The following is a 57,671-nucleotide window of genomic DNA, read 5'->3' on the forward strand; positions in this document are numbered from 1 at the left end:
GCTTCTCCGGGGGCACCACCGGGCTGTGCATCGGGCACGTGGCCCCCGAAGCCGTGGACGGCGGGCCCATCGCCTTCGTCCAGGACGGGGACAAGATCCGCGTGGACATTCAGGCGCGCAGCTTCGACCTGCTGGTTGAGCCTGCCGAGCTGGAAGCCCGCAAGGTCGGCTGGGAGCCGCTGCCTGCCAAGTTCACCACCGGTGTGCTGGCCAAGTACGCGAAGCTGGTCAACTCGGCGTCAACCGGCGCCTACTGTGGCTAGCCAAGAGCCACTGTGATCCATTGGTTGGACGCAAAAGCGTCCAACCAATGGACAACCATCTCGTATAATGAGATACAAGGGGTTTCTAGTTGCTCTTTACCTCCCGGTGGAGAAAACTAGAGATATGCAAACAACCTCCGAGGTTCTACTAGTTATCAGGCGCGAAGCCTGAAACGTTGTCCACCAGGACAGAACGTCGGAAACGCGCCAGCCCCCTTTCGTCAATAGTGACGGCCGCGGGGCGTTTTTTATGCGCAAACGAAGAGATAGATCAGGAAAGGATCCCGATGAGCAACGTAACACCAGCCAATCCGGCCTCGGTTGCGAAATCAATTAATCGATCAAAGGATGCCGCCACCGCTGTCTCTTCCGTCGTGGAAGCTTCGAACCCGGTACAGGGTCCGAATACTATCGTCGCTGCCACAAAGATGACGGGGTCACAAGCCATCGTCCGCTCACTGGAAGAACTGGGCGTCAAGGACGTCTTCGGATTACCAGGCGGGGCCATCCTTCCCACCTATGATCCACTGATGGATTCGACCAAGATTAATCACATCCTGGTCCGCCACGAACAGGGTGCTGGCCATGCCGCACAGGGTTACGCCATGGTTTCCGGAGAAGTCGGCGTGTGCATCGCCACCTCCGGTCCGGGCGCAACCAACCTCGTCACCGCGCTAGCCGATGCCAATATGGACTCGGTGCCGATGGTGGCAATCACCGGCCAGGTGCACAGCGCCTTCATCGGCTCGGACGCATTCCAGGAAGCCGACATTGTCGGCATCACCATGCCGATTACCAAGCATGCCTTCCTGGTGACCGACCCGGAAGAAATCCCGCGGGTTATGGCAAGTGCCTTCTACCTCGCGCAGACCGGCCGCCCCGGTCCGGTGCTGGTGGATATCACCAAGGATGCCCAGCAGGGAGACATGACCTTCTCCTGGCCGCCGAAGGTGGACCTGCCCGGTTACCGCGTGGTCACCAAGGGACACAACAAGCAGCTGCGCGAAGCGGCGAAACTGATCGCCGGCGCCAGCCGCCCGGTGCTCTACGTCGGCGGCGGCGTGATCAAGGCCAACGCGCATGAGGAACTGAAGGCCTTCGCCGAGTTCATCAACGCCCCGGTGGTCACCACGCTCACCGCGCGCGGCGCCTTCCCGGATTCGCACACCCAGCACGTGGGCATGCCAGGCATGCACGGCGCGGTCTCGGCCGTCACCGCATTGCAGCAGGCCGACCTGCTGATCACCCTGGGCGCGCGCTTCGATGACCGCGTCACCGGCGTGCTCTCCTCCTTCGCACCCAACGCGAAGGTGATCCACGCGGATATCGACCCGGCCGAAATCTCAAAGAACCGCACCGCGGACGTGCCGATTGTCGGCTCGCTGGATGAAATCATCCCGCAGCTGCAGGAAGCGTGCACCACGCGCTTCGAAGCGGACCCGCCGCAGGATCTGACCAGCTGGTGGGGCCTGCTCAACCGGCTGCGCGAAACCTACCCGATTGGCTACACCGAAACCCACGACGGGCTTTCCGCGCCGCAGAACGTCATCGAGCGCATCGGCGCGCTGACCGGCCCCGAGGGCGTCTACGTGGCGGGCGTTGGCCAGCACCAGATGTGGGCGGCGCAGTTCGTGAAGTACGAGCGCCCGCGCTCGTGGCTGAATTCCGCCGGCTTGGGCACCATGGGCTACTCGGTACCCGCGGCCATGGGTGCCAAGGTCGCCCAGCCGGACCGTGTGGTGTGGGCCATCGACGGGGACGGCTGCTTCCAGATGACCAACCAGGAGTTGGCCACCTGCGTGATCAACCAGATCCCCATCAAGGTCGCCATCATCAACAATTCCTCGCTGGGCATGGTCCGCCAGTGGCAGACGCTGTTCTACGAATCGCGCTACTCCAACACCGATTTGAACACCGGCCACGGCACCGCACGGGTCCCGGACTTCGTGAAGCTTGCCGATGCCTATGGCTGCGTGGGCCTGCGTTGCGAACGCGACGAAGACATCGATGCCACCATCCAGCAGGCACTTGCAATCAATGACCGCCCAGTGGTGATCGATTTCGTGGTCTCCGCGGACTCCATGGTGTGGCCAATGGTGCCTTCCGGAGTGAGCAATGACCAGATCCAGTTTGCCAAGGGCATGACCCCAGAGTGGGAAGAGGAGGACTAGAACATGGCAAAGCATACGTTGTCGGTACTCGTCGAAGACGTTCCCGGCGTACTCACCCGAGTCGCCAGCCTTTTCGCCCGCCGTGCGTTCAACATTCACTCGCTTGCGGTGGGCCCCACCGAAATCGAGGGAATCAGCCGCATGACCGTGGTGGTGGACGCCGAAGGGGACTCCCTGGAGCAGGTCACCAAACAGCTGAACAAGCTGATCAACGTCATCAAGATCGTCGAGCTGCTGCCGGAAACCTCGGTGCAGCGCGATCACATCATGGTCAAGGTACGCGCAGATGCGGCAACCCGCCTGCAGGTTACCCAGGCCGCCGAGCTCTTCCGCGCCTCCGTCATCGACGTGGCTCAGGACTCGCTGGTCATCGAGGCCACCGGCAATGCGGGGAAGATCGATGCGCTGCTGGCGGTGCTCGAACCCTTCGGCATCCGCGAGATCGTCCAGGCCGGTACCCTAGCGGTAGGACGCGGCGCCAAGTCGATGTCGGACAGGGCACTGAAAACCCTCTCCGCCTAAACGGCACCACGCAAATTTCCAGAACTTTCAATAACAAACTTCTTATTCGAAGAAAACCTAAGGAGCAATCACAGTGGCTGATATGTACTACGAAGACGACGCCGACCTCTCAATCATCCAGGGTCGCAAGGTAGCCGTCATTGGCTACGGCTCCCAGGGCCACGCACACGCACTGAGCCTGCGCGACTCCGGCGTGGACGTCACCGTCGGCCTGGCAGAGGGCTCCAAGTCCCGCGCCAAGGTCGAGGCCGAAGGCCTGAAGGTCGCCACCGTGGCCGAGGCCGCCAAGTGGGCAGACGTCATCATGATCCTGACCCCGGACCAGGTCCAGGCCCAGGTCTACGCAGAGTCGATCGCCGAGCACCTCGAAGAGGGCAACGCCCTGTTCTTCGGCCACGGCTTCAACATCCGCTTCGGCTTCATCCAGCCACCAGCCAACGTTGACGTTGCCCTGGTAGCTCCGAAGGCACCGGGCCACACCGTACGCCGCGAATTCGAAGCAGGCCGCGGCATTCCCGACCTGATCGCAGTGGAGCAGAACTTCACCGGCGGCGCCAAGGAACTGGCACTGTCCTACGCAGCAGGCATCGGCGGCACCCGTGCCGGTGTCATCGAGACCACCTTCACCGAAGAGACCGAAACCGACCTGTTCGGCGAGCAGGCCGTGCTTTGCGGTGGCACCTCGCAGCTGGTTCAGTACGGCTTCGAAGTTCTCACCGAAGCTGGCTACAAGCCAGAGATCGCCTACTTCGAGGTGCTCCACGAGCTGAAGCTGATCGTCGACCTGATGTGGGAAGGCGGCATCGCCAAGCAGCGCTGGTCGATCTCCGACACCGCCGAGTACGGCGACTACGTCTCCGGCCCACGCGTGATCACCCCAGAGGTGAAGGAAAACATGAAGGCTGTGCTGGCCGATATCCAGTCCGGCGCCTTCGCCACCCGCTTCATGGAAGACCAGAAGGCCGGTGCCCCGGAATTCAAGGCACTGCGCAAGAAGGGCGAAGAGCACCCAATCGAGACCACCGGCCGCGAACTGCGCTCGCTGTTCTCCTGGATCTCCGATTCCTCCTCGGATGACTACGTGGATGGTTCCGTAGCTCGCTAAGCTTCGCAACTATAACGCTGAATAGCACCGAACGTCAGCGGCACCTGAACTTGATTCTTCGGGTGTCGCTGACGTTTCCTTTTCATCTTCTTCATTATCTAGACATAGACTCTGATACATGGTTCAGCTACATGATGGTGATCTCCCCACGGAAGTATTTGAACGTTTCCGAACAGAGCAGATAGTTGCATGTGACACTGAGACAACTGGGCTGAATTGGCTATCGGATAAGTTAGCTCTTGTCCAACTGTATTCACCGAACGTGGGAACCCATCTTGTCCGGGTCAACCACGGTCAACTTGCAACGCAGGTCTGCCAAATCCTTGAGATGGCTTCAATTCGTAAAGTATTCCACCACGCGCCATTTGATTTGGCTTTTATGAAATCGGCGTGGGGAGTCGACGCAGAAAATTCTGCGTGCACAAAAATCGCTTCCAAGATATTGTGGCGGAACCAAAACATCAGCCACTCACTGCAGCCTCTCTTAGAGAGGGTACTGGGCGTACACATCGACAAAGGCTCCGTCCGCACAAGTAACTGGGCCGCTGAAAACCTGTCAAGTGGACAACTGGAATATGCGACAAATGATGTCGTTTATTTAATTCCTTTGCTCCTCGAGTTAGAAAGAGCTCTGGCATCAATGCAGATGCTAGAACTCTTTCAATCGTGTTGCACTTTTTTGCCTACTAGGGCGAAAACTGATCAGCTATTATTGCAAGATATTTTTAGCTACTAGCCAAGGTTTGCCACGACGTATCAGTAAAGAATTGGAAGCCCGCAGGTGCCTTGCATCGTAATTTCGCAACAAGGCGCATGTGCCATGGTGCGTCAGGTCCGTTGACAACTTCAATAGTGCATGACAAGTTGCTTAGGCCAAGCGTGGCTAGATCTGAAGTAAACAGATCCGGTACGTAGCCAAGTGGAATGCTGTTTTTGTCGGAAACCAGAATTGCAAGTTCGTTTTTAGGGTTAGAAGGTTCCTGTACTAACGAAACTTCAGCGCCACGAGTTAAAGATTTTATCGCGAGTTCTTGCTGTTCACGAGTCACTGACACCTCAAGACCATTTAAGATCCGAGCACTCCCCGCGATATGACGCATTCCATGTACGAGGAAAGAAAATTCCCACGTATCCATTTCTCCTTCGACAGGGACCGGGACGGGAAGTAACTGCAGTGTATCTCCAGCTCGACGTCCGCCGGAATGACTCAGCTGTTCCCAAGGCGAAGGACTGTCAGTTAGACCCAACGAAGTAATGAAATTTGTATAGTCAGGACGGCGCGGATCCATGACACGTTGAGCGAACAACGGAAAAAGCGTAGCAGCTTCATAGGAACTGTATAGGTCAGAGAACCCGAGTAACGGTTGAAAGTCTTCTATGCTAAGAACGTTTTGAACATAATCAAAGCGGTAGGTTCCGCGAAGGGATTTTGCCAAAAGACCTATGACACTGATGCGGCGGTTAAACGGATGCTGCCAAGTGACGGCAAGAACACTCACTTCGTGAGAACCTAGAACCTTGGAAGACAATAGTCTAGGCGAGCTTTGTACAGACATCTTGTATCCTTCCTAGATTCACAGTGATTACCTTGTCTACAAATGTACGCCGGGCATCGGACATTTTGGGGATTTGGTGAGCAATTGCTCGTGCCTGGGTCAGGTCAACCGTATGCAAACGATCCGTCCAGTGTTTTCTTCCCGATTCGGTGCAAAGGGATAGCGCTTGCTCCGCTGCATCAACCAGCCCTAACCGTTGATGGTCGGCACCAACACGTTCCAATCGATTGGCTTTGGCTTTGGCACACCATGATTCTACGCGGTAGCTTTCCGAATCTTCGAGCATGAATTTCAGCCGGTCCTCACTTAAATTGAAGCCTAGACTGCTGGCATTATCGTAGACGGGACTGAGGCGTACTTTTAGATCTGGTCGCTGGATCATTGGCCTAAGTACAGCCCAATTCTCTTCATGTCGATCTTGATTTGCGATCCACGCGTCGAATAGGCACATTCCCGCAAATGCATCGAAGCCGGTCAATCCATCCGGGTACAAAACACTGGGAGGTGGAAGTACACCCACCAGCGACTTCTTGATGTTGGCTAGTGAGTGGCCTTTTCGAAATTTGTCCCCGTATATGAAATCGTCAATTCCGTTCGTCGGCAGCCACGCGGCACCATGTGTGAGATCCAGTCCGCGAGGACTGACATCGAGTGAGATTACCCCTTCGACATCATCGTGGATGGCAAGTTGCACGGTGGCACTTGCGATCCCGAGCATCGGTGCAAGGTGGCAAGCAATCAGTTCAGCGAAATCTTCACCATAACGCATCTGTTCGTCAACAGTATTGTTTTTGAAGAACCAACGCTTTGCGGGGTCTGTTGGATCAGCCAACACATGTTTGACTTCAGCACCGGCTGGTTCGGTGGTTATTTTTTCCCAACCAGTCGTGTCAACGACGTTAAAATACTTCTGCGAAGTACCAGGGGCGACGGTGCTATTCAAATCAGTCAAATCCCGTCTGTCCTCTGCGCGTGCAATATTTCTTCGAGTGGTCGACGTGCTCTTCAACAAATCATATCGTGGCGCGCAACACATTCAACTCCGTCTGCGACACCGCTGAGTACGGCGACTACGTCTCCGGCCCACGCGTGATCACCCCAGAGGTGAAGGAAAACATGAAGGCTGTGCTGGCCGATATCCAGTCCCGCGCTTTCGCCACCCGCTTCATGGAAGACCAGCAGGCCGGCGCCCCGGAATTCAAAGCACTGCGCAAGAAGGGCGAAGAGCACCCAATCGAGACCACCGGCCGCGAACTGCGCTCGCTGTTCTCCTGGATCTCGGATTCCTCTGCGGATGACTACGTGGATGGTTCCGTAGCGCGCTAAGCTTCGGTTACTCACGTAATCAACATTGAACAAAAACGAACCAGGCTGCTTCCGGACGGAAGCAGCCTGGTTCGTTTCATGTCACGCGTGCAATTCCGTTGCTACGGAGCCTGCTGCAAGATCTTCGAATCCCGGTAGCTGGCCCAACGAGCGTCGGCGGCGGACTTGAAGAATGCCCCGTTTCCCCGTGGCTGGGCGAGCCGGTGGTTCGACTCGGGCGAAACAACCAAGGGATCCTGCCGGCTACGCAGGCCGGGAACCATGACGGTTTTGCCTAGGTTTTTTGACGGAGAACGAAAACGGAGTGCTGAATTGCTCCTGAAAACGGCTGGCCACGTTTGAACCGATAGACGACGCCGCAGATTCGGTGAATTCTGGATATCGGGGCGGGACTGATCCGCCGACGGAATGGCTGAACAATCGTGATGTACGCGTCTGCATTTCCTCCAAGTAGCGGAACGGTGATCACTCCGGTCAACCACAAAATTCTCCACCCCTTACACCGGCGGGCTCACTACTACTAGGAAGTTCGTGGATCTCGCTGACCGGCATTGGTCGTTGCCTGAAACGATGATGCGCTGATTCGGGACTTCGACGGCAGATCCTAGCGTTGTTGTCCACGGAGCACTTTTTAACGTTCAACTATTCTCTGCCGCCAGGTGGTGCTTATAGCTTCCTAGCTCGCAGATGCATGGGACCTGTCCGATGATGAGCACACGGACCGAGTGATAAGGATCTTTGTGCTCAACTGCGCTCAGCTGGAATTAGTGGAGTCAGCTCAGAGCGCCGGTGTCTTATTTGCGCGTGGACGTCCTGCGACGAAGACCCAGATGCACAGAACCAGTATGGCCGAGCCGAGCCACACGCTCCACCAAGGGAAGCCAGGGATGTCGGGAATCGAACCGAGCGCGTCCAAGTCCGCCTGAGGGGTCGGATGGACGCGTTCTCCGGTGACCAGCATGCGGTGCGTGTTGATCCCTAGGGGAGTGCAGGTGACCAAGGTGGCAAGATCCTTGCCGAACTGTGGGGCCAGCGACTTGGTTTCATCCGGCTCTACCGTCTGCGTTTCGGTGACACGGTAGGTCAAGACCTCGTTGAAGACTTCGATGCTGAAAGTATCGCCGACTCCTACTTTGGGCAGATCATTGAACAAGTTGGCCTCGGGCAGCCCGCGGTGTGCGGTCAACACCGTATGCCAGGACTCTCCGCCCACTGGCAGTGCCGTGCCTTGAAGGTGCCCTACGCCCTTGAGCAGGGTCTCGGTATCGGTGCCATGATAGATCGGCAGGTCAATGTCCACCGAGGGCACGCGCAACCGGCCAATGAGCCCTTCGCTGTTGACGTTGAGCAAGGAGCCGTACTCGGTGTCTTCCTTCACCGAACCATCGCTGGTAGGGACGTTGCTGCCCGGCGCCAACAGGCCGCCGCCAACCAGCTCCTCGTTGTACTCCTTGGCTCGCAGGAGTTCTTCCGAAATTTTCGAGCTGTCCTCGTGGGACACCTCGGTAGAAATCTCATTGATGATCTTGGATTGGTTGAACTGGGAGAACCAGCTGGCTGCCTGCGGATACAGCAGCATGAGGGTACCGGCCAGAAAGACAACGGCGATCACCAGGGTAGAAACAGGTACACGCCAGCGGACCCCGCACAGCGGGGGAGTATCAAGCGTGGAACCGAGGGTGGAGCTCATGACATCTGCCTCCGAAGTCTCAAGATTTAGAAAATGCAGAAAGAAAATGGTGGGAGACCCAAGCAATGCTTAGTTCTCCCACCATCTACTGGTTACCCTTGCGCTGCATCAGGCAGTTCGCGGGTTAGCCCTGGGTGCGTGAGCGGCGACGCTTCACTAGGACTGCACCACCGGCGGCGGCCATCAGGCCAAGACCTGCAATGGTGAACAGCACCGTGCCCGAGGCACCGGTGAGCGGCAAATCAGGACCGGTCGGCTTGTGGTTGGTGATCGTTTCGATCAGAATCTGGCCGTTGGTGACAACAAGTTCACCGGACCATGGGTCAGCCGGAAGCACATATCCGGCTGGTGCCTTGGTTTCCTTGACCCAGTAGCTCGAATCCATGTCCTCGTTGATGCCCAGGTGCAGTTCCCACTGGACGACCCCGTCTACCGTGGTTCCGGTGTCCAGCGGCTCGCTGGTTGCATTGCCCTCAGCATCAGGTGCCGTGCCATAGAGCTCGAATACTGCGCCGTCAAGCAGGGCGCCGTTTTCGCCTTCAGCCTTCTTTTGCAGTTCCAGGGTGCCCAAGTTGGTGTTGGTTGTGCCTTCCTCCTCGGTGCCATTGATATTCACGGTTGCGGTGTTTTCAATGGTGCCGCCTTCCGGGATCGAAACAACCTTGGTCGTCAAGACTGCGGTGACGGTGGTGTCGCCAGCGTCATCAAGTATGAGCAGACCGGCATCGGTAAAGGTGATTACCGCGTTATCGCCCGAGATGGTGTAGTCGGTGCCTAAAGTCAGCTCGGTATCCCCGACAAACACCGATTCCCACGAGATGAACTCGAGGTTCGCCGAGAGGTTATCGGTCAGGGTGTAGGACTTGTACGGCAGATCCGAGGCCGGAACCTCGGTGCTCAGTGTCCAGGTGACCACGTCACCCAGGAATATCGCGGTGTCATCCACGGTCTTGGTCTGCTCGATGGTGTTCAGCGTGTTCTTCGGGTACACCTGCACGTCGTAGTTCCAGGTGCCGTCTGCATTCGGATAAGGAATGCTCACGTAGAACGGTGCGGCGGCGGCGTCGATCAGGTTGTCACCCGAATCGGTTTCGGTGACCAGATACAGCCCCAATTCCAAACCGGAGAAGGTAGCTATACCTCCCACGGTTGCCTGGGCGACACCGGTTCCCAGACTGTAGCCTACCGGCAATGCACCGCCGGCAGATTCAGGTTGCAACGCTTCTGCTAGTTCCCACCCTTCGGCCAGGCTCAAGTCAATTGCATTGCCTTCGAACAGCACCGGCTGCAAGGTGAACTCGACACCATCTAAGCCCAAACCGTCGCCCGGATCCGGATCCAGCAGGGTGCCGTCATTGAGGCCTTCGACGGGGTCCGCCGAAGACTTGTGGACCGAGATGCTACCGGGTGTTCCCGGCGTAATATCCGAAACTTCGTCGGCGGATGCGGCAGCTACCCCAAATAGCCCCATCCCAGCAAGTGCCAAGGCACTTGCACCGGCAACTATCTTGCCGAGTTTGCGTTGCGTGAACACGTTATCTCCCTTTGTGCGAGTGTTTTGTACGCCTACCCAAGTTCAGCGTTGTTGGTAAATTTATTGGATCTAGCCTTGACTGCGGCTACGACGGGTTCGCAAGGTCTGCAATCCCAAGATGGACAGACCAAGTACCAGGATGCCGCCGCCGAGCAAGTAGATTTGGTCTCGACCGATGCCACCGGTCAGCGGAAGCTCAGGTCCGGCCTGCTGCTCATTTTCGAAGGCAACAAGTTCGACCTCCAGTGCTTCCCCGGTCACTTCAAACTCGCGGACGGTGCCGTCCTTGATGTAGCCCGGAGGAGCAGTGGTTTCTTGAAGCGTGTAGCTACCCCACTTCAGGTCCGGCAGGGCGAACTGGCCCTTGGCTGGATCCATGTCCGGACCGGCGCAACCCTCGGCGATGCAGTCGGTGACCGCGATCGCTGGGGAATCTTCGCCCAGCGGACCAGTCAGGATCCACTCAGCCCCGGCAAGCAGCTCGCCGCTCATGTTGGTTTTGGTCCAGGTGACTGACCCGGGAAGGGCCGTATTCACGATGGTGCAGGTGGCCTCCTGTCCAAGGTCCAGCGTGATGCTAGCCCCGTCAGCGGTGCCGGTGCCATCGCAACTCCAGGTGCCCGGCTCGTAGCCTGCCACGGTGTCATCTTCAGACAGCTGGTAGGTTCCCACGGCGACCGAAGCATCCGTAATGGATATTTCTTCGGTTGTACCGGTGATGGTCTGCTCAGTGCCGGTGGCAGTCAGCGTCCAGTCATCTCTGGTCGAGGTTCCGTTGAAGATCTCGTTGTCAACGACCTTGACCAGGGTCAGCTGCTGCTCGCAGTTCACGGTGTTCACGATTTCCACCACGTTGGGCAACGTGGTCGCGGTCATGGTGTGCGTTGCAGAGGTTGTTTCCACTCCGTCGATGGTCGAACTGGTCGGCTCACACAGTTCCGGAAGCGTGCCGGTGATGGTTTCCGCGATGGAAACCTCGTCCCCGATCCGATGTCCAGCGTTGATTTCGCCGAATTCCGCTGTCTGCCCATCTATGCTCAGCTCCGCGTCACCTACCGGCTGCTCGCCGTGGGCGTACTCGGTGCCGTTGACCACCCAGGTTTTGTTGACCATCAGGTCAACTAGCTGCGTATTAATGAAGGTACAGGTCACCTTGCTGCCGGCGGTGATGGTGATGATATTGCCATCGCCGACTACGGCTCCTTCACAGCTCAGGTCGGTGAGCTCGTAGTTTTCCGGGCCGCCGGTCTCGGCGATGGCGTAATCGCCGGCGCCGACAGGAACGTTGGTTACCTCGGCGCTACCGGTAGCTCCGGAGAGGTCCGTGGGGCCATCGGCTGCCAGGGTCCACGCAGTGGCAGCTGCCTCGCCGATGACTTCCTTCTCCAAGGTCAAGGTTGTGCAGGTCACGGTGTTGGTAATGGTGTAGGCATTCACCCCGGGTTCCAATACATGGGTGCCCAGATCGCCCGAAGCCACGTTGTCGCAACCAACTGGAAGTCCGGTGACGGACTCGCTGATCACCACTTCCTCGTTGGCCAAGTAATCGGTTTCGTCGCTGCGCTTGCTGTAGCCGGTGCCGAATTCAGGTGAATCCTGTCCCTCCAGCTCCAGCTCGGCATTGATGCCTTCGGGCTGGAGGCCGTTTTCGAATTCTTCGCCGTCTATGACCCAATTCTTGTCGACCATCACGCTGGAGCAGGTGCTGGGCACGTTGAGCGAGATTGGTGCGATCCAGTCTTTCAGCGAGCTATTCAGTGCTGTTGAGCTAGATGAGCGCACATTCAACGTTCCGTAATTTCCGGTACAGGTAGCCTGCCCAAAAAGGGTTGTCAGGTTGATCCCAATCTCAGCAAAACCTCCCATCGGGACAGTAGTCACTCCATCAAAACCTAAGATCTGCTCCTGGTTGATAGAGCCATAAAAACCACTCAGAGTTGACTGTTCAACCCAAGCCCCTGACGTCCCGGTGACCACCCAAATATCAGTCGAAACTAAACTGAGTGATTCGTTTCCGTCTTGGAAAATGCGCAATCGTAAATCACCTGCAGTGCGGTCCGGGTTTGGAGAATCTGCAGGAATATTAGTATTCGCATTTAACTCCACAAAGTAGCCGATGCTTCCTGTGGTTGCTTGGCGTTCGAAACCGAGAAAAGCGAAAACTTGGCCGTTGCTGGTTCTCGACAGGGCATAAAACCTGCCGACATCCGATTGGCCAGTAGCCTGTCCGCTCCCACCGTATTGAGAAGAAGACCATTCCCAGCCATCTTCCTTGGCACCTTGCGTAAATTGCGATGCATCGCCCGTTCCATATTGATCATTGCCTGTAGTTATGCCAGGAACTGTGGTCCAGTCGTCTTGCCCGCTGAGGTTGGAACAAAAGTTACCATCGATCTCAAATCCGCCAACGAGGATTGGCGAATTTGTTGGTTCGATACAAGTTGCTCCCGCAGCCATCAAGAGGCGATTCTTGCTGTTGATCGGCGTTGGTGAAATTGAAGAATTCGATGATTCCGAAGGTTCTGCTGTTGGAGTCTCGACAAGTGGTTTGGCCGTGATCTGCGTCGGGGAAGGTTCCGGATCAGTAACCTTTACAGATGCCTTCGGTTCTTCGCTTTGTACGGCTTCCGGCGAGCTTGGCGCAGGACTCTGGGATTCGATGGGTACCTTGGATACCTCGACCTCAGGCGTGGGTGACGCGGTTGGAGTATCTTGCGTTGCTTTGTTTTCGGCCGGCGATTCAGAAGCTGTTGGCGTGTCCGGTGTTGGCAGGACGTTAGTGGTTTCGACCGGAGCGGGTCTTGCCGTTGCGGTGGCTAAGTCGGTCTCCACTGGGGAAGCACTCGCCGAAGTGGCTGATGCTGGTGCGTATGATCCGGCGAATGCCAAGGATGCGATCAGCGCTGCGCTCAAGGAAGCACCGGAGAAAGCTCGCAGCGAGCTATTATGCTTCGTTGTTCGCCAGAGAAAAGACTTTTGATTCGAGCAGTCACCGTTTTTACGGTGCGAGAATCTGCCCCCAACATATTTGCCAAACACAAAAACCCCAATTTTTGTGGAACCTGGCGGCAAGCAAGTAGCAAGGTGGTGAGCATTTAAGCGCGCGCGTCAAACAACCCCAAAAGCGAGTGACGTTCCCCAAAGTACAGTGCAGGAACCCCCAGATTCCTTGCATGTATTTTCGCTCAGCGTACAACGTACTTTCTAGAAAGGTCAACTATGGAGACAAATTTTCAAGTGCGTGTTTTCCCAGTGGGCAGGTATTCAATGCAATTCTTCACGTGGATGGGAAGCAACTACTATGTATGCGGGTCAGGCGTTTCGCCTATCCGTCGCACTAATTTGGGTATGCAGATCGGGCGCCAAATTGTGGAAAACGAAAAGGTAAGTTTGGCATTTTGGACTATTTTTAAGTGATTCATGTGTGAATCGTTGCTTTGGTGGCAGAGCGTCCGCAAGGTCAGTGGCTGGTCGCCAAGCCAATCATTGACGGCACCCGATCGGGGTGATTGCCTAGTTTCCTCGTAGCCTTCGTCAAATGCGTATACCCAAGATTCTCGGGCAACGTGATCGCGATGTTCCTCAGTGCTGCCCTCACTTGCGGAGAATTGCCCGCCATGACTTGAGATTTATCGTCTTGCCATGTCACGTCCCGACGCCAGTGAAGGCTATTTTCATGGTTCAACGCCCTTGATTCTATGCAATTAGCTCTCTGAGTCCGGCCGCATGTGTCAGCTGTGGCGCCAACGCGTGCACGATCTCGATATGCCACCTTGTTGAGGCCCAGCCGCGACTTACACATAATTCGCAGCGCCTGAGCCGCATGAGGGAAGCTAATCCCGGCAGTCACCGTGGCGCATTTGGCTCTGTGGAGAGTCCCAGGCCCATATGGATCCCTCAGCCTATTGCGGTCGTTGAATAGGTTTCGTTTCTTGTAGTGGTGCCACGGCCTCGGCCAGGTATTCGCGCGCTTTTAGGCGTTCGTCCGCGATGACTTGCTGGATGTTCGGGTAGTCGATGCTCTGCGCCAGTACGGATTCCAGCTGTTGGATCTGTCCCAATTCGCGTTGTCGCAGGCCCAAAGTGTCTAGCAGGTAGCCAATCTTTTCCATATTTCCGTATCCATGATGCTGGTTGGCACGCGTGATCGTCGCAAATGGACGTTCGGTGAGCACAGAGAAAATGGTGCCATGGAAGGTGTCAGTGACCACTGCGGATGCATGGCTGAAGTATCCCAGTAATTCGAAAGGGCTGCAGTCAATGAAGGAGTCTCCACACGGTTGGGCTCCGCCAAAGCACATGATTTTGAGGCCCTTCCTCTTCGCATAGGCCTTAATGTGTGCGTTCTCGTCATCATCGAGTCGGCCGGGGTAGGCATAGACCAATAGGTAGGGTTCAGCAACTTTCTTGCCGTTCGGCTTCATGGACTTTGGCAAGAGATTGAAGACAAGTGTCGGGTCTAGGTGGATTGGTGGTCTGGCACCGGTTAGGCTTTCAACGATATGAGCCGAATTTTCATCTCGTACAGAAATGCGGTCAAATCGGGCGAAAGCAGCTGCAAGTTCTTCATCCACATGGTGCGTGCGGATCTTCTCCAAGGTTGTATTGCCAAAGGAAGCAGCAAAGGAAACGAGACTTCGGCTTTGAGAATTGATACCGAATAAGTCTCTAGAGAACCCAACATTGGCATTTGATTGCACGCAGTTGAATACTTCATCACTGCCGATGACTTGCAAATCCATATTCGTGTCGTACATGCGGGAAGCAGGCAAGTGAATCAGCGGAAAGTACTTTTTCGCGTAAGTTCTCTTGTGTTCGAAGAAGCGCAGCTTGTCCGGCCACGACGCGTCATGAGAACCGTATTCCTGAACCTTGCGAAAGAGTCGGCCCAATTGTGAAGGTATTCCGTTGGACTGGGTTTCGTTGACTAACGGTGTTCCTGGATGGTAATCGACAAAAGTCAGATCAGCGTTTGGTGCGAGCTCGGCCAAGAGCCGTCGTAGTGAATATGCCTGCAAAGAGGATCCATAATTCAAAATCCTATGCATCGACATGATCCCAATGGTTGCCATTTCGCGCCCCCTGCGAATATTGACGTGGCTAGCCATGATTGCTGACTATCCAGGTTGTGCACCAGAGCATATCAGCCCCATTCACTGCCTACCTCTATGCATGGCTGATCTGGAAGGCTACATGGCTTGTGAGCTTCGCCGCGGCGGTCGGCTCTAGGAAAGGTTGCGAAGCTCGGTTCGATACAAAAGTTTTAATGGGATTCGATTGAACTGGGCTTTGCCGACGCTCGTCTGGATTTCATTCTTGCCGTTTGCTGCTGAAGATGCTTCGACTCTTCCAGGGCACGAACCCCAGGCAGCAGGCAATCCGAGGGGACCGGCCTCGTGCCGAATGCAGGACTTGAGCGATTGCTGTATTTCGTTCCGCGCAGGAACGCGGGTTACTCGCCTATACCGTGTTCTTTTCTCGTGGTCAAGTCGCGACGTTGATTCGAACGGATGGATTCTTTTCGCATTCACGGTTTGTGGATGTGCGTGCACAAGGTCTTGCGAACCCCGCGGCAGCGCAGTCCTCTCGTTTAAATGCTCGAAGACGGGTAGCATAACTTCCATAATCTATATGGTCTCTTTGGGGGAGACTTGATGTTTATCCAGATCTTTGGGGGGATAGGGTAAATGGGTGGATTTGTTGTATCCACTATGTGGCTTGATCATTGGGATGGCTTGCGGCAGGATTGCTGGCGGTCAGAATCTCAGCTATATCTTTTCCGCGCTGACGTGCAGGATCGTCTTCGGCGAATGGTGCAGGAGCGAACGCCGGGTGGTTTCGTCCTGCGCGGTGGGCAGGGCACTGGAAAACGTGAAGTGGTCCGCGTGGCATTCGAACATACCGACGCCGGAATCGTGCCGATTTGGGTTTCGGGCAGTCGTTACGGAAGCGAAAAATCCTACGGCGCGATTCAATTCCTATTAACGGGTTTGCCCGACGCGCAGCTGAACTCCCCGTTGGCGGTATTCGGCCATTTGAAGAGTTACTTTGAACTCTGTGCGCCCAAAGCGGTGGTGATTGTCGAACATCTTGGACTGATTGATCCTCTGACCACTGCAGTCTTGTCCCAGCTTGTGAGCAACGGCCTTGTTAGATTGATTCTCCTGGAAGAAACAATCGATGAGATGCCTCAGGATCTTTCGGTTTTAGTGCGCATGGGCACCATCGAGATGATTCACCTCGACAGCTTGACCTTACAGGAAGCCCGAACCGAAATATCACTGGTGTTGGGCCGGGACGTCTCCTACCTAACTTCATTCCATTTATGGCGTTACTGTGGGGGTAGCTCCGAGGTCCTCCGCGCTGTGGTCAGCGATTGCCAGAACGCCCAGGCCTTCCAAGTGACCGACAGGTTCGCAGCCTTAAAGCAGGGTGCATTGCCCATCGGGCTGCACACCGAGCACTACGTGCAGTCGCAACTTCAACAATTGTCCCCGGATCAGAGAGCAATTCTGGATTCTGTTGCCATCAGTGGGGAAATTGCCAAATCGATCGATTCTTCAAGCCAAGCGTTGGACTTCCTCGTTTCTCGCGAGCTGCTGGACCGGCCGGGGAAGAAATGGTCGATTCCAAATCCAGCTATTGCGCACACGATAGCTAGCTGGCAGGGACAACCAGCTTTCAATGCAGCGGAGCTGCCAATGGACGGTCCGTGCCAGCGCGGAGTAGTTCAGCGAGAGCGATCGCTCCCGGAGCGGGCAATCAAGTTCCAGAACGGACAGGATTCGCAGTTCGAAGAGCCTAGTTGCACAGGTCAAATCACCGGAGCGATCGAATTGTTCGCGGCACGGCCAGAACTCGGGCTGGCAATCGAGCACATGGCGGCGCAAAGTAACGAGCATCTCATCATGCTGGAGCGCCTGCTCGAAGAGAGCCGAATGCATGAAGCCGAAAAAGTAGTTAACGAGCTGCGACCCAATGGCCGGAAGCGTCTGTGGGAAGACCTCGATCACTGCCAGCAGCATCTAGCCTTGGCGCTCATTGCACTGTACTCGGTTCGAGTCAATGACCAAAACACTGCCAGAGCATTGGTCGATGCAATTTTGGCCGATGTCGTTCACGAGTCCCCAAGCAATCAAGCCGTGCACTACAAGATCCGTTTGTGCATGGGACGAACAGTACGGGCATTAATTTCTACCTGCCTGGCGCTGCGGGATTGGGGGCAGTGCCGAAATCTTATCCAGCTGGTGCTGGACGGCGCCGTTGATGATCACCGTCTGCTGACCTTCGCCGAGGCAGCCCATGCCCTGTTGCTGGCCATCGCCGGGAATGAGACAAAAGCACGAGAAATTGGGCAACCGCTCAGACTCCAAGTGTTGCATTCTGGAACCATTGCCGACCTGCGACTCGTTGATGCAATGATCAATGGCGTCGCGCTGGCTGATAGCGACAGCGGAGATGCTCCGGACTCGGAGTTGGATAGGTCATCAAACGGCTGCGCTCGAATCGGCATAGACATGTGCGTTGGCCAGTTGCTTTTGAACCGTGCCGATTTGCGAATGGTCAGCGAACTGTCCGAGTGGGCAGAAACGCAAGGCGAAAAGCTACTGGCATCGCTGTTGTTGGCTCAGCAGATCTGCCGGGGTGACTTCCATCTGACCTCCCGTCTTGCGGCCTTGCAAAACGGATTTGAACACCCGTTGGCGAATAGCCTGCGCATGTTGGCATTAGGCGTGGACAACGCAGACACCATGTGCATCACCGCGCAACTCGGACGGCTTATTGAACTCGGTTTTATTTCCCTGGCCGACGGCTCCGAGGCTGGTATTTATGGGATGCTGAATGGCGGACAAAAGCGCCAGCTAGCTCGCAGCGCCGGCAGCTTCATCGCCAAGATTAAGCCCAGTTCTGCGGGTTCTGATACCTTCGCAAGCCTGGTCTCGCTCACCGTCCTAACCGAACGAGAGAAATTTGTTGCGTCGGCGGCCGCCATGGGGTTATCGAACCAGGAGATCGCCAAACAGGCTAGTGTATCTGTCCGAACCGTCGAGGGACACCTCTACCAGGTGTATTCGAAGCTTGGAATCAGCAAGCGTGCCGACCTCAAGTTGCATGCTGGGGCCGATGAGAAATGAAAAAATATTCTGACTTTGCACAGACTTCTGGCTATTGGCAACCCAAGGAATACGAACAGCTGGTTCATGCCCTGTCTGACGAGGGTTGCACCGGAGTTTTGCTGTTGGGTGAAACAGGCAGCGGCAAATCGGCATTGGTTCGAACCATGCTAGATCTCGCCGAGTTTCCATTCCATACCGTTCGCCTGATTTGCAGCGACGCATTGCTGGGTACCGCATACGGCGCCTTAGCGCCATTGCTCGCTGGCATTACGGAGGAACTCAATGATGTGGGGGCCATCCGTGAGTCCTTGAACGCGGTCCATGGCATGCTCGACTCGGACGATTTCGCAACTCGGGTGTTGATCATTGTTGAAGAAGGGCAATATATCGACTCGGCCAGCGCCTTTGTCCTGTCGCAACTAGTCCGGTCTGGATTGGTCAAGCTATTAGTCCTGAGCAACGAAGTGCAACAGAACACGGTCGCCTCTGAGGTACTGATCTCCGTGGCCCAGCTGCAACGGATCATGATGGAGCCAATGACCGTGCAGGAAATTGAACGCATCGGCGTCGACATTCTTGGGACTTCATTGGGCCATGGGGCGGCGCAAATGATCCATTATGAAACCGCTGGCCTGCATGCGTTGGTTGAGGAATACGTACTCATGGCCAAGAGGCAGGGTGCCTTGCTGAACGATGGCCGGGTAGTTGTGCTCACGCGCCCCTCGCTGGCCTGCGACGCACGCGCGGTCGAAGGAGTCCGGCTGATAGCCCAGCGTTTTGATGCAGAGCTTCGCGACGTCCTGGAACTGCTGGCATTGGCCGGAACAATTCCGATGACCGAATTACGCCACCTCGGTCTGCGCCAAGTGGCTCAGCATCATCACTTAACCCTCATCGAAACGCACAACGGCAAAGTTGGCCTAAGGAGCAGGTTTTACGCCCAAGCGATCCGCAGTGGCTTCCCTCCGGGTAAGAACAGAGAGCTGTTCGAACGATATCGCAAGCTGCTGGAGTCTGGTGGGGCGACGGATCCACGCTACACGCTGTGGGCTATTGCCCAGGGGGAAAACGTTGATTCATCTCGTCTGCAGGACGCTATACGCGATTCGCTTGAGGACAATGCCTTTGGAGAAGCGGAATACCTGCTGGAGCGGGCCAACGGATTGTCTTCGCGCGTTGGCCAACAAGCGAAGATTCAGTTTCTATTTGGCCAGCGGCGATTTCATGCCGCCGATGTCATTGCGCAGGTCTCCGCACGCGGGGCGGGCGAGGACACAACCCAGCTCGCGGAAATCGCACAAGCGGTGCTGTGCTGGATTCGTGGCGAAGAGATCCCATGCGAAGGCGAATCACCGGCGAATTCAGATTCCGCGACTCGAAGAGTTCCGGGCGGGCCCCATGAGATAGCCCGACTGCCTCAGGACCGGGAAGCCATTTTTCAAATCCAGCAAGCCACGCAAAATTACTCGAGCGGGGACTTCGACCGACTGATGGATCTTGAATCAATCGCGACCCATACGGAAGTGCAGTTACTCCTGCCAAGGATCAACTATCGATTGTCGCTTTTGGTCGTCCAGATCAGAGCGATGATCGAGCGTGCCGAATTCGGTCGTGCACGGAAGAAGCTCGATGGCTTCAAGCTGGCTAATTCTTTCGAAGTGTCCTTCGCGAACGGAACCCTAGAGCTGCTGCGTTCGATGCTTGAAGCCAGAATGGGCAACGTTGCTCAGTCTCGCGTTCACCTGCGCCACGCACAAGTGGAACTGCAGCTTAGCGATCCGCAATCACTGTTTCCAATGAGCGCAATCCTGCAGCATGTGCTGAACGATGGAGAAGCGACCTCGGTGGTCAATGCGCAGGGCCATGATTTCTCCGGACAGGATTTTCTGGATCGTCCGGGATTCCAGCGAGCCGACACGAACGGTGCCGGAGACAGGTTCAGCGATGACCTGCTTCGTCCTTTGACGGGCGCCTTGCACACAGGAAATCTAGCCAAAGGGCAAATTTCGCATCTGCTGGAGAGGATCCCGAAAACTCACATGATCCCGCGCGTCAATGGACTCTACTATGTCGCGCTGCACAGCGCGGACAACGACCTCCGGCAGTTCTGCGCCGACGCGATCAGCGAGATTCAGATCCCGCCGGCGTATCTTACTGCGCAACGAATGGTACATATCGTGCAACTTTGCTCGCAAGCCGATCCCGAAGCCATGCTGGATTTTGGCGAAGAATTACATGCGGCGGGCGACCGCGTACTCGCCTTGGAGATACTGTCGCAAGTGGTGCAGTACTGGTCATCACGGCAGGATGCTCGTCGGCGGGGTATGGCAATCCGGAAAATACAGTTGTGGCTTGGCGAGATAGAGCAGGAACCCTGGGGAGTCATTTCTGCAGCGCTGAAACTCACGGGTTTGACCGCACGCGAAAATGAGATCGTGGAACTGGTCCGCCGTGGGTTGACCAACCGTGAGATCGCCGGTGTACTTACCGTGTCGCAACGCACCGTAGAGGGGCACCTTTACCGAATATTTGCCAAGCTGGGAGTCTACGAGCGTTCTGAGCTTTTCGTCGGCGACTAGTGAACAGATGGTGTTGCTCAACGCCGGCATTGAAAGGCGCAGCGGCTACAGGGAAAGCCGAACACATCCCGATCCAGCCAGGGAATACGGCCAGCCGACTGCACCTTTCATCCCCTCTGAGTAGCCACTACCTAGTTCGATCTGGCACTTAGAGTACACGCGCGTGTTATCACGGCCAGTTCTGGGCAACTAGGGTGCCTCATTACCCGTGAGGGAACAAAGTCCCACTCCATAGTATTAGCGATCATGAGGCTTGTCCGTGAACACGGATAAAACTTCATGCAAACAATGGGGATTTAAGGCAATGGGGAGCCAACGATACTCGTGAATAGGGATTAGCAGGATCATTATTTGTCATGTCCTGTGTCACGATATCGGCACCGCCTACTAGGGGGACGGCGTGTCGCAAGCATATGGGTCACTGGGTAGTCGAGGGATTATCCGCAATTTGAGGAATAAGTCTGCGACGGCGCAGGCATGGGGTGGTTCACGAACTGGGATAGACGTACCCATCAGATTTTCCGCCGCCAAATGGCGGCAAGGATACGTTCGGAAATTAGCAGTTTCGGACTTCCTGATTCTGCTTTCTATCGGTGCACTGGGAATGGCCAACGTGCCCTTCCAGTTGACGGCGACGCAGTTTTTCATCGTTGCCGCGATGCTCATTTGGGCACTGTTTCTCATTCTCGGCAGAACACGAGCCACTCAGCAAATTGGCGTGGGGGCGAGCGAGTACAAGCGCGTCGTAGACTCCACGGCCTTAGTAGCAGGATTGATGGCGTTCGTCGCGGTTCTTTTCGACTTAGACGGCGTCAGGGAATTGATTCTGATTGGTTTCCCGGCGGGAATGGTATTGCTTGTGCTGGAGCGATGGGTCTGGCGGCGATGGTTGTGGAAGCAAGCCGCATTCGGATATGCCCTCTCGCAGGTGGTAGTTGTCGGCCAAGAGCACGATATCGAGTATGTGGTGCGTCAGCTACGCAGAAAAGCCGGGCCGGCCTACAAGATTGCTGGCCTATTGATTGACGGTCCGCAAGATAATGTTCTAGGCATTGATGTCGTACCCACATTTTCAGGTCTGGAGAACCTGGAGGCGGCAGTCCGCAGTGTTGAGGCAGACTCCGTCATCGTCGCCGGGCCCCTGCGTGGTGGTGGCAATGCGCTCAAGGACTTGAGCTGGCGGCTGGAGGAAACGAAGACCAATGTGATCGTGGTGTCCTCGCTCACCAATGTGGCAGGTCCACGCATCAGCATGCGACCTGTCGAGGGTTTGCCTTTGATGCATGTTGAAATGCCGAGCTTCACCGGTGGCCACCACGTAATCAAACGGATATTGGATGTTGTCCTTTCTGGCATCGCACTACTCGGATTGGCGCCTGTATTCCTTTCCATTGCCCTCGCTATAAAGTTTTCAAGCGAAGGGCCGGTTCTCTTCAGCCAGCAACGGGTGGGGCGGCATGGCAAGTCTTTCCGAATTTACAAGTTCCGCTCAATGGTGGTCGATGCCGAGCAGCAACTCGGAAGGTTGCGGGAACAAAATGAGGGAAGTGGCCCGCTCTTCAAGCTCAAGGCGGATCCACGGGTTACGAGGGTTGGTGCCTGGCTACGCAAGTACTCGCTAGACGAACTTCCGCAAATCTACAATGTCCTGCGTGGCGACATGTCGCTGGTGGGCCCTCGGCCTCCGTTGCCTTGCGAGGTTGAATGCTACGAGGGGTACACCGAACGCCGCCTGTTCATCAACCCCGGGCTGACCGGACTGTGGCAGATCAATGGGAGGTCAGATTTGGATTGGGAAGAAAGCGTACGTCTGGATCTCTACTATGTGGAGAACTGGTCGCTGACCGGAGACCTGATGATTATGTGGCGCACGCTCAAGGTGATGCTGCGTCCAGCAGGTGCCTACTGAGGCACAACGGGCGGGGTTCGGCCTGGTGGTCCGCCTAAGCGTGGTTCGGCAGGCGCCGCCTTGGCCAGAGAGCATGGTGCCGCTGCTTCCGCGGTGAGGTCGATTCGGGAACTTGCGGCCACCGGGCCGCCCGAGAATCACCTAGCTAGTGGATAGATTTCGGGTATGGACTACGCGTGCAAGCCAATTGCGGGGTTCGTATCTTGGAGCTAGGTAGGAGAGAAGAACCTCGAGATTCGTGCCGAGGGCTTGTTGGCAAGCCTTTGAGATACGGCAAGGACTTTGGGGTTACATAAAACGGTCCCCAGCCGTTCAACCAACTCCTGCCTGTAAAGACGGAGCCAGTGACGTAGAGCAGCCACAATGTGGTATGCGCCCCCAGCCGTCGCTGGCTCCTCCTTTGTACTCGGCTGAGAAGCAACTGGCACGGGCGGAAGGAGTGGGATTGAATTCTCGGCGCGTAGGGTGACGAGAGTCTCATTGAGCGCGTGCGGGGAATCATTTTCTGCATCGTGCCAGGGCGGTGGTCAAAAGATTTAGACTGACGTAAGGCATTGTGCAAATCTTGAGTATAAGAAAAATGGCAAAAAATATACGGCACTTTTAGATAATCGCGTTGTATGCAGTAATCGTTATCTAAACGTTGTAATCGAATTTTTACATGGGTAAAGTCAACAACCATGTTCGCTTGAACCGCTCACTATTGCGGGCCCAATTGTATTCGGAGTAATTTTTGTCATCCTTGAATTCCATGATTCTTCCCCTTTCGCGTAGCCGCCGCTCGGCAGCCCGACTCCTTACCGGCACTTTGGCGGCCGGCCTCGTATTCACCGGTCTTTACCCCTGGGTCGAGGTGCCCAAGGCCTCCGCAGACACACAGCACGTGGTCAATGGGACCTTCACCTCGGGGGTGTCCGGGTGGAAGACCAACTCAAAGCAGCAGAGCATTAGCCACGTTGCGAATGGCCGAAATGGAGGCGCGGCACGGCTGTCAGTGACCACAGGTCCTGCCGGTTCGGTATTGAACGATCAGAAGTCCACCCTGACCAACGTTGCCGCAGGACAGACCTTCACCGCAACGGCCTGGGTCAAAGCGGAAGAACCGGGTATGGGCGGGCACTTGCGCGTCCGCGCTGTCGGCAACGATGGTGCCGATACGCACCGTGAATACTTCCACCTGAAGGACACGAACTGGACCAAGGTCAACTTCACGTTCACCAACACCAGAGCCGGTGCGGATTTCGACTTGAACGTCGTAGCCTATGACCTGGCTGCTGGCACCGGACTGCTCATCGACGATGTGAACCTAACGCCGGGAACTGACGCGGTCGAGGCGGACCCGAATGATCAAATCGGCGGATACCTCACCGAGGGCGGCACCTACAGCAAGATTGGCATCCCTTCCGACGGCGCCTACTTCGGAGCCACCGTGGGAAGCAACGGCGATCCATCGTCCTTTGAGCAAGAAGTCGGTGGAAAATTGGGCATCCGCCGTACCTTCTACGGCCCCACCCAGGTGGACTGGGCCGTGGACATCGCAAAGACCGACATCGCGAGCAAGCGTGTTCCTTGGATCAGTTTCAAGCTGCCTCATTCTTGGAATGACATGGCTGCGGGCAAGGGGGACGCTTGGGCCGAGGATCTGGTGGCCAAGCTCGATGCCTTGCAGGGACCGGTGTGGTTGACCTTCCACCACGAACCAGAGGGGGACGGTCCAATCAAGGACTGGGTCGCCATGCAGAAACACCTTTCACCGATCGTGAAGAGCTCTGACAACATCGCGTTCGCCACCATCCTGACCGGTTGGCATCAGGTCTCTGGCGAGGAGCAGTACTCGCTGGAAAATACGTGGCCTGGAGATGGTCTCGTCGACATCGTTGGATTCGACGTGTACAACTACGACGAGACGGTCAAGGACGGCAAAGTGCGCGGCACGAGTCCGATGGACACCTATTTCCAGGAATTCGAGGCATTTTCCGCAAAGCACGATGTTGAATGGGGAATCGGCGAAACCGGAATCAACAACGAAGCGGCCGCCTCGGATCCGGAATGGATGCAACGCACCTATGACCAGATCGTCAACCGTGGAGGCATTGCGATGAGCTACTTTAATACCCACCTGAATTCGAGCACAACCTGGGAAATTACCGATAGTCTTAAGACTAAGCAATTTGGTGAAGTCCTGAAGGACTCGACCAAAATTAAATAGTCCGAGCGCTATGGGGGGCAGCTCCGTGCCTAGCTTGCAGGTGAACAGTCATGTTCCGATGGAAGGTGGGCCGGTGGCTGCCCTTTGCCATGCCCTCGGCGAATTAGGATTGGCCGGGAGGATTACGCTGGAACCGGTTGGGGTGGGCTCAGCCATGGACAGCCTGGTCATTATCCCGAGCCTCGATAACCCGCGGATCCTGGTTCCGGCGGGGCAGCGGAGGGCCGCAAGCGCTTCCCTGCAGCGTTACAGCGCAGATCTGGGGATCGCCACGCGGATGCAACGGCTGTTCGCGGCCCAGGCCGTGCGGCTTCGGGGGCCGCGGACCCCGATCGCCCGCCATCAGCTCCGTCTCGCGCGGGGGATCAACCAGGGGCTTATCGCCTACCTGTCCGATCGTCTCGGTCAACCGGTGACGTTCAGCATGACCATCGGGAAGGTCCGCGCCAACCGGAAGCCGATTCTGCAGCTGTTCTCGACTTCCGGCGAAAGCCTTGGATTCGCGAAGATCGGTAGCAATGAATTCACCGCACGGCTCGTGCGCCAAGAGGCACAGACGCTGCGGGAGTTGGGAGAGCAGCGCCTGGAGCATCTGGAGCTTCCCAGCGTTTTGCATTCCGGTTCCTGGGGAGGCATTGAATTGCTGGTCATGGGCACCTTGCCAACCACCGCACTGGCGCCGCCGGGACGCCTGACCCGACTCAGGGCACGGGCGGAGGGCGAACTGCACCGGGTCTTCTACGCCGGCCGCAAGCCGCTGGGCAGCAGCCTGTGGCTCGCGAACTGGCTTTCGGCTGCCAGGCAACACGAATCCCCATCGCCGTTGTGGCAACGATGGCGCATTGCGCTGGAGCAGCTGGATGGCCGATACGGATCGGAGCAACTGGAATTCAGCGCCACCCACGGGGATTGGACCGCCTGGAATATGGCCGATTATCGTGGCCGATTGCAAGTGTGGGATTGGGAAAGGTTCGCGACGAATGTACCGGCGGGCCTTGATCGCCTGCATTTCGCGGTGCATGAGGCATTTGGACGCTCAGGAGTCAGTGAACGAACACTGCGGGCTGTGCTGGGGGAAGCAAAGCGAGGGGAACAATTGCCCGCCGCCTGCTATCTCGCGGACCTGGCTGGCCGATACCTGCTCGGGGAGCGGGAGCAACAGGTGCAAGCGGTGCAGCAGAAAACCGCAGTACTGGTAGCTGTGCTGGAAACAACTTTGGGGGATTAGCAAATGATTGGGAACAGAATACGCGCGCTGACCAAGCAGGCCAAAAAGGTGCTTCCGGCACCGGTGATCGGTGCCCTGCGTGCCGGGATGCAGGGCATAGGGATGCTGAGTGCTCCGGCGCGGACCTTGCCTGATTTCATCATCATCGGCGCGCAACGCAGCGGCACCACCTCGCTGTATCGATTGCTCTCGGCCCACCCAGCGGTCGCTCGTCCCACCGCCTCCAAAGGGATCGGGTATTTCGACGTGGACTATGCCAGGGGCATGCGCTGGTATCGGGGACACTTTCCCTTGCGTTTGACCGCCGCCATCCTGCCAGGTTCCTCCGTCCGCCAAGTCTTTGAGAGCAGCGGCTACTACTGCTTCCATCCGCTTGCCGCGGAACGGATTTCCACGGACCTGCCCGACGTCAAACTCGTGATGATGCTGCGCGATCCGGTGGAACGCGCCTATTCTGCCCACCGCCACGAACTGGTCCGCGGCTTCGAGACGGAGGATTTCGAGACGGCCCTTGAACTGGAGGACCAGCGGCTGGCGGGCGAAGATCAGCGGCTCATCGACGATCCGCAATACCAGAGCCACAATCACCGGCATCACGCGTATCTGCGCCGCGGCCTGTATGCCCAGCAAATTCGTCGGATCCACGAAGCCGTGGGCAGCGACCGGCTCTACCTGATGGACGCCGATGATTTCTTCCAGCACCCCATCGAAGAGTTCAGGACATTGCTCAAGTGGCTGGGGCTGCCGGATTCTATTCCAGACAGTGTTCCGGCGGAAAACGCGCAACCTCGGGCCGAAATGGATGAACAGCTTCGTGCTCGACTGCGTGACTATTTTGCCGCACCGGACAGCGAGCTCGCGGAGCTGATGGGCAAGACCCCCTCGTGGCGGCGCTAGCGAAGGACAGGGGAATCACTGCAGGATGGCGGCAAGCAAACGGCCGGTGGCCTGCCCGTCTTCCAAGGGGCAGAATCGCTGCCTAAACAATTCGTAGCGTAGGGTAAAGCGTTTTGCGTATTCATCGAGCCGCAGAAGCTCGGCGATGAGTTCCTCCAGAGTTTGCGTGATGGGTCCGGGGGCCCACTGGTGATAGTCGAAGTACAGCCCACGAGTTTGTTCGCTGTACTTCACCAGGTCATAGGGGTAAAGAATGATGGGTTTGCCGGTGACGGCGAAGTCATAGATCGCCGAAGAATAGTCCGATACCAAGACATCTGCCGCAAGGTAAAGGTCGGCAATCTCGGAGTACCTGCTGACGTCAACGACGCTGAGCCGGTCATCCTGCCACGTTCTGGCCTTGCTTTGCACCACCGTGTGAAGCCGATTGAGCACCACGGTTCCCGCTGGGAGCGCTCGCGACATCTGTTCGTAATCCATGGCGCTCGGATCCCGAAAGCGGCCGTGCTCGTCCTTGCTGTCATCTCGCCATGTCGGCGCGTAAAGCACCACGAGCTGATCCGGGGAAACCCCCAAACGAGCCCGCACGCGCTGGCGAATCCGCGGAGCCTGCGGCGAATTGAGGACGTCATTTCGTGGATACCCGGTCTCCAATACATGGCCGTCATAGCGGAACGCGGATCTGAGCAGTTCGGTGCACGTGGGGCTGGGTGACACCAGATAGTCCCATTTGCGCACATCGCGAATAACCCGCCTCATGTGAGACGAGAACCTTTTGGAGCTCGGATGCGATTCATCGAATCCGACCTTCTTCAGCGGTGTGCCATGCCAGCATTGAATATAGGTTACCTGTGGTCCCTTGATCAAGTGCTTGGAGACGATGTCGTTGGCGACAAGTAAATCGGTGGTCAGCAGCTTGCGGAAATAGTCCGGGGAGTGCCGTTTTACGGGCGTGCAATTGTCTGGCAGACGGGCTTGTTCTGTTGCCACCCAATCCAGCCTGATCTCCGGGTACAGCTTGCTCACGCCTTCGGAGATGGCTCGCGGGCTGTCGGCATACCGGCCCCGCCAACTTTCAAACAGCATGGTGCGCACCACTGGGTCATCCTTTCGCCTGGCCGGACTTTCGCTTGGGCAGAATATGCCGGAATGTTGTCAGTTGAAGCCGCCGCCGAAAAAACCACAACCCCGCGAGGTAAATCAGCACACCGGCGCTCAGGGCGATCGCAAATGGCAGGATTGCACGAGTTCCAGAAAGCGCCACAGGGAGCAGGGGGCTGCCGAAACTGAGAATCGCAAGCATCGCAATGAGTGCGGCCTGCCCACTGAAAGGATTGATTCGCAGCGTTAGGAAGACCCCAAAAAACGTGAGCACGTTGCGCAGCACGATGGCCGCGCCCCAAGCGAACGCGGCCCCCTGCAACCCGAATGCCGGAACAAAAACGAAGCACAAGCCGATATTGGCGGCCAATCCGACCAGCGAGATCACCAAGCTTGTGGTGCTCCGCCCGGACATCAACAGCATCGTGTCCAGCGGGCCGGCGGCAGTACCCAGCATCAAGGCCAGGCCCATCACCAGGACCACCATGCGAGCTGACGAGGTGCCGTAGTCCGGACCGAACAGCATCAGATAATGATCTACTCCGACAATGGCCGTGATGTATAGGGGCCAAGCCAGTCCCATGTTCCAAGAAGTCGCGGTCTTGAATACTGCTTCCAGGGTCTTGATCTGATCCATCGCCAGCAACTGGCTGAAGCGCGGCTGCAGAACCTGTTGGATCGCGTGTACTCCGAACTGCCCCAAGGCCACAAAACGGGTGGCGGCCGTGTACACAGCCGCCTCTGCCGGACCGATCAGCGCAGCCACAATGATAATATCGGCACGCTGGATGATGGACTGGGAGATCCGGGAGATGGCCCGTGGCCAGGAAAACGTCCAGAATTCCCGGGCGACGGCGCGGACCTCGGGCCGGGGTGGTGCCTCGGTGCTCCGGTAAGGGTGGAACACGCGGCGAAAGAGGACAACCGACAAGCCAGCGGCAACTGCATAGGGAATTGCCCAGCTCGCGGTAAGCCAGATCAGCGAGCCGCCCATCGCCGCCACCGCTAGCGCGCCCAGCGGCTGGAGGACCGGGCGAAGCAACTTTTCACTCAGGACGGTGCTTTGCACAGTTCCCAAGGCCCGTGCGCCCGCCAGGCTGAGATCCCCAAGGGCAGCCATGGGCAGCAGGAGCATCAGCAGGATGATAGTCAGCTGGCCTTCTGCGCCGTGCAGGCCGATGGTCGCGGCGATGCGTCCGGACAGCAGGCTGCCCGCAAGTGCCAAGAGCAGGGCGCAGCAGAGCACCGGGTTTCGCGCGGCTCTCACCGCCAGGGGCATATGCCCAACTCGGTCCAGGGCCTGGTATCGCATAAGGAAACGGGCCAGACCTGCATCGGTGCCCAGCGAGCAGATGCTCAGGGCGATCACAAAAATCGAGGTCGCAGTGAATAGGGCGCCGGCTGTTCGCTGCTCAAAGCTCTGGGTGACCACTACAATGAACGCGAAGTTCAGCAACGCCGCCGCCGCCGCGCCGAGCACGTTTAAGCTACCGCTGCGGGCAATGCCCGACAAATGATGTTGAAGTTGGGCAGCCATGGTTCAGGTGGTCTTGCTTCCCGAAACTCCAGTGGACAAGTGCTCGGCGCGGCCGTTGTCAGGGCGAGGCCGGTGCCGTGTTTGCGGAGAGTTCACAGGCCGGATGAGCAGGGCACGCAGTTCGGCTGCCAGGCTTACGCACACGTTTTGCGCAGCCCGGACATCCTTCCGCTTGGTGGTGCCCAACTCGACCTCAACGAGCACGGTGGGTATGACGGATACGAGCCATTGGGTGATGGAAAGGTTCAGGTCTGAAGCGATCACCAGCACAGCATCGAATTCCTTGCCTGCGCTGATCAGGAACTCGTTGAGCCGCTCGGAAGAGAGCCCATTCTCATAGCGCTTGATGAGTTCCCCCTGCCCGATGAGACACAACAACTGGTTTGAGCTCTGGCTGGCCTCGGCCAGAGTGCTTTGGCCGGCGAGCACCTCCCCAATGCCTGGCAGCTTCGCCGTGTTCCCGGACTCCACGGCCTTGCCGGTGGTATCGATGACCAGCACCTTCAGCCCGGCCGAGGCCAACATGTCGGCCACGGCGTTGTAAGAGAGCGGGAAATCGCATCCGTCATCGGCCGAGGCAATCAGCAGCACCCGGCGGTTGCTGTTTTGCACCATGCCCAACAGTTCGGAGCGAAATTGCGTGATTTTGGGCGAATTCCTAGTCAGGGTCGGGATGCTGCCCTTGGCCTCGCCGCCAGATAACTCGGCTTCGTTCAACACGCGCAGGGCATTGACCCCGAATGATTTCAGCTCTTCGACCCCGCGCAGGACCTTGTTGCTCCGGGCCATGAACACCATGATCAGCATTCCCAGTCCCAAGCCAGCCAAGAGCCCGGCAAACACCAGTAATTCGCGCAAGCTCAACAGCGCAGCACGATCCAGGCTGGCTGCGGTGACAACCTGCCCCGGGTCGATGCGTGTGGTTGCCAAAGTGCTTTCCCGGGCACCGAGTGAGGCGATTTGCGAGGCTCCTGCGTTCAGCTGGGCTTCCAGCGTGGTGCGTTCGAAGGCTGTGATATTCGGCTTCCCGAGTTGTTCGCTCAGCTCGCCCATATTCGCGGTCAGCTTCTCGATTTCTTCGCGGATGCCGATGATCTGTCCCTCTAGATGGGAGGCGGCCTGATCGCTGCGGAACTCCAGGAACGCATCGGCGAAGGCCTGTGCTCCGAGTACCGCAGCGTCGGGGTCGTTACTCTCGAAAGCGATTTCGATCAACTGCGTGTTGGGCGGTACGGTGGTGGTCAACTGGCGCAGCAGGGAAACCGGATCCGAGCCCTGTTCGGTGGACTCGATGACCTTCGCAGCCACCTTGTCTGATTTCAATACCTGGGCTTCCGTGGTCAGGTTGACCAGCTGCTCACCTCGAGTGCCTGGGTAGAAAGCATTGCCATCCAGCGGCGTCACCAGGATTACCGTGGATGCGGTTTGTGCACGCGGAGCGGTGTGCCCAACCGCGAAACCGAGGCTTGCCCCCAACAGGGCCAGAATGGCGGTAACGACCCACATCTTTCTGGATGCGGACTTGAACAATGTCAAGCGAGATTTATGATCAGCGCGAGCTTCCAAGATTAGTTCCCCCAAGTTCTAATCCGCCGGGTATCGCTGTTCCCGGTAATGACTGTAATATACCTCTCATTTGAGCGTGATTCCGCAAATCTGGACGAATACTTTTTAAACCACTGTTGGTCTGCACGCAAGATGAGTAATCTGGCCGGATGGGAACACTATTATTTGTGGGGTCTAGCGGGGGACACCTGGCACAAATGCTGAGCATGGACGCTTGGTGGAAGCAGCACCGGCGCGCATGGGTCACTTTTGACACCCCTGATGCCACGAGCGCATTGCAGGGGGAAGACGTCACCTGGGCCTATCATCCGACCACCCGGAATCCCGGGAACGCGGCGCGGAACCTGTGGTTGTCGATCAAGGTATTGCGAGCTCACCGGCCGATGGCGGTTATCAGTACCGGCGCCGGCGTGGCGCTGCCCTTCTTCCTGACCGCGCGGCTGATGGGTATTCCCACCGTTTACGTGGAGGTGTATGACCGCATTGACTCGCGTACGCTGACCGGTCGGCTGTGCCGACCGCTGTCTTCCGAATTCTGTGTCCAGTGGGAAGAGCAGCTGAAATATTATCCCGGTGCCAGCGTGATCGGACCGCTGCTGTGAAATCCGCCAAACTCGATGTCACGGTGCTGGCAATGGTCGGGACCGACCACCACCCCTTTGATCGCATGGTCAACCTGGTTGACGAACTGCTGGCGGGACATGATCCGTCGGAAGGGGCGCTGAGCGCCCTGATCCAATACGGCACCGCCCAGGCGCCCCGTTCCGCCCAGGGCAGGCAATTTCTGGCCAAGGACGAGGTCCAACAGTGCATCGAAGGAGCCGATCTGGTGCTGTGCCACGGTGGCCCGTCAACCATCGTGGAGATCCTGCGCAGCGGAAAGATGCCGTTGGTCATGCCACGAGATCCGGAACGCGGAGAGCATGTGGACGGACACCAACAGCGCTTTGCCCGGCATATGGCCGGCCTGGGGTTGATCCAGCTGGTCGACTCGGTGCAACAAGTCCGTGCCAAAATCGAGCAATTCACCGCTGGCGCCGACGACGGATTGAAACCCGGCATCGAGTTGCCATCCCCGGATGAGAGTGCCCTGCGGTTAGGTCTCATCGTGGACCGGCTGACCGCCGCGGCGCCGGCACAGCGATGGTGGCGCCGTGGCGGGCGGCGGCGGTAGCCAGGACTAGATGCCGCGCCCTCGGCGGTGCGCCCACCCTAGTAGCCGTTGTGCGCTGACCAGCCGTGAGGCAACCGCGAGGGCCAGCAGGGCACGACGTTCGGTGGGGGAACGCCGCAGCGTCTGCAGGGCGCCGCGAACCGCCTCTCGGCGATGACCGAGAGCCGCATTGGCGAAGGCCCTGCGTCCGAGAATCCGGGCATGACCTTTCGGATCGAGGCTAAGCATCGGATGCTTGTGCAGCTGGTAGTCGATGGCCTGGATGATGACGGCCCAGTTCTGCGAGAACTGCGAGCCGCCCCAGCGGACCCGAACCAACGGATCTGCGGCCACCGCGATGTCTCCTGCCTGTACGGCACGCAGCAGCCAGTCGAAATCCTCGCCATAGCTGCCCGGCAATTGTTCATCCACCAACCCGATTTGATCAAGCAGCGCCCTTCGCTTGACAATCACCGAGGAGGGGTGGGCTTCCATGACCCGGCGCCGTACCAGACTGCGCAAGGTGAGATCCTCGGCTTGCGGCACCCGGATATTCGAGTGCCCCTGGTAGTCGACGATCACCCCGGTGACCGCAGTCAACGCGGCGGACTCGGCGAGCACGGCAACCTGGGCTGTGAGTTTGCCTGGCAGCCAGGTATCGTCGTCATCGCAGAATGCCACGTACGCCCCACGAGCCTGGAGAATTCCAGAATTCCGGGCTCCGGCCAGGCCGGGAGTACGGTCGTTGGCGATGACCCGCACCGAGCGGGCGCCCCCGTCGTAGACCAACGCGGTATCCGGAACGCTTTTGTCGAAGACCACGATGCACTCGATCATCCCGTCGTAGTCCTGTCCCATCACCCCGTCGATGGCCAGCTTCAACAGCTCTGGACGGTTGTGCGTGGCAATGACCACACTCACCATCGTTTCGCCGTTGGCCTCGGAGGCCTCGCGTGCGGCTTGTTTTGCCGATGTGTCGCTCAATGTTCTCCCCAATCATTAATCTGACAACTGAACTTCCTGGACTGTCCCGCACCGGGACGGGCGCGCGTTGCGCTGCGTGAACTAGCTGCCTAGCCCATTTGTGCACCGTTATTCCGCGGCCTAGCGCGCTGCTGCAGCGCGAGGGCCGGCAGCAGCCCGAGCAGAGAGAGCGACACGAGCACGACCTCGGGCTGGTTATTGGATTCATTTGTGGTCGTCGCGCGCAGGATCTCACCCGCGCGGGTATCGCTCACCGTCAAGTCAATGAGGGAATCACGCAATTCAATCTCGCGTGCCAGCTCGGCATCGATGTCCAGCAGCGAGTCCACCTCAATTTGCTCGGGGGTATCGGGTGACAATGCCATCAGCTGTTCCTGAAGGTCGCGCAAGACCTGTTCCTTGCGCTGGGCCAGGAACTCGTTTCGCACCGCCAGATACTCCTCGGCGATCAAGCTCATCACCTCGGTGGTCCGCTGTTCATCGGTGCTCGCGTAGTTCAAATGCAGTACCCGGCTATTCGGCGTGGCGGAAATCGACACGGCGCTGCGGATTTCGGCATTGCCCAGTTCCGGATAGGCGGCGTTGACCTTGTCCAGCGTGCTCTGCGTGAGCACCAAAGCCGCTTCGGTATCCACGGTGATGCTGCGTGAACCCTCACCGGCCGTGCCGGATAAATACATCGGGGTGGGAGCCAGCAGCAGCGAGGTCTGCGCGATGTACTGTGCGGGTCTGCTCGTCGTCCAGAGAACACCGAGTGCCAGCGCGCAGGACAGCGCCGAGAGCAGCACGATCTTCTGCCGACGGTGCAGCACGAAATAGCCGGTCAGCCGAGGCAAATCCTGCGGATCTAATGCGGCGTAGCGTTCCCGCCAGATCAGCCCCAGCCCGAGCATGATCGTCAGCAGCGGCATGCCCAGGGTGTCGTAGATGAACATCTGCAGGGCGAAAAAGCACAGCAGGGACATTCCCACTAGCTGCAACGCAGTCTGCACGCGCCAGAAATGCCAGGCCTGCCGGAGGAAGAAGAGCAGGAAGAACGCGGCCCCTACCAAGCCTTGGGAAAAGATCACCAGCCAGATATGGCCCTGCGTTCCCAACGGAGGCACCTCGCAGGCAGGACAGTCCGGGGTGCCGCCACCGGCAATGGAGGCGAAGCTTCCCTGGATATCGCGGGTGCTGCCGAAACCGGCCACCGGGGATCCCTCGGCGGTGCTCAACACGGTCTGCGTCAGCAGTTGCGAGCGGCGTTCGTTGCTGTGCGCGTTGTCAAGCCTTTCAAGAGCGGTATCGGCCAGCGGGCTAATCGAGAATGCGACTGCGCCAACCAGGACCGTGAGCACCACGGCGGCCACGAGCTTGAATCGGTGGCGCTGCGGACCGCGCACCGCAATGTAGCCAAGCAGGATAAGCAGCCCCAACCCCAGCGAAGCCCAGAGCCCGCGGTTCATCGATTGGACCACCGGAATGGTAGCCAGCGCCAGGATGGCTATCCCGAGAACGCGGCGCCAACCGGCATGCTTCGAGAACCAGCCGAGCACGAAGAACGGCAGGAACAACGAGAAATTGCTGCCCCAGCTGTTGGCAAACGCGAAAGGCGCGATGGGACGGTATTCGGGCCGTCCCAGGAAATTGGTCAGACTTGCCGCGGCGGGGTGCGCGATGGAGTTAATGAGGCTGTTGGAACGCAGGGACTCCGGCAAAAGCAGTTCAACCAGGGAAGTCACTTCAAAGCGCGGGGCCAAGACGCCCAACAGGCCGCCGGCGACCACAAAAATGAACATCCACCCCATGAGGCGCACGACAAGTGCGTTGCTCAGTTCTTCCTTCTTGGTGTTGATGATCCACAGCAGCATGACCGTGCAGCTGAGATACCACAAGAAGCGATACCCGAAGACGAGGACCCGGCTGAACCCACCGCCTGGGACGGCCCCCGGGGCGTTTGCCCAGAGCAGGAATAAGCTGGCCGACATCCACACCAGGAAGAGCAGCCACCAACCGAAGCCCTTGGGAGTGGCCAAGCTGCGTTTCTTGGCCAATTGCCAGAGCAGGGGCATCGCGAACAGGATGGGAAGGATTGCGCTGAGTCCCAACAGCCACCACAAGGGGAAACCGAGGACCAGCAGGACCAGCGGCCACGTTGTTCGAGTGAGCATTTTTGGGTGCGACGGATCCTCGGTATCCGAAGATCCCGCCGATGGCACAAGACTGACCTGCACGAATCCGCACCCCCAAAGCGCGTTAAGCCTGCTCCCGCAATGGTTCGCACCATTCCCCATTGAGCAGTTACTTGAGCGTACCGACAAGCGCGTACCCTGACAAGGGATCTGGCGGCAATCCATCGAGTACCGACGGGGACCGGGATGGTTTCACCATTCATCCGGCCGGCGCCTCGTCCCTTGTCGCCTAGGGGCAACGGCCATACTCTATTCGGCCGCAAACTACTTGATTCCCGTTTTTGGTCTGTTCGGGAATCGGAATGTGGCGCATAATATGTCCTAATCGTGCTGCGTGGGTTGGGGTTCGCGCAAACCAGAGAGATTGTGGTGCTGCGCGGTGGATCATGTCACTTTTTGGGGGAAGGGCAATTCCATGATTAATCGGCATGGGACTTTCGGAAAATATTTGCGGAGTCTATTCGTAGCCGTGCTAGCTTCGGCAGCTATGGTCATCACGCTCTTGGTGGCGCCCCCGCCGCCAGCCCAGGGCGCCTTTCCCGGCGACCACGACAATATCGTCAGTACGGAGCCCAGCAGCAATACCCCGCATGTCTTGGATGGCTACGTCAGGGGATTTGCCCACGTTGGCCCAAATACTATTGCGGTCGGAAACTTTACGCAGGTGCGCAATCCCGGAAGCGACACCCCGGTGATCTCGCGCACCAATATCTTTTCTTTCAACACCGAGACCGGGCAGGTCGATCCGGACTTCACCCCTCAGGTCAACGGAGAAGTCACCGACATCATCCCGGCCGGTGACGGCGTTAATGTCTTTATCGGCGGTGGCTTCAACGAGGTCAATGGTGCCACGACCCGTACCGTGGCCAAGCTCAATGGGCAGACCGGACAAAAGACTGCCGGATTTACCACCCCCGCATTCAACGGCCGGGTCACCCAGGTGCTGCTGAAGAATGACACGTTGTACGTCTCGGGACGTTTCACCAAGGTCGGCAGCGCCGACCGCACGCTATTGGCAGGGCTGAACCCGGACACCGGTGCGGTGCTGGAGAACGTCGACGTGCTCTTTGAGGAACCTCGCAAGGGTTCGCTGAACCTGTACAGCATGGACATCACCCCGGATGGGTCACGGCTCATCGGCATCGGCAATTTCCTCAAGGTCAATGGCGAGAGCCATCCGCAGATCGTGATGCTTGCCCTCGACGCCTCCGGCGCCACCACCGCCCAATGGGCCACCGAACGGTATGCGCCGGCCTGCTCGTCTTCCTTCGACAGCTACATGCGCGATGTTGAATTTTCCCCGGACGGATCCTATTTCGTGGTCGTCACCACCGGAGCCTACTTCCGCGGCACCCTGTGCGACACCGCCGCCAGGTTCGAGACCGGGGCCGTGGGCACCGCGCAGGAGCCGACGTGGATTGACTACACCGGCGGCGATACCTTGATTTCCGTTTCGGTCACCGAACGCGTGGTCTACGTCGGTGGGCACCAGCGATGGATGAACAACCCCTTTGCCGGGGACCGGGTCGGGCCCGGTGCCGTATCCCGCGAGGGGCTGGCCGCACTTGATGTGCGCAATGGCATGCCCTTTAGCTGGAACCCGGGCCGCACCCGAGGCTATGGCGTCTACCAATTCCTGGCGGACGACCAGGGTCTGTGGATCGGCAGCGATACCGACCGGATTTCCGGCTGGCAGTACCGTGGGCGCATTGCCTATATGCCATTGGCCAACGGCGTGCAGTTCCCGCACGACAATGTCGGCAACGCGGACAATCCGCTGTTCTTGATCGACTCCGCCGAAGCCGCCGGCGAGTCCGAGCTGGTCATGCGCGAGCTGTCTTCGGCCGGCTTGGCAACCAGCCAGAGTGTTTCGACGAACGTCGACTGGTCCGGGGTGCGCGCAGCGTTCATGGTCGATGGCTGGGTTTATACGGCCAACTCCGATGGCACCTTGCAGCGCCGGACCTTTGACGGGACCAGCTTCGGAGCCGCCGAGAATATCGACCTGAATCTGCTCACCGCCTTTGCCAGTGAGATGACCTCGATGACCTCTGCCTTCTTCGATCCGGAAACGGCGCGCATGTATTTCACCCGCGGCGGGTCAAGCACGCTGAACTACCGCTACTTCAACACCGAGAGCACGATTACCGGTGCCGAATTGTATGCGGCGCCGGCCAGCGGGGCGGCTATCAACTGGAGCCGGGTCAAATCCGCGTTCCTTTCGGGCGACACCCTCCACGTTGCCGATAACACCGGAGAGCTGAGTACCTGGGAATGGGATTCAACGCTGGGCAACGTGGTTCCGGACTCGCAGCGGGCCGTCTCCGGTCCGCGGGTGGACGGCGTGGACTGGAGCAGCCAGGATCTGTTCGTTTTGGCAGGAAACCATCCTGCCGAGGAGCTTGAGGTCCTTGACCCGAACGTTGACTTCGAGGCCACGATCAGCGGCGCCACGGTGAACTTCGACTCTGCGGGCAGCAGCACGCAGGACGGCACCATTACCAGCTACGAGTGGGACTACGGGGACGGAAACACCGCGGTGGGTCCGGTAGCCCAGCACACCTATGGCGAACCGGGCACCTACACGGTGACCCTGAAGATCACCACCAGCTCTGGAGAAGTGGGCGAGGCCAGCCGCATCATCGTGGTGGGCGGGAGCAATACCGGCCCTGATATTCCGGACGACCCCTATGGGGAAGCGGTGTACAACGATGTCCCGGAGATCTACTGGCGGTTGAATGACGCCACGGGCGGTACCGCTGTGGATGCCTCCGGCGGTGAAAGCCACGGCACCTACCGGCGCTTCGTGACCCGGGGGACCGAAGGAGCGCTGGTCGGCGAGGATGACAAGGCGATCAGCTTCACCAGCAATTCCTCGCTCAGCTACGGATGGATCTCCAGCAACAGCAGCTACACGAATCCCGGTCCATTCTCCGTGGAGGCCTGGTTCAAGACCTCGAGCACGCAGGGCGGCACCATCGCCTCCTTCGGCAATCGCGCCGATCAGCTCTCGAACCAGCATGATCGCAAGATTTTCCTGACGAATTCCGGCCAGCTGGTCTTCGGCACCTATCCCGGATCCGAGGCCCGGGCCACCACCAGCAACGCCTACAACGACGACGCCTGGCACCATGTGGTGGCCACCCAAGGCAGCGAAGGCATGCGGCTCTACGTCGACGGTGCGCTGGCCGCAAGCCATCCGGCAACCACGGCGGAGAATTTCACCGGGTACTGGAAGGTCGGCGCCGAAACCACCTGGTCCGGCAACAGCCGTGCCTGGCTGATCGGTTCGGTGGACGAGTTCGCGGTCTACGGAAGGGCATTGAGCGCCGAACAGGCGGCCGAGCACTATACGCTGGGCAGCAACGAACCGCCGGCAAACCAGCTGCCGGTGGCCGAATTCGACGCAAGCGCGCACAGCCTGACGATTTCGGTTGATGGATCGGCATCCAGCGACCCGGACGGCACGCTGGCCTCCTACGAATGGGACTTCGGGGATGGGAATACCGCCCAGGGGATATTCGTCAACCACAGCTACGCCGAGGACGGCGACTACGAGGTCACCCTGACCGTGACGGACAACCGCGGTGCCACCGCTTCGAAGACCGAAACGGTGAGCGTGCAGCAGCTGCCCAACGAGCTTCCCAACGCCGATTTCACGGCTTCCTCGCTCGGCTTGGATGTCACCCTGGATGCCGCCGCGGCCAGCGACCCGGACGGAACCATCCAGGAGTACACCTGGGACTTGGGGGACGGGAATACCGCCACGGGCCAGGTCGTGGAGCATGAGTACGCCGAGGCCGGCAGCTATCAGGTCACCTTGACCGTGACCGACGATCGAGCTGGACAGCACAGCGTGACCAAGGAGATCCCGGTCACGCAGATCGCCCCGGCAAGCTTCGTGGATTCCGCGGCGAGATATATGAACAGCTCCAATGCCCAATTGCAGCTGCCCGCGGGCATTGAGGCTGGGGACGGGATCATCATGTTGACCACGTCGAATTCGACCAGTGTCAACATGGAGGAACCGAGCGGCGTCACCGGCTGGAGCAAGCTGGGCCAGGAAGCCGTGGGCGGGGTGCATACCAGGGCCTACGCCAAGGTAGCCACCGCCGAGGACGCCGGAGCCACGGTGACGCTGCCTACCGGGTCGATGCTGAAGACAACCATTCACGCGCTGGTGTACCGCGGCATTTCCGCGGACTGGATCGCCGATTCGGCCGCGGTAGTGACTACCAGCAGCTCTGTGGAGAAAGTGACTCCAGCCGTGGCCGTCGAGCAGCCGGGCAGCACGGTGATCAGCTACTGGGCCGATAAGGGAAGCATCGAGAATTCGATCACCCCTGCCGCGGAGACCGAACCGCGCGGGACCGCGGTGGGCAGCGGCAACGGGCGCATCGTCTCGGTTGCCGCCGATCAGCAGACGCTGACCACCGGGCTCACCGGCGGGGTGGTAGGCACGATGGATGTCGCTTCGGTCCGCACGGCCATGTGGTCCATTGTCATCAATCCCGGCTCCACCTCGGTTCCGGAACCGAACCAGCCTCCGGTGGCCGACTTCGCCGTCGAGGTTGACGGCCTGGACATCGCCGTTGACGGAAACGCTTCGGCGGACCCGGATGGAGAAATCTCCGAACATGCGTGGGACTTCGGAGACGGGAACACCGCCACCGGGGCCGCCGCCAGCCACAGCTACGCCGAGGGCGGGGACTACACGCTCACGCTGCGCGTCACCGATGGCGAGGGCCTCCAATCCGAGCCGGCCACGCAGACGGTGAGCATCACCGCGCCGGAACCAGATCCTGACCCGGACCCCGAACCGGATCCTGACCCGGAACCGGAACCCGGGCAGGTCGTTGACTTCGTGGCCGGGGTCGAGGCGAACCTGTCCAGCAGCCTGCCGCGCGTGAACGTTCCGGAGTCGGTCCAGGAGGGTGATGGGCTGCTGCTGATGGCGACGGTCAACTCCTCCACGGCGGCCTTGGACGAGCCGGCCGGCGTCACCGGATGGACCTTGCAGGATTCCCTGCAAGAGGACGGTACGCACACGGTGCTGTACTCGAAGGTCGCCGCCGCCTCCGACGCCGGAACCCAGGTCTCCATACCGCTAAGCACAACGGCCAAAACGGGGATCCACCTCCTGGCCTACCGGGGCATTGGCGAGGCGTGGGTGCAAGACTCCGCCATCGAACTGCTCCGTACCAATGGGGTGGAGAAAATCGCTCCGCAACTGGAGGCTAGCGGTGGCGGATTGACCGTGCTTGGCTACTGGGCGGATAAGGGAAGCCAGGACAACGCGCTTACGGCGCAGCCCGAGTTGCTGAACCGCGGCAGCACCGTCGGTTCCGGCGGCGGGCGGATCACCTCGCTGGTAGCCCAGAGCGACGGCGCGGTTCCAGCCGGTACCGTGGGCGGCTTTGCCGCCACCTTGGATAGTGCCGGAGCGCGAACCGTTGCCATGACGGTGACGCTGGCAGGAAAGGATGAATAATCATGTCCAACACCCTTGAACGGCAGAAGAACTCCAAGCCGGCGCGGACCCGCTGGCTGCTGGCGATCCTCGGCGCGCTGCTGGTCGTGGCGCTGGCCACCTGGCTGATCATCAATGCCCTGGGCGGCTCCGGCCCGCAAGGCCCGGACGCCGGGAACGAGCCGGAGGGCGGTGGTGTGGTGGCGGCCGGGGAAGCCGAAGACCAGGGGCCCGCCGAGCCGATCACCACCTTCGAAGGGGCCACGTCCGGGGACTGGCCGGAGGCTCCACAGGACAGCGTGGGCTGCGGCTACGTGGCCGAGCGGCTGGGCGCCATCAACCAGGACGTGCAGGGGCAGGGCGTGGACGCCATCCGCGGCTGGCTGGATGCCATCGATGACCTGCAAGGCGATCCCTCGGTCACCGAGCACAGCCAGCAGTTCGATGCGGTCAAGCGCAGCTTCAGCACCGTCTTGGCGGTGGAAGCCGATGAGGAACAAGACAGCGAGAAGCAGCTGGAAGAAGCCGAGCAGTCGCTGGAGGTGCTGATCAAAAGCGTTGAATGCAATTAAATAGCACTATCGGCAGGCACCGGGAACCAGCATCTTTGGACTCTGGTGCTTGCCCATTGAATCCATGTATTACTGGGGAGGATCCATGAATTCGCCAAGGCCCGGGGGAATCCGGGCACGAAGCGCCGCAGGGTGCGTAGCCATTGCACTGACGGCCTTGCTGAGCGGGTGTGCCGGTGGTGCCGGCACCGCAACGACCGCCAAGCCGGCAGCCACCGCCAAGCCGGCGGCTCAGCCGCTGACCTTGATCGCGCACCGCAGCGCCTGGCGGGTGTATCCGGAATCCTCGGCGGAAGCCATGCAGGCGCTGGCCAACACCGGCTATCCGATCGAATTCGACTTGCGTCCGCTGGCCGACGGCACGCTGGTTCCAAGCCATGACCCGCTGGCCGACCGGAGCCTGGAGGGCGCCACCGGACCGTTGGAAGAAATTTCGCTGGAGCAGTGGGAGCTGGCCAAGGTGCGTTCCCAAGACGGCGAAACGCTGGGAAGCACCACCACCTGGCCGGAGATCCTGGACGAATACACCACGGGCAACGTGCTGTTCCCCGAGCTGAAGCGGCCGGTGCCGGATCTGGAGGACTTCACCGCGTCCGTGACCAGCCGGCAAATCCAGGGCTCGGTGATCGTGCAAACCTACGACTACGCCGCCGCTGTGCAGCTGGCCGCCAGCGGGCTGCAGGCCTTGCTCCTGCTGCTGCAGGAGATGCCGGAGCCCGAGGAGATCAAGGCCCACGGAATCGACTACGTGGGGGCCTCCCGAGATCTTCCCACGGACTATATTCGCGCGCTCAAGGATGCCGGGCTGACGGTGTACATCTACACGATCAATAGCACCGAACGGCTGCAACCGTATCTGGAGCTGGGAATCGACGGCGTATACACCGATAACCCGTGGAAGCTGGAGCGGTTGATCATCGAGGAGGGGCTTTTCGATGAGTGAGCCGCACCCGTCTGGAACCTGCGAACTGCGGGTCGCCGCACCGGCGGGACCAATCGATGGGCATTGAAGCGTACATCACCTTCGCGGTGATTATCGGGGTGCTCGCGGCTCTGGCTTGGGGGCGGTTGCCGGCGGATGTGGTGCTGATGGGCGCTGTCCTAATCCTGTTGGTCTCCGGCGTCCTGGAACCTGCCGAGGCGCTGGTAGGTTTTGCCAACCCCGGGGTCATCACCGTGGCGGTGCTGTATATCGTCGCGGCGGGCCTGAAGGAAACCGGAGCGGTGCAATGGATCGCCAACCTGATGCTGGGCCGGCCCAAGACCCAGCGCGGCGCCTATGCCCGGCTCGCCTTCCCGGTGGGAGCGCTCAGCGCATTCCTGAACAACACCACGGTGGTGGCCATGATGCTGCCCGCCATCCAGGACTGGTCCGGGCGGCTGCGCATCCCGGTGTCCAAGATGCTGATCCCGCTCAGCTACATGGCGATCCTCGGCGGTACCGCCACGCTGATCGGAACCAGCACCAACCTCGTCATCGACGGGTTGCTGCAATCCGAACGCGGTTTGTCGCTGGGGATGTTCGACATTGCCGCGATCGGCGTGCCGCTGGCGGTCATCGGGGCGCTGTTCCTGATCCTCTTTGCCGGCAAATTGCTGCCCACCCGGCACGGCGCCCTGGAACAGCTGCAGGCGGCCCGCCAGTACGCCGTCGAGTTCCAGGTCACCGAGGACGGCCCGGTGCGGAACAAGACCATTGCGGCCGCCGGACTGCGCAGCCTGAACTACTGCTATCTGGCCGAGATACAGCGCGAGCAGAACCTCGTTTCGGAAGTCGGACCCGACACCGTCCTGCAATCCGGGGACCGGCTGACCTTCATCGGAGACCCGCGCTGCGCCGGTGAGCTGCGCAAGGTGCGCGGCCTGCAGCCATCGGCTGGGGACGTGGGGAAACTGGACGTGGAGCATTTCCAGCGCCGGCTGGTGGAAGTCGTGATCGGCCCGGACTTCGCGGGGCTGGGAATGGCGGTGCGCGAGTCCCGGTTCCGTTCGCGCTACAAGGCCGTGGTGCTCTCGATTTCCCGTGCGGGCCAGCGCCTGCCCGGAAAGATCGGGGACATCGAATTGCGGGTGGGCGACGCGCTGCTGCTCGAAGCGAGCCTGGACTTCGTCGAGCAATACCGGTTCCGCCGGGATTTCCTGCTGGTCAGCCCGATCAACGACGAGTCGCCGGCCAACTTCCGCAGGGCCCCCTGGGCGGTGGCGATCCTGGTGGTCATGGTGCTGCTCAATGCCCTCGGCCTGCTGGAAGTGATCGTCGCCGCCCTGGTTGCCGCCGGGTTGATGCTGGCCACCGGGTGCGTGGCACTTGGCAAGCTGCGCCGCTATATCGATATCCAGGTGATCATCGTGATCGCGGCCTCTTTTTCGCTGGGCATGGCGATGACCAAAACCGGGGCAGCCAGCTGGCTGGCGCACACCTTGCTGTCCGTCGGCGGCGGCCCCTGGATGGCCTTGGCCGCGGTATTCTTCCTGACGGTTCTGTGCACCGAGCTCTTGACCAATAACGCGGCCGCGGTGCTGGTGTTCCCGATAGCCATGGAGATTGCCGATCAGATCGGCGCGGACTTCATGCCCTTCGCCGTGGCGGTGATGATCGCGGCCTCGGCCAGCTTCATCACGCCGCTGGGATACCAGACCAACCTGATGGTCATGGGCCCCGGCGGTTACCGGATGCAGGACTTCGTGCGCATCGGGATACCGATGACGCTGCTGACCGCGAGCGTCGCCCTGGGTCTAATTCCGCTCTTCTGGCCTTTCTAGCCCGCCTGGCCCGGCAAGCCCGGGCGCCAGCACCTCCATGGCCTGCGCGGTGGCCGCCTCGATGCTCAACTGCGACAGGTCCAGCCGGAGATCCACCTCGACCGGCACCTCATAGGGTGAATCGATGCCCGTGAAGTCCGGGATCAGCCCCGCCCTGGCCTTGGCGTACAGTCCCTTGCGGTCGCGTTGCTCGCAGACTTCCAAGGGGGTGGCGACATGGATCAGCGTAAAGGAACCCACGGCCTCGGCCAGCCGCCTGACCGTGCTGCGAGCCTGCGCGAACGGGGCAATGGGCGCGCAGATCGCAAGGCCCCCGGCCTCGCTGATCCGGGCGGCGATCCAGCCGATCCGCTCGACATTGGTTTCCCGCTCCGCCCGGGAAAAACCCAGCCCCTTGGAGACATAGCGCCGCACCTCATCGCCGTCGAGCAGCACGGCGCGCTGGCGGGAATGCGCGTGAACCTGCTGCTGGATGGCCCGGGCCAGGGTGGACTTCCCGGACCCTGACAGGCCGGTGAGCAGGACCACCGCGCCCGGCCGGGCCGCGGGATGCGTGGCACCTTGGCGGAAATCGTCCAACACCACCGCGGAGAGCCGAGCGATCAGCTCCGGGGGAGAGAACCCGGGGGGAACGATGAGATGCCGGCCCGCGCGGACTCCGATCAGCTGCGCGGCGGAGCAAAGCTGATCCATGAGCGAGGCGAATCCAGCTCCGTGGGCCACCGGGGTGGAGATGACCAGCAGCAGCGTGACTGCCGTCAGGTCTGGGTGCTGCTTGCGCAGCTGCAGCAGTTGTCCCGGAGTGGGCGCATGGTCGAAGAGCACGACACGCTCTGCCCGCAGCGGGCCGGTGACGCGCAGCTCGCGGAAGGCTCCATGCTCGGCGGGGGCAAGCGCCACCAGGCCAGCTATGTGGCCCCCGGAGGCCAGCCTCAGCCTCGCCAGAGGCGTTCCGTCGGGATCGGCAAGGAGCAGGTGCCTGTGCTGCCCGGCTAGGGTCTGCGCGCCGGCTTCGCTTGCTGCGGGCCAATGGCGAGCCAGGGCGTGCTCGACGGCGCCAGGCTCTGCCAGGCCGCCCAGCGCCAATTCCAAGACATCCAGATCCCCCGGATCCAGGTGGATGACTTCTTCTTGCGCGGTGCGGTGGTCTTCGGATTCCATTGGGTCCCCTCCCATGGATGAATATGGCCATCCTAGGCTCCCGGCTGTCGTGTGTCACGGATTGGGCAGGAGCTGGGGAATAATCCGGGCAACGCCTATCATCTTGCACCCAAAGCTGGATACTATGATCTAAACCACATGGCGCATATTTGTGTTCCATGTGACCTTGAGGGGTCAAGGAGGGGGACAAATGGGGGACTTGTCGCGCGCCATCCAGCTAGCCGACGGCGCCGGAGCGATACTGCTCGAGTTGCGCGAGCACGCGCAATCGCGCGGCCTGAGCGGGCGGGAATTAAAAGACGCCGGGGACCGGGCCGCCCACGAATACCTGATAGCCGCACTGGCGCAATCGCACGCCCGGGACGCCGTACTGTCCGAGGAGGCGGCAGACAATCCCGTACGGCTGGAGCGCGAGCGGGTCTGGATCATCGATCCCTTGGATGGGACCCGCGAGTATTCAGAGTACCGGGATGACTGGGCGGTGCATGTGGCGTTGTGGGAACGCGGCCAGCTGACCGCCGGCGCGGTGGCGCTGCCGGGCCTGCACTCCATCTTCAGCAGTGCATCACGCGAGCCGGCAACCAACCGGCCGGTCCACGGGAGACTGCGGTTCGCAGTATCCCGCACCAGGGCGCACGACAGCGTGCTGCGGGCGGCCGAAGCGCTGGATGCGGAACTGCTCCCGATGGGATCGGCCGGATACAAGACCTGCGCGGTGATCCGCGGGGAAGCCGATGCCTACATCCACGCCGGCGGACAGTTCGAATGGGACTCCGCGGCGCCCGCCGCGGTGGCGCGCGCCAGCGGATTGCACGCCAGCCGGGTCGACGGCTCGGAACTCGCCTACAACGGGGCCGACCCGTATCTACCTGATCTGCTCGTCTGCAGGCAGGAGATCAGCAAGCTGCTCGTCGACACGATGGAACGCTGCACCAGGCCGGTTTCCGGCTAGCGAGAAGAAAACGAACTTTGGGGGGTTCACATTGAAAACGAAAACCACGGCGGGTCTGAAGTACCAGCTGGACCAATTGACGGCGCTCGAGGCGGAATCGATCTTCATCATCCGTGAAGTTGTTGCCGAACTCGAACGGCCCGGACTGCTGTTTTCCGGAGGAAAGGACTCGGCGGTGCTGCTGCACCTGGCGGCCAAGGCCTTCGCCCCGGCGGCCATACCGTTCCCGGTGGTGCATATCGATACCGGGCACAACTTCCAGGAGGTACTGGACTTCCGCGATGCCGAAGTGGCCCGCAGGGGAGTGCGGCTGATCGTCGGATCGGTGCAGAAGGCCATTGACGCGGGGGACCTGGTAGAGGAGCGCGGTGGTTCGCGCAACCGCATTCAAACCCCCGTGCTGCTGGACACCATCGAGAAAAATGATCTCAACGCCTTGATGGGCGGCGCTCGCCGAGATGAGGAAAAGGCCCGGGCCAAGGAACGGGTGTTCTCCTTCCGTGATGAATTCGGGCAGTGGGATCCAAGAAATCAGCGTCCGGAATTGTGGAGCCTGTACAACAGCAAGCTGAATTACGGAGAAAGCCTCAGGGTCTTCCCGCTATCGAATTGGACCGAACTGGATATCTGGAACTACATACTGCGCGAGAACGTTTTGCTGCCCTCGATCTACTACGCCCATGAACGCGAGGTCTTCGAACGCAACCAAATGATCTTCGGGGTGCACGCCTTCTGTCAGCCCAGGGATCATGAGCCGGTGCGGACCCAGCTGGTCCGCTACCGCACCGTGGGGGACGCCAGCCTCACCGCGGCGGTAGCCTCCAGCGCGACGACGGCAGCTCAGATCGTGGAGGAAGTAGCCATCTCCAGGATCACCGAGCGCGGGGCGACCCGGGGGGATGACCAGGTCAGCGAGGCGGCCATGGAAGACCGCAAGAAGGAAGGGTACTTCTAAAATGGACTTGTTACGCATTGCCACCGCCGGGTCGGTAGACGACGGAAAGAGCACCTTGATTGGCCGGCTGCTTTTCGATTCCAAAGCCATTTTCACCGACCAGCTGGCCTCGGTGGAGAAAACCAGCCAGGAGCGCGGCACGGACTACACCGATCTGGCGCTGTTGACCGATGGCCTGCGCGCCGAGCGTGAGCAGGGCATCACCATCGATGTGGCGTACCGCTATTTTGCGACGCCTAAGCGCAAATTCATCGTGGCCGATACCCCAGGGCATATCCAATACACCCGCAATATGGTCACCGGCGCCTCCACCTCGGATCTATCGATCATTCTGGTGGACGCCCGCAAGGGGCTGGTGGAACAGTCCCGGCGCCATGCCTTCTTGGTTTCATTGCTCAATGTGCCGCATCTGGTGGTCGCGGTGAACAAGATGGATCTGGTCGATTGGTCAGAAGAGGTGTTTGAGCAGATCCGCAGCGAATTCACCAACTACGCGGCACGGCTGAACATTACCGATATCCAGGTGATCCCGGTGTCCGCATTGACCGGCGACAATTTGGTGACCCGCTCGGAAAACATGCCGTGGTACCAGGGCGCTTCGCTGATGCACCACCTGGAAAACGTGCAGATCGCCAGCGACCTGAACATGGTGGATGTGCGCTTCCCGGTGCAGTATGTGATTCGCCCGCACAACAATGATTACCACGACTATCGCGGTTACGCCGGCCAGGTGGCCAGCGGCGTGCTGAAGGCCGGAGACCACGTGGTGGTACTGCCCAGCGGCCTGCCCTCCACCATCAAAGAGGTCCGCACCGCCGACGGTCCGGTGGCCGAAGCCTACCCGCCGATGTCGGTGACCATCCGGCTGGATGATGAACTCGATATATCCCGCGGGGATATGATCGTTCGTCCCAATAACCAGCCGAAGGTGGCACAGAATTTCGAGGCCATGATCTGCTGGATGAGCGACAACCCCATGCACGTCGGGCAGAAGCTTGCGATCAAGCACACCACGAAGACCGCGAGAGCGCTGATCAAGGCGCTGCGGTATAAGTTGAATATCAATACCCTGCACCGCGACGAGGGAGTTGATGTGCTGCAACTGAACGAGATCGGCCGGATAAACATTCGCACTACGCAGCCCCTATTGGCTGATGAGTACCAAAAGAACCGGATCACCGGTGGATTCATCCTGATCGATGAAATTACCAACAATACGGTGGCCGCTGGAATGATTATCGAAGCGGAGTAGCCGCGAACCGCCGGTAGGCGCTGAGGGGCGGGGCACTTCCGTAGGCTGTTGTCATTCCCGCCCTGGGTGAAGGCTTTGCACGCAAAAACAGGAACTCTAGATCTCCGCTGGGAGCTCTAGGAAAGGCTGGCAGAATCAGGTACTGGATTGAGGCAGGCACATCTAAACACCAGTCTATCGATCAAGTGAAAGTTTTCACAAAGTCGCTCTGAAGCTGCGTAATATGCGTAAATTCAACGGAGTCTAGGACTGCCCGGCGATAGGGTGGAACATGTTGGCGATCATCAACGATCGCCCACATGCCAGCATCAGCCCAATGAAATCGCAAAGGTGCCACACCCGTGTCTGACAATAAGCCAATCGTACTTCTGGCCGAACAACTATCCCCAGCAACTGTCGCTGCGCTCGGTCCCGACTTTGAAATTCGTCAGACAGACGGAGCAGACCGCTCCCAGCTGCTCGAAGCTATCGCCGACGTAGATGCAATTCTCGTCCGTTCGGCCACCCAGGTGGACGCCGAGGCAATCGCCGCGGCCAAGAACCTGAAGATCATCGCCCGTGCGGGCGTAGGACTGGACAATGTAGATATCAAGTCCGCCACTCAGGCTGGCGTCATGGTAGTCAACGCTCCGACCTCGAACATCATCTCGGCGGCGGAACTGACAGTGGGCCACATCGTTTCGCTGGCTCGCCGCATTCCTGCCGCGAATGCCTCGCTGAAGAACGGCGAATGGAAGCGCAGCTCCTTCACCGGAGTCGAGTTGTTCGAAAAGAAGGCCGGCATCATCGGCCTGGGCCGTATCGGCGCCCTCGTCGCAGCACGCCTGCAGGGCTTCGGCATGGATGTCATTGCCTATGATCCATATGTCACCCCGGCTCGTGCCTCCCAGCTTGGTGTCACGTTGGTGACCCTTGACGAATTGCTGGCCCAGGCGGACTTCGTGACCATCCACATGCCGAAGACTCCAGAGACGCTGGGCATGCTGGGCAAGGAAGCCTTCGGCAAGATGAAGAAGAGCGCTTACGTCATCAACGTGGCACGTGGTGGCCTCGTTGACCAGGACGCGCTGTATGAAGCACTGAAGAATGAAGAGATTGCCGGCGCCGGCATTGACGTATTCGTCAAAGAACCTAGCACCGACCTTCCGTTCTTCGAATTCGAGAACGTGACCGTCACTCCGCATCTGGGCGCATCCACCGATGAAGCGCAGGAGAAGGCCGGTGTTTCCGTTGCCAAGTCGGTTCGCCTGGCACTTGCCGGCGAGCTGGTTCCGGATGCAGTGAACGTTGCCGGCGGCATCATCGACGAAAACGTGCGCCCGGGCATCCCGCTGATCGAGAAGCTGGGTCGCATCTTCAACGCCCTGACCTCGGGCTCGCTGACCAGCATTGATGTGGTGGTCGCCGGTGAAATCGCTTCCCTGGATGTGAAGGCCTTGGAGCTTTCCGCGTTGAAGGGTGTCTTCATGGATGTCGTTTCGGACCAGGTGTCCTACGTCAACGCTCCGGTTCTTGCCGAGCAGCGCGGAGTGGCCACCCGTTTGGTCACCACCCCTGATTCACCTGAGTACCGCAACCAGCTGACCATCAAGGGCGCAACCAATGAGGGCACGCAGCTGGCCGTAGCCGGCACCTTGACCGGTCCAAAGCAGATCGAAAAGCTTGTCGGAATCAACGGCCACGAGATCGAAATCCCGATCTCGGATCACATGATCGTTGTGCGCTACTCGGATCGTCCAGGCGTTGTCGGCTCGCTAGGCAACGTGCTGGGGGAGCAGGGCATCAACATTGCTGGCATGCAGGTTTCGCGCGATGAAGAGCGCGCCGAGGCCGTCGCGGTGATTAACATTGATTCGGCACTGCCGCACGGTGTGCTGGATGTTGTTGGTGCTGCGATCGGTGCGAGCGTTGCTCGGGAGATCAACTTGGAAGGCTAACTTCCGTCTAAACTAATTACGCAATTTGCGCGACCACTTGAAACACCCGTCAGAACCCGGCACCCGGTCGTCTCTGGCGGGTGTTTATCCTGTCGCCAACCACTTTTCGAAAAACTTGTTTTAGGGTTTAAGCTAATCAGAACGTTTGATGAAACTTGCCGTTTGACTAGTTGGATCATTGATCCCGTGACGCTCGAATTGACGGAAGACTAGGAGAAATGTAATTCATCCATTGTTGGACAGAACACAGAATATTTCATGATCACGCTAGAGTTGGTATTCTTTTGATGGTGGATTCACCTTACGCACAGGCCATACAAAGTTAATTTGTGTTTCTGTGAGTTGTAGGTGTCAATAATCGCCTCGCGCATCGGCGTCTATGGAACTTCGTTGCAGAGGAACACTTGCCGGATTGAGAAGTCGGCACATTGAGCAAGACGAAAGGTCTCTTGGCATCCTATGAGCACTGCTGAAAAAGTAGCAAAGAAGGCACGCAAGGCCGCAGTGACCGCAGCGTCTCACAAGTTTGTAACTGAGGGATTTTCCACGGCTGCGGCGCGTCGCTGGGTAAGAAGCCAGATAAGAGATCTTCAATCCGCAGGCGATATCAACGCCGCAATCAACGTCCGTAACATTCACGAATCCGGACATACTGTCAATTCTGCTTCAGTGGTAGGCACCTCAGCGAACCTTTTGAGCTATAAGGATTACCTCTATCTGAGCCCGCTTAATCGCCGCCGAGCTTGGCTGACCAACTTGGTTACGGCTTATCGCTTTGTTGATGGCTTTGAAAAGTACATGCCGACACCAATTTGTACTGTTTTTACTTACCGCGAAGTATTCGACATCGTTCGTTTGCATGATTTCCCTGCCGACGCCCTTGCTGACGAGACTGGACTTCTGGCAGTTATTCGACAATTCGGTCAAGTTAACGTTCGTCCGGTCCGATGGGATCGTGGCCGCGGTCGCCAGGTTGCCTTTGATGGGCAGGGTTACACGATTGACGGATGGCCAGCATCTGAGGAAGATGTACTCGGTACTCTCCGCAAAATGAGTTCTATCGCTCGTTGCGTCCTGCTGCCAGTCTTTGAAGCGCAAGCGTATATGGGAGAATCACTTGGGTTTGACGATGCAGTTCTTCGTCTTTTTATTGGACGAGGCGAAGACAACAAGGCTCATGTACTACAAGGCCAACTTTGTGTTGGCGACCGCTGGCGTGCTGTAGAGCCGACTCTAGAAGAAATTGGATCTTCACAAAACGAAGGTATTCGTCGTGGTTGGGGTAAACGACGCCAACGCATGTCTTTGGGTGAGCAACGATTCGATCACGAAATTAATGTGGATCTGGAGAACGGAGACTTCCAAAAGCTTGATGGCGGAGTCTCCTCTGTACCGCAACTCACTGGAATCAACAGCGCTCTTGAAGAAGTGCTCTCCAGCGAACGCCACGAATTTACCTTCATCTCGGTAGACGTCGTCTTGGGTCCCGACGGTACCTTAGAAATTCGAGACCTTTCGATTTCTCCTCGTTTCCCAGCTACCGGGGGATTTAACAATGCAGTCACCGAGTTCCTTACCACTGTTATGGATACACGTCGCGACTCGAATATCGAACGCGGACAACGTCAGACTGTATCTGCACGGGTCACTCGTCGTACTCAACGCGTTTCGCGCCGATACGCTGCATTCCAATTGCGTGCAAAGGGATTCACCGGACGTGCCGCACGATTGTGGGTTCGTCGTTCCTCAGCTATCGACAGGAAGAATTCTGGCAACCTAACTTCTCTGGATAGGCAAGCGCTAGATTGGGGATTCGATCCTGCATATGCCGGTCGCTTCGGCATCACGGATGCAAATCGCAACGAGTTTGTATCGTTGCGTGATTACTTGTACGTTCAGCCGCTCAATGGTAAGTACGCAAAGTGGGTGCGCGACCGCGTTTCTACTCACTCTGTATTTAAACCGTATCTGGATTCCTTCGAAATCCTTCACTATCAGGTACTTCGTCGTGACCGTGAACTTCAGGTCATCGCCCTTTCCGATGAAGCACGTGCATTCGGATCCGACATCAACGGTGTAGCCAAGTTCCTCGTCGAGAATGATGTGCTGACGCTGTCTTCGTCGGCTTGGAGTGGAACTGCCTCCGAGGAAGTTACCTATGAATCCGGCCGCTTCGTCATAAACGGGGTGCCATTTACCTCGGACGAATTTGAAAAACTTCTTACCTACCGTGTTCGTGAGCAGTTCTATGTACTCGGCGAAAAGAAGATCGATAGTTCATCGCTCACAGATCTATCGACGATCGGCAACGTCGCTTTGAGTATCACCATGATGAACCCTAGTGGCATAGCTCCGGCGGTGGCCGAAGCCTCGGTTGTGTCAATTGAAGATGCCGAGCATGTTGAAGCATTCCTCAAGAATGGTCACGTGCTTGGGCGCCAAACCAAGTCTAGCCGTCTCGCTAGCGCTGCTGTATCAGATGAGCAATTGATTGAGATGCAGCTAGCCGGCGCTGATCAGCGCGCAGACGGTGATGACCCGGGCCCTGGATTCAACGGCGATGACATTACCGTTGAAGACGATGCGGTGGAGAAGATCGCCCATCTGCGACTCGTTTCGCGCGTTACGCCTGAAACTGGACGTATCGAAGCAGCGCGCTCCCTTGTTCGAGGCCGACTCTATGTGTATAAGAACCACCCGGTTAGCGAAACCGCAATTGCACGCGAAGTTCCACAGTGGAATGAAATCGTTAAGCGACTGCAAGAGCTTTGCATCTTTGCACCACAGCTACGCTTTGTAGAGTTCTCGGTTGTTCTTGCTGAAACCGGACCAGTTATCAATGGTGTTTCGGCAACCCCGACATATGGTCAGGAATACTCATTCTCGCCAGCGACGGTCAAGTTCCTACTTCACGAGCTTGAAGAAAAAGAAGCAAAGAGCACGCCGACTAAGACTGTCGTCACAAAGTGGCTTCACCAGACTAAGTTGAAAACCCGGCGTGAGTTTGCCAATGCGCTGTACCCGAAAGGCCTCGTACCCTACCAGTCTGTTCGGTGGCTGGGAGACATGCGTCGCGACTTGTTCGAGCGCAACAAAATTTCGTTGAGGACGAAATTTTGGGCGTACAAGAACGGCTTTTTGTCTTACCGTATTCCTCAGTACGGAATTACCGAGGAAAACCGTGAGCAGTTCATTTCTGATTTTGAGTACCGCTGGCTGCGCCATATTAACAAGAAGTATAAGTACTGGCTAGAAGACAAAGTCAGTATTAAATACGTAGCGGCGCAGTTCAACGACTGCCTGCCAGCCTACTACTTCTACACAACCGCGCATGAAGGTAAAAACACAGTCGTGCCGATGATGGACTGCCCTGAGGGATTCTCCGCAAGTTTCGAATCGGTGATCCGATTGGCCAAGGACAAACAAGTTCTTGCTCTGAAGCCAGACGAGGGCTCCCACGGTGACGGATTTTTCCGACTTGAGTGGACCGGTAGCGAGTTGCTGTTGAACGGCGAAACCTCGACTGAAAACGATGTTCTCCAGATCCTAAAGGATACGAAGAACCAGTATCTGGTAACTGAATTTATTCAAATGCACCCAGTTCTCGCAAGGATCTACCCTCATTCCGTTAATACCATTCGCTTGATCGTGTTCAAGAAGGACGGTGTTACCCCGCAGATCGGCAATGCATACCTGCGTATCGGTTCTCTGAAATCGGGCTACGTTGACAATACTGCTGCAGGCGGCATGCTGGCCCAGATTGATCCTGCGACGGGTCGTTTTGGCGACGCCAAGATCCTTGACAATGGACGTATTGCGGATTGTCCGCGTCACCCGGACACTGACGTAGAGATTGATGGCGTAATTCCTCATTGGGACTACGCAGTTAAAAAGGTACTAGACATTGCGGCGAGCTTGCCACAGCTCGAGTACCTAGGATTCGACCTAGCAATTACGCCGACTGGAATCATGTTGCCAGAAATCAACCGCTCGCCAGACTTCCCACGTATTGATAGGCTAACTCCGGAAACTATTGAATACCTGCTTTATAAACTGGATAAGAAGAAGCGCATGTTCGGATACGACGTTGTGCCACCAAGGAAGTTGTTCTCCTTGCCTTCGAGGAAAGACTAATTTATGCGTCGGCTGATAATCTGGATTGCCAAGATGGCGATGGCGGTAGTCTATTGGGTATTGAAGAAGTTCACTTCTGTAGATTCAAATAAGATTGTCTTCCTTGGTCGTAGGATGGATAGAACTCCGTTGGATTTCAAGCTTTTGATTGAGGAGTTAAGGCAACAGAATCCTGATATTCGCCCGGTAGTCCTTTCGCGAATGTATCGTGGCGGATTCAAGGAGACCTTGCGATTCGTGCCAGTATTGCTGAAGAGCATTTATCACCTGGCCACGTCTAAGGTTTGCGTCCTCGATTCCTATTGGCCAGCAGTATCTGCGCTATCGCACAGATCTGAACTTGTCGTATACCAGATTTGGCATTCACTGGGAAAAATCAAGCAATCAGGTTTGCAGACCCTTGGACGCAACGGTGGTCACGATCGTTCGTTGGCAAACGTGATGAAGATGCACCAAGGGTACGACTACGTTGTTGCAGGCGCAAAAGTGTGGAATCCGAATTACGTCGAGTCTTTTGGCGTCCGTGAAGATCAGCTATTGAACTTTGGTTTGCCACGAGCGGACTACTTGCACAACGAGAAGTCACGGGTTGCCGCACGAATCCACAAGCGCTACCCGGAATTGAATCAGAAACCGATAGTTGTTTATGCTCCTACTTTCCGCCGCGGTACCGACGCTGATGGTGCACGTCGATTGGTTGATGCTCTGCCTATGGATCGCTTTAATCTGGTGATTAAGATGCACGGAAGTGACAGCCTACTTATGCCGGATAGTGGATTCGTCGAGATTCCGGACTTCACTGCAACTGAGTTGTTGTCAGTGACGGATTACCTAGTTACCGACTACTCTTCCATTGCCCTTGAAGCCGCAATCCTGGATGTGAATACCCTGTACTTTGTGTACGACCGTGAGGAGTACTTGAAGAATAATGGTATGAACATCAATCTGGATCAAGAAATGCCAGGTTGCGTCTTTGCGTCGGCAGAAGAATTGAGCCGAGCTTTGGAACGTCCGTATCCAGCGGATACGCTCCAAGAATATAAGAATAAATTTATTAGCCTTGATCTCGGGCACTCAACCTCTGATCTTGCGGGCCACATTCTAACTGTAGGTGAACTTTGCTCCCAGTCCTTAGAGCACTCCTCAAACAAGGAAAACTCTCTTATCTCTGGATCAGTCGTATCCTCCTAGCACCCAACCACTTCGACGTTTCGATTCCAAAACGGATATTCTTCGCAATCGCAGGCGGCTATACGTGCGACCAGGTCGGGCGATATAGCTTGACTTTGCGTAATAGGAACGCGTACCTTTCAGAATTTGATTGGTATCGTTCGCGGTCGATTAATGCGCCCTTTGATTCGATGCTCAATAACAAGATTGCATGCAACGAAGTGCTACGGCATCATATTGATGTACCGCCAATCGATTTCATCAAGAATAAGGGACGTCTTGTCTCGTTGACAGACATCTCGAAGTCCGTACAATCTGAAGCGGTGATTTTCGCGCTGGACTCTGTCCACACCTACTTCATGAAGCCATTGGCTGCAGGCAAAGGCAAAGGCGTTCATCGCCTTGACTCGCTCGATGGAAACCTGATTCTCGACGGAATATCCGTCGAAAAACAAGAAATACTCGAACTTCTTGATGGTACAGATGGTTGGTTGTTAACTCATGGAGTCACACAACATCCAGTTCTAGCAGAGCTCTATTCTGAAACGACCAACACTCTGAGAATGATTACCACGCGCGATCATGGAGGCAACGTAGGGCTTTTGTTCTCCGTTTTGCGCCTTGGTACCGTCCAAACGGTGCCCGTTGATAACGGTAGTCGTGGTGGACTAGTTGCCCACGTGGATTTGGAATCTGGGCAGTTGTCCGCTGCTCGTACGCTTTGGTCAACAGACGAGTTTGATCAGCATCCTAATTCGGGCGCAACGATTAAGGGAATTGTTTTGCCGGACTGGCAGGGTGTCCGGGATACGATACTGGAACTCGCGGATGCTCTACCGTACCTTCAATTTGTCGCATGGGACGTTTTGCTAACGGAACAGGGACCAGTAGTCATCGAGGCCAACACTTCATCTGGTGTCAATATTGTGCAGGTATGGGGGCCACAACGTCAGGGTAAGCTTGGCGATTTCTATCGACAGCATGGAGTCATTTCATGAGCCACAATCGTTATGTGATCATGGCTAACGGTAAAGGGACTCGTTGGGGCGGGCACCTAGGAATTCCTAAACAGCTCATCGAAATTGAGGGGGAGACGCTCCTCCGGCGCATTGTTCGCCAGCTCAGCTTCTTTGACCCTTGCGCTGAAGTCATCATTTCGTCGAGCGACTCACGGCATGAAACGGTTGGGGCAACCCGTCACAAGCCGAGGCGTAATGAAATCGAGTTAGATCGATTTGTTCATGAGCTAATTGATAACGATACCTGCTTCTTGTACGGTGACACTTTTTACACTGATGAAGCTATTTCGCTTATCACTGAGGCGAACAATGACCCACTAACTTTCTTTGGTGACAATCGAAGCATCGTAGGCGTTTCTTGTCGAAATATCGAAACTTTCACTAAGTGCCTAGCCGAAGTTCGTGACGGATACGAACAGGGTCGGCTTTTATCCTGCATCGGGTGGCAAGTCTATGAGTCGTATACCGGGCAACTTTATTCGAAACGCATTGTTGATAAGTCGTTTGTCTGGCTGGATCAGCTAACTGCGGGGTTCAATTCGCCAGAGGATCTTCGCCGTTTCATCGATTCATTGGACGGCGAAGTAGCATATTCGCTGTAGCCATGAAACGCGGCCGAGGCTAGCAAGTTGGTGCTCCTTATAGATATAATTCGTCTTTAATCC

The 57,671-nt window shown here is 58.1% G+C and carries 39 protein-coding genes and 1 pseudogene (1 of these 40 running past the window's edge); 27 read left to right on the plus strand and 13 right to left on the minus strand.

Annotation, left to right across the window (positions count from 1 at the left end):
- The 5 genes from ilvD to CIK76_RS16985 all read left to right on the plus strand — a co-directional run.
- On the plus strand, positions 1–263 hold the end of the coding sequence (gene ilvD, locus CIK76_RS16965) for a dihydroxy-acid dehydratase (RefSeq protein ID WP_096288631.1). It extends 1,441 nt beyond the left edge of the window; 263 of the gene's 1,704 nt are visible here — the last part of the coding sequence; the start codon falls outside the window, past its left edge; its stop codon occupies positions 261–263.
- Between the two features lie 287 nt (positions 264–550).
- On the plus strand, positions 551–2,434 hold the full coding sequence (locus CIK76_RS16970; protein WP_096288633.1) for an acetolactate synthase large subunit: 1,884 nt from the start codon (positions 551–553) through the stop codon (positions 2,432–2,434).
- Between the two features lie 3 nt (positions 2,435–2,437).
- On the plus strand, positions 2,438–2,956 hold the full coding sequence (ilvN, locus tag CIK76_RS16975; protein WP_096288635.1) for an acetolactate synthase small subunit: 519 nt from the start codon (positions 2,438–2,440) through the stop codon (positions 2,954–2,956).
- Positions 2,957–3,029: 73 nt separating this feature from the next.
- The gene (ilvC, locus tag CIK76_RS16980; protein WP_176484284.1) at positions 3,030–4,061 is read left to right on the plus strand and encodes a ketol-acid reductoisomerase; all 1,032 of its coding nucleotides are present in this window, start codon (positions 3,030–3,032) and stop codon (positions 4,059–4,061) included.
- 118 nt (positions 4,062–4,179) lie between these two features.
- Positions 4,180–4,797: a ribonuclease D gene (locus CIK76_RS16985; protein ID WP_096288639.1), complete on the plus strand. Its 618-nt coding sequence runs from the start codon at positions 4,180–4,182 to the stop codon at positions 4,795–4,797.
- Here CIK76_RS16985 and CIK76_RS19175 read toward each other — a convergent pair.
- Together CIK76_RS19175 and CIK76_RS16990 are read right to left on the minus strand one after the other, a co-directional pair.
- Positions 4,787–5,617 (minus strand): hypothetical protein, encoded by an 831-nt coding sequence (locus CIK76_RS19175; protein WP_141393599.1) that lies wholly within the window; start codon positions 5,615–5,617, stop codon positions 4,787–4,789. The two genes, CIK76_RS16985 and CIK76_RS19175, sit on opposite strands and share 11 nt — an antisense overlap.
- Positions 5,595–6,569 carry a hypothetical protein gene (locus CIK76_RS16990; protein WP_096288641.1) on the minus strand — a complete coding sequence of 325 codons (975 nt, stop codon included), beginning with the start codon at positions 6,567–6,569 and terminating at the stop codon, positions 5,595–5,597. Before CIK76_RS16990 ends, CIK76_RS19175 begins: the two co-directional genes overlap by 23 nt.
- Before the next feature lie 68 nt (positions 6,570–6,637).
- Here CIK76_RS16990 and CIK76_RS16995 point away from each other — a divergent pair.
- Positions 6,638–6,943, plus strand: a pseudogene (locus CIK76_RS16995) (ketol-acid reductoisomerase); the annotation flags it as partial.
- Between the two features lie 101 nt (positions 6,944–7,044).
- On the opposite strand, the gene CIK76_RS19495 reads toward CIK76_RS16995, so the two are convergent.
- From CIK76_RS19495 to CIK76_RS17010, 4 genes are all read right to left on the minus strand, one after another.
- A complete protein-coding gene (locus tag CIK76_RS19495; protein ID WP_176484285.1) occupies positions 7,045–7,206 on the minus strand; it encodes a hypothetical protein in 162 nt (53 codons plus the stop codon).
- Between the two features lie 515 nt (positions 7,207–7,721).
- Complete coding sequence (locus CIK76_RS17000) at positions 7,722–8,633, minus strand: class C sortase (RefSeq protein ID WP_096288643.1); 912 nt, start codon at positions 8,631–8,633, stop codon at positions 7,722–7,724.
- Between the two features lie 124 nt (positions 8,634–8,757).
- The gene (locus tag CIK76_RS17005; protein WP_096288645.1) at positions 8,758–10,167 is read right to left on the minus strand and encodes a SpaH/EbpB family LPXTG-anchored major pilin; all 1,410 of its coding nucleotides are present in this window, start codon (positions 10,165–10,167) and stop codon (positions 8,758–8,760) included.
- A gap of 69 nt (positions 10,168–10,236) precedes the next feature.
- The gene (locus CIK76_RS17010; protein WP_141393601.1) at positions 10,237–11,949 is read right to left on the minus strand and encodes a SpaA isopeptide-forming pilin-related protein; all 1,713 of its coding nucleotides are present in this window, start codon (positions 11,947–11,949) and stop codon (positions 10,237–10,239) included.
- Positions 11,950–12,538: 589 nt separating this feature from the next.
- Here CIK76_RS17010 and CIK76_RS17015 point away from each other — a divergent pair.
- On the plus strand, positions 12,539–13,147 hold the full coding sequence (locus CIK76_RS17015; protein WP_141393602.1) for a hypothetical protein: 609 nt from the start codon (positions 12,539–12,541) through the stop codon (positions 13,145–13,147).
- Positions 13,148–14,069: 922 nt separating this feature from the next.
- Here the strand turns inward: CIK76_RS17015 and CIK76_RS17020 are convergent.
- Positions 14,070–15,275, minus strand: a complete 1,206-nt coding sequence (locus CIK76_RS17020; protein WP_096288651.1) for a polysaccharide pyruvyl transferase family protein — start codon at positions 15,273–15,275, stop codon at positions 14,070–14,072.
- A 579-nt stretch (positions 15,276–15,854) separates the two neighbouring features.
- Between CIK76_RS17020 and CIK76_RS17025 the strand changes: the two genes are divergently transcribed.
- From CIK76_RS17025 to CIK76_RS17050, 6 genes are all read left to right on the plus strand, one after another.
- Positions 15,855–18,302: a helix-turn-helix transcriptional regulator gene (locus tag CIK76_RS17025; RefSeq protein WP_096288653.1), complete on the plus strand. Its 2,448-nt coding sequence runs from the start codon at positions 15,855–15,857 to the stop codon at positions 18,300–18,302.
- Positions 18,299–20,863, plus strand: coding sequence for a LuxR C-terminal-related transcriptional regulator (locus CIK76_RS17030; protein WP_096288655.1), 2,565 nt, complete (start codon positions 18,299–18,301; stop codon positions 20,861–20,863). Before CIK76_RS17025 ends, CIK76_RS17030 begins: the two co-directional genes overlap by 4 nt.
- A 400-nt stretch (positions 20,864–21,263) precedes the next feature.
- The gene (locus CIK76_RS17035) at positions 21,264–22,772 is read left to right on the plus strand and encodes a sugar transferase (RefSeq protein WP_096288657.1); all 1,509 of its coding nucleotides are present in this window, start codon (positions 21,264–21,266) and stop codon (positions 22,770–22,772) included.
- A 751-nt stretch (positions 22,773–23,523) separates the two neighbouring features.
- Positions 23,524–24,981 (plus strand): carbohydrate binding domain-containing protein, encoded by a 1,458-nt coding sequence (locus CIK76_RS17040; RefSeq protein ID WP_096288659.1) that lies wholly within the window; start codon positions 23,524–23,526, stop codon positions 24,979–24,981.
- A gap of 73 nt (positions 24,982–25,054) precedes the next feature.
- Positions 25,055–26,209, plus strand: a complete 1,155-nt coding sequence (locus tag CIK76_RS17045; RefSeq protein ID WP_096288661.1) for a hypothetical protein — start codon at positions 25,055–25,057, stop codon at positions 26,207–26,209.
- Between the two features lie 3 nt (positions 26,210–26,212).
- The gene (locus tag CIK76_RS17050) at positions 26,213–27,106 is read left to right on the plus strand and encodes a sulfotransferase (protein ID WP_096288663.1); all 894 of its coding nucleotides are present in this window, start codon (positions 26,213–26,215) and stop codon (positions 27,104–27,106) included.
- 15 nt (positions 27,107–27,121) lie between these two features.
- On the opposite strand, the gene CIK76_RS17055 is transcribed toward CIK76_RS17050, so the two are convergent.
- Genes CIK76_RS17055 through CIK76_RS17065 form a run of 3 tightly spaced genes read right to left on the minus strand, consistent with a single transcriptional unit; the run spans position 27,122 to position 31,280 of the window.
- Positions 27,122–28,204, minus strand: a complete 1,083-nt coding sequence (locus CIK76_RS17055; protein ID WP_096288665.1) for a CDP-glycerol glycerophosphotransferase family protein — start codon at positions 28,202–28,204, stop codon at positions 27,122–27,124.
- A 4-nt stretch (positions 28,205–28,208) separates the two neighbouring features.
- A complete protein-coding gene (locus CIK76_RS17060; protein ID WP_096288667.1) occupies positions 28,209–29,744 on the minus strand; it encodes an oligosaccharide flippase family protein in 1,536 nt (511 codons plus the stop codon).
- Positions 29,745–29,747: 3 nt separating this feature from the next.
- Positions 29,748–31,280 carry a hypothetical protein gene (locus CIK76_RS17065; RefSeq protein WP_141393603.1) on the minus strand — a complete coding sequence of 511 codons (1,533 nt, stop codon included), beginning with the start codon at positions 31,278–31,280 and terminating at the stop codon, positions 29,748–29,750.
- Between the two features lie 179 nt (positions 31,281–31,459).
- Here CIK76_RS17065 and pssD point away from each other — a divergent pair, with 179 nt between their 5' ends.
- Together pssD and CIK76_RS17075 are read left to right on the plus strand one after the other, a co-directional pair.
- Positions 31,460–31,912: a PssD/Cps14F family polysaccharide biosynthesis glycosyltransferase gene (gene pssD, locus CIK76_RS17070; protein WP_096288671.1), complete on the plus strand. Its 453-nt coding sequence runs from the start codon at positions 31,460–31,462 to the stop codon at positions 31,910–31,912.
- Complete coding sequence (locus CIK76_RS17075; RefSeq protein ID WP_096288673.1) at positions 31,909–32,484, plus strand: glycosyltransferase; 576 nt, start codon at positions 31,909–31,911, stop codon at positions 32,482–32,484. The genes pssD and CIK76_RS17075 overlap by 4 nt, the downstream gene beginning before the upstream one ends.
- A 6-nt stretch (positions 32,485–32,490) precedes the next feature.
- Here the strand turns inward: CIK76_RS17075 and CIK76_RS17080 are convergent, their stop codons facing one another.
- Both CIK76_RS17080 and CIK76_RS17085 read right to left on the minus strand, forming a co-directional pair.
- Positions 32,491–33,447, minus strand: a complete 957-nt coding sequence (locus CIK76_RS17080) for a glycosyltransferase family A protein (RefSeq protein WP_217990427.1) — start codon at positions 33,445–33,447, stop codon at positions 32,491–32,493.
- 89 nt (positions 33,448–33,536) lie between these two features.
- Positions 33,537–35,663, minus strand: a complete 2,127-nt coding sequence (locus tag CIK76_RS17085; RefSeq protein WP_141393604.1) for a hypothetical protein — start codon at positions 35,661–35,663, stop codon at positions 33,537–33,539.
- A gap of 427 nt (positions 35,664–36,090) precedes the next feature.
- Between CIK76_RS17085 and CIK76_RS17090 the strand changes: the two genes are divergently transcribed.
- The 4 genes from CIK76_RS17090 to CIK76_RS17105 all read left to right on the plus strand — a co-directional run bounded on the left by CIK76_RS17090 (position 36,091) and on the right by CIK76_RS17105 (position 44,426).
- Positions 36,091–41,112 carry a PKD domain-containing protein gene (locus tag CIK76_RS17090; RefSeq protein ID WP_176484286.1) on the plus strand — a complete coding sequence of 1,674 codons (5,022 nt, stop codon included), beginning with the start codon at positions 36,091–36,093 and terminating at the stop codon, positions 41,110–41,112.
- Between the two features lie 2 nt (positions 41,113–41,114).
- Positions 41,115–41,663, plus strand: coding sequence for a hypothetical protein (locus CIK76_RS17095; protein WP_096288680.1), 549 nt, complete (start codon positions 41,115–41,117; stop codon positions 41,661–41,663).
- Positions 41,664–41,748: 85 nt separating this feature from the next.
- Complete coding sequence (locus tag CIK76_RS17100; RefSeq protein WP_176484287.1) at positions 41,749–42,606, plus strand: glycerophosphodiester phosphodiesterase; 858 nt, start codon at positions 41,749–41,751, stop codon at positions 42,604–42,606.
- Positions 42,607–42,662: 56 nt separating this feature from the next.
- On the plus strand, positions 42,663–44,426 hold the full coding sequence (locus tag CIK76_RS17105) for an SLC13 family permease (protein WP_096288712.1): 1,764 nt from the start codon (positions 42,663–42,665) through the stop codon (positions 44,424–44,426).
- Here CIK76_RS17105 and cysC read toward each other — a convergent pair.
- Positions 44,400–45,587, minus strand: coding sequence for an adenylyl-sulfate kinase (cysC, locus tag CIK76_RS19675; RefSeq protein ID WP_217990428.1), 1,188 nt, complete (start codon positions 45,585–45,587; stop codon positions 44,400–44,402). The two genes, CIK76_RS17105 and cysC, sit on opposite strands and share 27 nt — an antisense overlap.
- A 166-nt stretch (positions 45,588–45,753) precedes the next feature.
- Between cysC and CIK76_RS17115 the strand changes: the two genes are divergently transcribed.
- The 8 genes from CIK76_RS17115 (at position 45,754) to CIK76_RS17150 (ending at position 57,608) form a co-directional block, all read left to right on the plus strand.
- Positions 45,754–46,539, plus strand: coding sequence for a 3'(2'),5'-bisphosphate nucleotidase CysQ (locus CIK76_RS17115; protein WP_255248527.1), 786 nt, complete (start codon positions 45,754–45,756; stop codon positions 46,537–46,539).
- A gap of 31 nt (positions 46,540–46,570) precedes the next feature.
- Complete coding sequence (gene cysD / locus CIK76_RS17120) at positions 46,571–47,494, plus strand: sulfate adenylyltransferase subunit CysD (RefSeq protein WP_096288686.1); 924 nt, start codon at positions 46,571–46,573, stop codon at positions 47,492–47,494.
- Position 47,495: 1 nt separating this feature from the next.
- On the plus strand, positions 47,496–48,746 hold the full coding sequence (gene cysN, locus CIK76_RS17125; RefSeq protein ID WP_096288688.1) for a sulfate adenylyltransferase subunit CysN: 1,251 nt from the start codon (positions 47,496–47,498) through the stop codon (positions 48,744–48,746).
- Positions 48,747–49,087: 341 nt separating this feature from the next.
- On the plus strand, positions 49,088–50,683 hold the full coding sequence (gene serA / locus CIK76_RS17130; RefSeq protein ID WP_096288690.1) for a phosphoglycerate dehydrogenase: 1,596 nt from the start codon (positions 49,088–49,090) through the stop codon (positions 50,681–50,683).
- Between the two features lie 459 nt (positions 50,684–51,142).
- On the plus strand, positions 51,143–54,817 hold the full coding sequence (locus CIK76_RS17135; protein WP_096288692.1) for a sugar-transfer associated ATP-grasp domain-containing protein: 3,675 nt from the start codon (positions 51,143–51,145) through the stop codon (positions 54,815–54,817).
- 3 nt (positions 54,818–54,820) lie between these two features.
- Entirely contained in the window at positions 54,821–56,008 is a 1,188-nt protein-coding gene (locus CIK76_RS17140) for a CDP-glycerol glycerophosphotransferase family protein (RefSeq protein WP_096288694.1), read from the plus strand.
- Between the two features lie 89 nt (positions 56,009–56,097).
- On the plus strand, positions 56,098–56,985 hold the full coding sequence (locus CIK76_RS17145; RefSeq protein WP_141393606.1) for a sugar-transfer associated ATP-grasp domain-containing protein: 888 nt from the start codon (positions 56,098–56,100) through the stop codon (positions 56,983–56,985).
- Positions 56,982–57,608 carry a nucleotidyltransferase family protein gene (locus CIK76_RS17150; protein WP_096288698.1) on the plus strand — a complete coding sequence of 209 codons (627 nt, stop codon included), beginning with the start codon at positions 56,982–56,984 and terminating at the stop codon, positions 57,606–57,608. Before CIK76_RS17145 ends, CIK76_RS17150 begins: the two co-directional genes overlap by 4 nt.
- The last annotated feature ends 63 nt before the right edge of the window (positions 57,609–57,671 follow it).

The sequence above is a fragment of the Glutamicibacter sp. BW80 genome (assembly GCF_002332385.1).
In the GTDB taxonomy this organism is placed as follows: domain Bacteria; phylum Actinomycetota; class Actinomycetes; order Actinomycetales; family Micrococcaceae; genus Glutamicibacter.

Coding starts and splice junctions, on each gene's coding strand:
- CIK76_RS16970 (WP_096288633.1), top strand. CDS start 551: ATGAGCAACGTAACACCAGCCAATCCGGCCTCGGTTGCGAAATCAATT.
- ilvN (WP_096288635.1), top strand. CDS start 2,438: ATGGCAAAGCATACGTTGTCGGTACTCGTCGAAGACGTTCCCGGCGTA.
- CIK76_RS16985 (WP_096288639.1), top strand. CDS start 4,180: ATGGTTCAGCTACATGATGGTGATCTCCCCACGGAAGTATTTGAACGT.
- CIK76_RS19175 (WP_141393599.1), bottom strand. CDS start 5,617: ATGTCTGTACAAAGCTCGCCTAGACTATTGTCTTCCAAGGTTCTAGGT.
- CIK76_RS19495 (WP_176484285.1), bottom strand. CDS start 7,206: ATGGTTCCCGGCCTGCGTAGCCGGCAGGATCCCTTGGTTGTTTCGCCC.
- CIK76_RS17000 (WP_096288643.1), bottom strand. CDS start 8,633: ATGAGCTCCACCCTCGGTTCCACGCTTGATACTCCCCCGCTGTGCGGG.
- CIK76_RS17020 (WP_096288651.1), bottom strand. CDS start 15,275: ATGGCTAGCCACGTCAATATTCGCAGGGGGCGCGAAATGGCAACCATT.
- CIK76_RS17025 (WP_096288653.1), top strand. CDS start 15,855: ATGGGTGGATTTGTTGTATCCACTATGTGGCTTGATCATTGGGATGGC.
- CIK76_RS17030 (WP_096288655.1), top strand. CDS start 18,299: ATGAAAAAATATTCTGACTTTGCACAGACTTCTGGCTATTGGCAACCC.
- CIK76_RS17040 (WP_096288659.1), top strand. CDS start 23,524: ATGATTCTTCCCCTTTCGCGTAGCCGCCGCTCGGCAGCCCGACTCCTT.
- CIK76_RS17050 (WP_096288663.1), top strand. CDS start 26,213: ATGATTGGGAACAGAATACGCGCGCTGACCAAGCAGGCCAAAAAGGTG.
- CIK76_RS17060 (WP_096288667.1), bottom strand. CDS start 29,744: ATGGCTGCCCAACTTCAACATCATTTGTCGGGCATTGCCCGCAGCGGT.
- pssD (WP_096288671.1), top strand. CDS start 31,460: ATGGGAACACTATTATTTGTGGGGTCTAGCGGGGGACACCTGGCACAA.
- CIK76_RS17095 (WP_096288680.1), top strand. CDS start 41,115: ATGTCCAACACCCTTGAACGGCAGAAGAACTCCAAGCCGGCGCGGACC.
- CIK76_RS17100 (WP_176484287.1), top strand. CDS start 41,749: ATGAATTCGCCAAGGCCCGGGGGAATCCGGGCACGAAGCGCCGCAGGG.
- CIK76_RS17105 (WP_096288712.1), top strand. CDS start 42,663: ATGGGCATTGAAGCGTACATCACCTTCGCGGTGATTATCGGGGTGCTC.
- cysC (WP_217990428.1), bottom strand. CDS start 45,587: ATGGAATCCGAAGACCACCGCACCGCGCAAGAAGAAGTCATCCACCTG.
- cysN (WP_096288688.1), top strand. CDS start 47,496: ATGGACTTGTTACGCATTGCCACCGCCGGGTCGGTAGACGACGGAAAG.
- CIK76_RS17135 (WP_096288692.1), top strand. CDS start 51,143: ATGAGCACTGCTGAAAAAGTAGCAAAGAAGGCACGCAAGGCCGCAGTG.
- CIK76_RS17140 (WP_096288694.1), top strand. CDS start 54,821: ATGCGTCGGCTGATAATCTGGATTGCCAAGATGGCGATGGCGGTAGTC.
- CIK76_RS17150 (WP_096288698.1), top strand. CDS start 56,982: ATGAGCCACAATCGTTATGTGATCATGGCTAACGGTAAAGGGACTCGT.